This window comes from Kitasatospora albolonga, assembly GCF_039535905.1.
GTDB classification, from domain to species: Bacteria; Actinomycetota; Actinomycetes; order Streptomycetales; family Streptomycetaceae; genus Kitasatospora; species Kitasatospora albolonga.
Window position 1 is genome coordinate 1 of record NZ_BAAAYB010000077.1, and the last position, 53,896, is coordinate 53,896.

The 53,896-nt window shown below is 73.9% G+C and carries 54 protein-coding genes, 4 pseudogenes and 1 riboswitch; of the genes and pseudogenes, 30 read left to right on the forward strand and 28 right to left on the reverse strand.

The window, feature by feature from the left end:
- Positions 1-154: 154 nt before the first annotated feature.
- Both ABD946_RS18495 and ABD946_RS18500 read right to left on the reverse strand, forming a co-directional pair.
- Positions 155-637, reverse strand: coding sequence for a DUF2269 family protein (locus ABD946_RS18495; protein ID WP_345284928.1), 483 nt, complete (start codon positions 635-637; stop codon positions 155-157).
- A gap of 243 nt (positions 638-880) precedes the next feature.
- Positions 881-1,081 carry a hypothetical protein gene (locus ABD946_RS18500; RefSeq protein WP_345284930.1) on the reverse strand — a complete coding sequence of 67 codons (201 nt, stop codon included), beginning with the start codon at positions 1,079-1,081 and terminating at the stop codon, positions 881-883.
- A gap of 28 nt (positions 1,082-1,109) precedes the next feature.
- On the opposite strand from ABD946_RS18500, the pseudogene ABD946_RS42785 reads away from it, so the two are divergent.
- Positions 1,110-1,865 (forward strand): annotated as a pseudogene (locus tag ABD946_RS42785) (choice-of-anchor A family protein); the annotation flags it as partial.
- Between the two features lie 71 nt (positions 1,866-1,936).
- Positions 1,937-2,365, forward strand: a complete 429-nt coding sequence (locus ABD946_RS18510) for a hypothetical protein (protein WP_345284934.1) — start codon at positions 1,937-1,939, stop codon at positions 2,363-2,365.
- Positions 2,366-2,568: 203 nt separating this feature from the next.
- Here ABD946_RS18510 and ABD946_RS18515 read toward each other — a convergent pair whose 3' ends face one another.
- Positions 2,569-3,063: a F0F1 ATP synthase subunit B gene (locus ABD946_RS18515; RefSeq protein ID WP_345284936.1), complete on the reverse strand. Its 495-nt coding sequence runs from the start codon at positions 3,061-3,063 to the stop codon at positions 2,569-2,571.
- Positions 3,064-3,235: 172 nt separating this feature from the next.
- Here ABD946_RS18515 and ABD946_RS18520 point away from each other — a divergent pair, with 172 nt between their 5' ends.
- The 4 genes and pseudogenes from ABD946_RS18520 to ABD946_RS18535 all read left to right on the forward strand — a co-directional run bounded on the left by ABD946_RS18520 (position 3,236) and on the right by ABD946_RS18535 (position 9,163).
- The gene (locus tag ABD946_RS18520; RefSeq protein WP_345284938.1) at positions 3,236-3,580 is read left to right on the forward strand and encodes a CU044_2847 family protein; all 345 of its coding nucleotides are present in this window, start codon (positions 3,236-3,238) and stop codon (positions 3,578-3,580) included.
- Positions 3,581-3,614: 34 nt separating this feature from the next.
- Positions 3,615-5,330: pseudogene (locus tag ABD946_RS42790) on the forward strand (VMAP-C domain-containing protein); the annotation flags it as partial.
- Positions 5,331-5,523: 193 nt separating this feature from the next.
- Complete coding sequence (locus ABD946_RS18530; RefSeq protein WP_345284942.1) at positions 5,524-6,531, forward strand: AAA family ATPase; 1,008 nt, start codon at positions 5,524-5,526, stop codon at positions 6,529-6,531.
- Positions 6,532-6,703: 172 nt separating this feature from the next.
- A complete protein-coding gene (locus tag ABD946_RS18535) occupies positions 6,704-9,163 on the forward strand; it encodes an SAV_2336 N-terminal domain-related protein (protein WP_345284944.1) in 2,460 nt (819 codons plus the stop codon).
- Positions 9,164-9,318: 155 nt separating this feature from the next.
- Here the strand turns inward: ABD946_RS18535 and kynU are convergent, their stop codons facing one another.
- Both kynU and ABD946_RS18545 read right to left on the reverse strand, forming a co-directional pair.
- Entirely contained in the window at positions 9,319-10,569 is a 1,251-nt protein-coding gene (gene kynU / locus ABD946_RS18540; RefSeq protein WP_345284945.1) for a kynureninase, read from the reverse strand.
- Positions 10,566-11,399 (reverse strand): tryptophan 2,3-dioxygenase, encoded by an 834-nt coding sequence (locus ABD946_RS18545; RefSeq protein ID WP_345284947.1) that lies wholly within the window; start codon positions 11,397-11,399, stop codon positions 10,566-10,568. Before ABD946_RS18545 ends, kynU begins: the two co-directional genes overlap by 4 nt.
- 179 nt (positions 11,400-11,578) lie before the next feature.
- On the opposite strand from ABD946_RS18545, the gene ABD946_RS18550 reads away from it, so the two are divergent.
- Positions 11,579-12,004, forward strand: coding sequence for an Lrp/AsnC family transcriptional regulator (locus ABD946_RS18550; protein ID WP_345285028.1), 426 nt, complete (start codon positions 11,579-11,581; stop codon positions 12,002-12,004).
- 43 nt (positions 12,005-12,047) lie between these two features.
- Here the strand turns inward: ABD946_RS18550 and ABD946_RS18555 are convergent, their stop codons facing one another.
- Positions 12,048-12,665, reverse strand: a complete 618-nt coding sequence (locus tag ABD946_RS18555) for a MarC family protein (protein ID WP_345284949.1) — start codon at positions 12,663-12,665, stop codon at positions 12,048-12,050.
- 71 nt (positions 12,666-12,736) lie between these two features.
- On the opposite strand from ABD946_RS18555, the gene ABD946_RS18560 reads away from it, so the two are divergent.
- From ABD946_RS18560 to ABD946_RS18575, 4 genes and pseudogenes are all read left to right on the forward strand, one after another.
- The gene (locus ABD946_RS18560) at positions 12,737-13,072 is read left to right on the forward strand and encodes a metalloregulator ArsR/SmtB family transcription factor (protein WP_345284951.1); all 336 of its coding nucleotides are present in this window, start codon (positions 12,737-12,739) and stop codon (positions 13,070-13,072) included.
- Positions 13,069-13,794 (forward strand): DUF2071 domain-containing protein, encoded by a 726-nt coding sequence (locus tag ABD946_RS18565; protein ID WP_345284952.1) that lies wholly within the window; start codon positions 13,069-13,071, stop codon positions 13,792-13,794. Before ABD946_RS18560 ends, ABD946_RS18565 begins: the two co-directional genes overlap by 4 nt.
- 33 nt (positions 13,795-13,827) lie before the next feature.
- A pseudogene (locus ABD946_RS18570) lies at positions 13,828-13,980 on the forward strand (FAD-dependent monooxygenase); the annotation flags it as partial.
- 184 nt (positions 13,981-14,164) lie between these two features.
- On the forward strand, positions 14,165-14,767 hold the full coding sequence (locus ABD946_RS18575; RefSeq protein WP_345284953.1) for a DUF6939 family protein: 603 nt from the start codon (positions 14,165-14,167) through the stop codon (positions 14,765-14,767).
- On the opposite strand, the gene ABD946_RS18580 is transcribed toward ABD946_RS18575, so the two are convergent.
- Positions 14,754-15,053 (reverse strand): barstar family protein, encoded by a 300-nt coding sequence (locus ABD946_RS18580; protein ID WP_345284955.1) that lies wholly within the window; start codon positions 15,051-15,053, stop codon positions 14,754-14,756. The two genes, ABD946_RS18575 and ABD946_RS18580, sit on opposite strands and share 14 nt — an antisense overlap.
- Before the next feature lie 107 nt (positions 15,054-15,160).
- Between ABD946_RS18580 and ABD946_RS18585 the strand changes: the two genes are divergently transcribed.
- A complete protein-coding gene (locus ABD946_RS18585; RefSeq protein WP_345284956.1) occupies positions 15,161-15,715 on the forward strand; it encodes a DoxX family protein in 555 nt (184 codons plus the stop codon).
- Positions 15,716-15,988: 273 nt separating this feature from the next.
- Here the strand turns inward: ABD946_RS18585 and ABD946_RS18590 are convergent, their stop codons facing one another.
- Positions 15,989-16,969 (reverse strand): helix-turn-helix transcriptional regulator, encoded by a 981-nt coding sequence (locus ABD946_RS18590; RefSeq protein ID WP_345284958.1) that lies wholly within the window; start codon positions 16,967-16,969, stop codon positions 15,989-15,991.
- A gap of 140 nt (positions 16,970-17,109) precedes the next feature.
- Between ABD946_RS18590 and ABD946_RS18595 the strand changes: the two genes are divergently transcribed.
- Positions 17,110-17,529, forward strand: a complete 420-nt coding sequence (locus ABD946_RS18595; RefSeq protein ID WP_345284960.1) for a RidA family protein — start codon at positions 17,110-17,112, stop codon at positions 17,527-17,529.
- Positions 17,530-17,556: 27 nt separating this feature from the next.
- Here ABD946_RS18595 and ABD946_RS18600 read toward each other — a convergent pair whose 3' ends face one another.
- The 3 genes from ABD946_RS18600 to ABD946_RS18610 all read right to left on the reverse strand — a co-directional run bounded on the left by ABD946_RS18600 (position 17,557) and on the right by ABD946_RS18610 (position 19,587).
- Positions 17,557-18,246: an alpha/beta hydrolase gene (locus tag ABD946_RS18600; RefSeq protein ID WP_345284962.1), complete on the reverse strand. Its 690-nt coding sequence runs from the start codon at positions 18,244-18,246 to the stop codon at positions 17,557-17,559.
- 94 nt (positions 18,247-18,340) lie between these two features.
- Positions 18,341-19,219, reverse strand: a complete 879-nt coding sequence (locus ABD946_RS18605) for a M56 family metallopeptidase (RefSeq protein ID WP_345284964.1) — start codon at positions 19,217-19,219, stop codon at positions 18,341-18,343.
- Complete coding sequence (locus tag ABD946_RS18610; protein WP_345285030.1) at positions 19,216-19,587, reverse strand: BlaI/MecI/CopY family transcriptional regulator; 372 nt, start codon at positions 19,585-19,587, stop codon at positions 19,216-19,218. Before ABD946_RS18610 ends, ABD946_RS18605 begins: the two co-directional genes overlap by 4 nt.
- A gap of 106 nt (positions 19,588-19,693) precedes the next feature.
- On the opposite strand from ABD946_RS18610, the gene ABD946_RS18615 reads away from it, so the two are divergent.
- Positions 19,694-20,191, forward strand: coding sequence for a hypothetical protein (locus ABD946_RS18615; RefSeq protein ID WP_345284966.1), 498 nt, complete (start codon positions 19,694-19,696; stop codon positions 20,189-20,191).
- Positions 20,192-20,645: 454 nt separating this feature from the next.
- Positions 20,646-22,472 carry a glycosyl hydrolase family 18 protein gene (locus ABD946_RS18620; RefSeq protein WP_345284968.1) on the forward strand — a complete coding sequence of 609 codons (1,827 nt, stop codon included), beginning with the start codon at positions 20,646-20,648 and terminating at the stop codon, positions 22,470-22,472.
- Between the two features lie 87 nt (positions 22,473-22,559).
- On the opposite strand, the gene ABD946_RS18625 is transcribed toward ABD946_RS18620, so the two are convergent.
- Positions 22,560-23,117, reverse strand: a complete 558-nt coding sequence (locus ABD946_RS18625) for a MarR family winged helix-turn-helix transcriptional regulator (protein ID WP_345284970.1) — start codon at positions 23,115-23,117, stop codon at positions 22,560-22,562.
- 121 nt (positions 23,118-23,238) lie between these two features.
- Here ABD946_RS18625 and ABD946_RS18630 point away from each other — a divergent pair, with 121 nt between their 5' ends.
- The 5 genes from ABD946_RS18630 to ABD946_RS18650 all read left to right on the forward strand — a co-directional run bounded on the left by ABD946_RS18630 (position 23,239) and on the right by ABD946_RS18650 (position 29,293).
- Positions 23,239-24,525, forward strand: coding sequence for an MFS transporter (locus tag ABD946_RS18630; protein ID WP_345284972.1), 1,287 nt, complete (start codon positions 23,239-23,241; stop codon positions 24,523-24,525).
- A gap of 187 nt (positions 24,526-24,712) precedes the next feature.
- On the forward strand, positions 24,713-26,089 hold the full coding sequence (locus ABD946_RS18635) for an FAD-binding oxidoreductase (RefSeq protein WP_345284974.1): 1,377 nt from the start codon (positions 24,713-24,715) through the stop codon (positions 26,087-26,089).
- 130 nt (positions 26,090-26,219) lie between these two features.
- Positions 26,220-27,743, forward strand: coding sequence for a dolichyl-phosphate-mannose--protein mannosyltransferase (locus ABD946_RS18640; RefSeq protein ID WP_380150485.1), 1,524 nt, complete (start codon positions 26,220-26,222; stop codon positions 27,741-27,743).
- Positions 27,743-28,486 (forward strand): ABC transporter permease, encoded by a 744-nt coding sequence (locus ABD946_RS18645; protein ID WP_345284978.1) that lies wholly within the window; start codon positions 27,743-27,745, stop codon positions 28,484-28,486. Before ABD946_RS18640 ends, ABD946_RS18645 begins: the two co-directional genes overlap by 1 nt.
- A gap of 219 nt (positions 28,487-28,705) precedes the next feature.
- Complete coding sequence (locus tag ABD946_RS18650; RefSeq protein ID WP_345284980.1) at positions 28,706-29,293, forward strand: TMEM165/GDT1 family protein; 588 nt, start codon at positions 28,706-28,708, stop codon at positions 29,291-29,293.
- A gap of 3 nt (positions 29,294-29,296) precedes the next feature.
- Here ABD946_RS18650 and ABD946_RS18655 read toward each other — a convergent pair whose 3' ends face one another.
- Positions 29,297-30,289 (reverse strand): peptidoglycan-binding domain-containing protein, encoded by a 993-nt coding sequence (locus ABD946_RS18655; RefSeq protein WP_345284982.1) that lies wholly within the window; start codon positions 30,287-30,289, stop codon positions 29,297-29,299.
- A gap of 261 nt (positions 30,290-30,550) precedes the next feature.
- Between ABD946_RS18655 and ABD946_RS18660 the strand changes: the two genes are divergently transcribed.
- Positions 30,551-32,599: a DHA2 family efflux MFS transporter permease subunit gene (locus ABD946_RS18660; protein ID WP_345284984.1), complete on the forward strand. Its 2,049-nt coding sequence runs from the start codon at positions 30,551-30,553 to the stop codon at positions 32,597-32,599.
- Between the two features lie 152 nt (positions 32,600-32,751).
- Positions 32,752-33,669, forward strand: a complete 918-nt coding sequence (locus ABD946_RS18665; RefSeq protein WP_345284986.1) for an LLM class flavin-dependent oxidoreductase — start codon at positions 32,752-32,754, stop codon at positions 33,667-33,669.
- 1 nt (position 33,670) lies between these two features.
- On the opposite strand, the gene ABD946_RS18670 is transcribed toward ABD946_RS18665, so the two are convergent.
- The 5 genes from ABD946_RS18670 to ABD946_RS18690 form a co-directional block, all read right to left on the reverse strand.
- Positions 33,671-34,639 carry a hypothetical protein gene (locus ABD946_RS18670; RefSeq protein ID WP_345284988.1) on the reverse strand — a complete coding sequence of 323 codons (969 nt, stop codon included), beginning with the start codon at positions 34,637-34,639 and terminating at the stop codon, positions 33,671-33,673.
- Positions 34,636-35,154 carry an RNA polymerase sigma factor gene (locus ABD946_RS18675; protein WP_345284990.1) on the reverse strand — a complete coding sequence of 173 codons (519 nt, stop codon included), beginning with the start codon at positions 35,152-35,154 and terminating at the stop codon, positions 34,636-34,638. Before ABD946_RS18675 ends, ABD946_RS18670 begins: the two co-directional genes overlap by 4 nt.
- Entirely contained in the window at positions 35,151-35,369 is a 219-nt protein-coding gene (locus tag ABD946_RS18680; RefSeq protein WP_345284992.1) for a hypothetical protein, read from the reverse strand. The genes ABD946_RS18675 and ABD946_RS18680 overlap by 4 nt, the downstream gene beginning before the upstream one ends.
- 70 nt (positions 35,370-35,439) lie before the next feature.
- Positions 35,440-36,299 (reverse strand): IS5 family transposase gene (locus ABD946_RS18685; RefSeq protein ID WP_425558654.1). Its coding sequence is split into 2 segments (ribosomal slippage): positions 35,440-35,942 and positions 35,942-36,299, totalling 861 coding nucleotides; the frame shifts between segments, so codons are not numbered across the junction.
- 68 nt (positions 36,300-36,367) lie between these two features.
- Positions 36,368-37,216 (reverse strand): GNAT family N-acetyltransferase, encoded by an 849-nt coding sequence (locus tag ABD946_RS18690; RefSeq protein WP_345284994.1) that lies wholly within the window; start codon positions 37,214-37,216, stop codon positions 36,368-36,370.
- A 35-nt stretch (positions 37,217-37,251) separates the two neighbouring features.
- Between ABD946_RS18690 and ABD946_RS18695 the strand changes: the two genes are divergently transcribed.
- Positions 37,252-38,111, forward strand: a protein-coding gene (locus tag ABD946_RS18695) for an IS5 family transposase (protein WP_425558654.1) whose coding sequence is annotated in 2 segments (ribosomal slippage) — positions 37,252-37,609 and positions 37,609-38,111 — 861 coding nt in all. Because the reading frame shifts where the segments join, the coding sequence is not laid out codon by codon here.
- Positions 38,112-38,171: 60 nt separating this feature from the next.
- Here the strand turns inward: ABD946_RS18695 and ABD946_RS18700 are convergent.
- Positions 38,172-38,630, reverse strand: a complete 459-nt coding sequence (locus ABD946_RS18700) for a MarR family winged helix-turn-helix transcriptional regulator (RefSeq protein WP_345284996.1) — start codon at positions 38,628-38,630, stop codon at positions 38,172-38,174.
- A gap of 98 nt (positions 38,631-38,728) precedes the next feature.
- Here ABD946_RS18700 and ABD946_RS18705 point away from each other — a divergent pair, with 98 nt between their 5' ends.
- Genes ABD946_RS18705 through ABD946_RS18715 form a run of 3 tightly spaced genes read left to right on the forward strand, consistent with a single transcriptional unit; the run spans position 38,729 to position 40,258 of the window.
- Complete coding sequence (locus ABD946_RS18705; protein ID WP_345284998.1) at positions 38,729-39,076, forward strand: DoxX family protein; 348 nt, start codon at positions 38,729-38,731, stop codon at positions 39,074-39,076.
- A 47-nt stretch (positions 39,077-39,123) separates the two neighbouring features.
- Positions 39,124-39,918 (forward strand): hypothetical protein, encoded by a 795-nt coding sequence (locus ABD946_RS18710; protein WP_345285000.1) that lies wholly within the window; start codon positions 39,124-39,126, stop codon positions 39,916-39,918.
- 10 nt (positions 39,919-39,928) lie between these two features.
- On the forward strand, positions 39,929-40,258 hold the full coding sequence (locus ABD946_RS18715; RefSeq protein ID WP_345285002.1) for an antibiotic biosynthesis monooxygenase family protein: 330 nt from the start codon (positions 39,929-39,931) through the stop codon (positions 40,256-40,258).
- Positions 40,259-40,337: 79 nt separating this feature from the next.
- On the opposite strand, the gene ABD946_RS18720 is transcribed toward ABD946_RS18715, so the two are convergent.
- From ABD946_RS18720 to ABD946_RS18750, 7 genes are read right to left on the reverse strand one after another with little or no spacing between them, the layout of a single operon-like run.
- The gene (locus tag ABD946_RS18720; protein WP_345285004.1) at positions 40,338-40,823 is read right to left on the reverse strand and encodes a hypothetical protein; all 486 of its coding nucleotides are present in this window, start codon (positions 40,821-40,823) and stop codon (positions 40,338-40,340) included.
- Positions 40,820-41,146, reverse strand: a complete 327-nt coding sequence (locus tag ABD946_RS18725) for a plasmid mobilization protein (protein WP_345285006.1) — start codon at positions 41,144-41,146, stop codon at positions 40,820-40,822. The genes ABD946_RS18720 and ABD946_RS18725 overlap by 4 nt, the downstream gene beginning before the upstream one ends.
- Positions 41,147-41,168: 22 nt before the next feature.
- Positions 41,169-42,032, reverse strand: coding sequence for an ECF transporter S component (locus ABD946_RS18730; protein WP_345285008.1), 864 nt, complete (start codon positions 42,030-42,032; stop codon positions 41,169-41,171).
- A complete protein-coding gene (locus ABD946_RS18735; RefSeq protein ID WP_345285010.1) occupies positions 42,029-43,645 on the reverse strand; it encodes an ABC transporter ATP-binding protein in 1,617 nt (538 codons plus the stop codon). The genes ABD946_RS18730 and ABD946_RS18735 overlap by 4 nt, the downstream gene beginning before the upstream one ends.
- Complete coding sequence (locus ABD946_RS18740; protein ID WP_345285012.1) at positions 43,642-44,742, reverse strand: energy-coupling factor transporter transmembrane component T; 1,101 nt, start codon at positions 44,740-44,742, stop codon at positions 43,642-43,644. The genes ABD946_RS18735 and ABD946_RS18740 overlap by 4 nt, the downstream gene beginning before the upstream one ends.
- A gap of 51 nt (positions 44,743-44,793) precedes the next feature.
- The gene (locus tag ABD946_RS18745; protein WP_345285014.1) at positions 44,794-45,489 is read right to left on the reverse strand and encodes an SCO2322 family protein; all 696 of its coding nucleotides are present in this window, start codon (positions 45,487-45,489) and stop codon (positions 44,794-44,796) included.
- Complete coding sequence (locus tag ABD946_RS18750; protein ID WP_345285016.1) at positions 45,486-46,949, reverse strand: SCO2321 family membrane protein; 1,464 nt, start codon at positions 46,947-46,949, stop codon at positions 45,486-45,488. Before ABD946_RS18750 ends, ABD946_RS18745 begins: the two co-directional genes overlap by 4 nt.
- 65 nt (positions 46,950-47,014) lie before the next feature.
- A riboswitch (cobalamin riboswitch) is annotated at positions 47,015-47,133 on the reverse strand.
- Positions 47,134-47,237: 104 nt separating this feature from the next.
- Between ABD946_RS18750 and ABD946_RS18755 the strand changes: the two genes are divergently transcribed.
- Positions 47,238-48,698, forward strand: coding sequence for an aldehyde dehydrogenase (locus ABD946_RS18755; RefSeq protein WP_345285018.1), 1,461 nt, complete (start codon positions 47,238-47,240; stop codon positions 48,696-48,698).
- 15 nt (positions 48,699-48,713) lie between these two features.
- Here ABD946_RS18755 and ABD946_RS18760 read toward each other — a convergent pair whose 3' ends face one another.
- Positions 48,714-49,304, reverse strand: a complete 591-nt coding sequence (locus ABD946_RS18760; RefSeq protein WP_345285020.1) for a TetR family transcriptional regulator — start codon at positions 49,302-49,304, stop codon at positions 48,714-48,716.
- A gap of 318 nt (positions 49,305-49,622) precedes the next feature.
- On the opposite strand from ABD946_RS18760, the pseudogene ABD946_RS18765 reads away from it, so the two are divergent.
- From ABD946_RS18765 to ABD946_RS18775, 3 genes and pseudogenes are all read left to right on the forward strand, one after another.
- Positions 49,623-50,942: pseudogene (locus tag ABD946_RS18765) on the forward strand (glycosyltransferase family 4 protein).
- Between the two features lie 78 nt (positions 50,943-51,020).
- Positions 51,021-51,755, forward strand: a complete 735-nt coding sequence (locus tag ABD946_RS18770) for a class I SAM-dependent methyltransferase (RefSeq protein WP_345285022.1) — start codon at positions 51,021-51,023, stop codon at positions 51,753-51,755.
- Positions 51,756-51,791: 36 nt separating this feature from the next.
- Complete coding sequence (locus ABD946_RS18775; protein WP_345285024.1) at positions 51,792-52,811, forward strand: prenyltransferase/squalene oxidase repeat-containing protein; 1,020 nt, start codon at positions 51,792-51,794, stop codon at positions 52,809-52,811.
- Positions 52,812-53,059: 248 nt separating this feature from the next.
- Here ABD946_RS18775 and ABD946_RS18780 read toward each other — a convergent pair whose 3' ends face one another.
- Positions 53,060-53,746, reverse strand: a complete 687-nt coding sequence (locus ABD946_RS18780; protein ID WP_345285026.1) for a hypothetical protein — start codon at positions 53,744-53,746, stop codon at positions 53,060-53,062.
- Positions 53,747-53,896: the final 150 nt, after the last annotated feature.

Sequence of the window (53,896 nt, forward strand, 5' to 3'; positions counted from 1 at the left end):
CAGGAACTCACCGACCGCCCGCACCGCGGCGGCCACCTCGGGTATAGAACACTCCTTCATGCCTTGCGCTCCCTCCGGTCACGGTCACTGCACAGAGAGGTACCGTGATCGAGCGGAACGCGAACCCGCAGATGTGAAGCCGAGTGCGAACGGATCAGGCGCCGGTGGTGGAGCCGGGGCGGATCACCATCAGCACGGTGACCACCGCCCAGAGGAGGTTGAAGAGGCCGGCGGTCATCGGGAGCAGGCGCAGGCCCTTGACGGCGCGGTCCTGCTCGGCCTGGTCCTGCGGCGCGTCGAGGGCGTCGACGGTGGCCTGCTGGCCGGGCACCACGAAGAGCAGCATCAGGGCCGCGGCCAGGCCGGTGAGCACCATCGAGGTGATCAGCCAGACGTCGCCCATCACGCCCATCACCTGGGCGGTGCCGATCCCCAGCAGCGGCACCGCGAGGCCGAGCAGCGCGTAGACCTGGGTGATCCGGTGCAGCAGCCGCACCGAGGCCTCGGCCTGCGGCCGGTCCTCCCCGCCCGCCAGTGCGGCCTTCGCCCGGCGCGGGAACATGCTCACCGTCACCGCCACCGGCCCGATGAAGAGCACTGCGGCCAGGACGTGCAGGCTCAGCAGCAGCTTGGTCATGGGGCGGTTCCTTAGCGGCGACGGGGCGGGACGCCAGCACGCTAACACCCGAGTGGCCCACGCCGACCGGTCGGGGTGTCCTCTGACGGGCGGTCACCGATCGCACATCTGTTGACATCTGTCATGAAATAGAGCGTGGCATCCGTCTTGTCCTGATTTGGAAGCGTTCAATGGGTCGGTCATGCCGCTGCTGGTGGGTGGCCGTAGCTGAACAGAGGGGTTCCCCGTGCGAGTGACCGAACGTCAGGAGCGGAGCGGCCCGCGGCCGACGGCCCGCAGGCTCGGCCTGGCGGCCGCGGCGGCAGTGCTGCCGGTGGTGCTGGTCAGCGTGCTGGTCTCGGCCGCCCCGCTGTCGCCGCCGCTCGGCCCCTGCAGCGGGCCCGACTGCCCGGCGACCTGGCCCCCGCCGAACAACGGCAACGTGGTCGGCCGCGACGACACCATCAACGTCTTCGTCGGCGGGAACTACTCGGTGGCCGGCCGGGCCGCCGAGGCCGAGGGCAAGGTCGTCACGCTCGGGGACTTCTCGGTGAACAAGGACGGCGGCGGCCTCTTCAACATGGCGGTGGCCGGCGTCGGCTCCCGGGTGGTGCCCTCCAACGGCACCGACTTCGTGACCGTCGGCGGGACCGTCACGGTGGCCTCCGGCAACACGGTCGAGGTCGGCGGGACCTCGGACACCTTCGGCGCCCTGGCCTACGGCAACTTCCGCTACGGCAGCACGCTGAGCGGCACGGTCAACGTGGTGCCGACCGGCCAGGCGATCCAGGACGCGACGGCGGGGGACCAGTACTCCGGCATCCCGGACCAGCTGGCCGGGCTCTCCACCTGCGCCTCCACCCAGACCGCCACCGGCACCGTGACCACCAGCGGGAACCAGGTCACCTTCACCGGCGACGGCACCAGCGCCCGGCAGATCTTCAACGTGCCGGGCAACCTGGGCTCGACCACCAGCGCGGCCGACTTCGTCATCACCGGCATCCCGGCCGGGGCCACGGTCATCATCAACATGCTTGGCACCAACCCGGTGATCAACACCAACACCGGCACCGGGCTCGACGGCGACCCGTTCACCGAGCTGCGCCCGAACCTGCTGTGGAACTTCCCGAACGCCGCCACCACGACCATCATGGGCGGCGCCCAGTTCCAGGGCTCCCTGATGAGCGCCAGCAAGACGGGCACGACCACCATCCAGACCCCGGGCTTCAACGGCCGGGTGTACGTCGCGGGGAACCTGGTCCAGACGGGCAGCAGCGGCAGCGAGATCCACAACTACCCGTTCGACGGCGACATGCCGGAGTGCACGACGCCGACGCCTACCCCGACGCCGACGCCGACGCCGACGCCGACGCCGACTCCGACTCCGACGCCGACTCCGACGCCCACGCCGACGCCGACGCCGACGCCGACCCCCACGCCGACGCCGACCCCCACGCCGACGCCGACGCCGACGCCGACGCCGACGCCGACCCCCACGCCTACCCCGACGCCGACGCCGACCCCCACGCCGACGCCGACGCCGACGCCGACCCCCACGCCGACGCCGACCCCCACGCCGACGCCGACGCCGACGCCGACGCCGACGCCGACCCCCACGCCTACCCCGACGCCTACGCCGACGCCGACGCCGAGCCCCAACCCGTCCGGCTCGACCCCGGTGCCCACCACTCCGGGCCCGACCGGATCGGGGGCGGTCCCGACCGAGAGCGGTGGCGGCGGTGGCGGTGACGACGGCCAACTGCCGATCACCGGTGCCGATGTCGTCTTCCCGGCCGCCCTGGGGGGCGGGCGCCCTGCTGGGCACCGGCGGTCTGACCTTCTGGTTGTCGCGCCGTCGCCGCGGCCGCCACGGCTGACCCGTCCCCTGAACGCAGTGGTGCCCCGGACCCACCCAGGGTCCGGGGCACCGTCGTACTGTCAGAGGGGAGGCGTCAGCGCGGTTCCGCGAAGAACCGTTCCACCACGCCCGCCCGGTCGGAGAAGCCCTCCAGCGGCTCGCCGACCACCCGCCCGGCCAGGTCGATCGCCAGCACGCCGACGTGCACCCGCAGTTCGAGCGCGGCCAGGTCGGCGTCCATCGAGATGGACGCCCGGGCGGACCCCACCAGCCGTTCTCGTTCGCGCTGTCCCTCGGCCCGTGCTGCTGCGACCGCCGCGGCGCCCTCCTCGGCCGCCTGCTGACGCAACCGGGCTGCTTCGTGGTGGGCCTCGGTGATCACGTGCCGGTACTCCGCGTACACCTGCTCGGCCTCGGCCCGCAGGGCCTCGGCCTTCTCCAGCTTCCCTTCGGTGGCCTCGTACCGCTCGGCCAGCACCCGCTCCGCGCGCGGAAGCAGGAGACGGCCGAGCGTGACGAATATCAGGAAGAACGCGAGGAGTCCGACCAGGAGTTGAGCCTTGCTCGGCTCCAAAGGTCCGATGTCCATGAACCAGACCCTACGGTCTGATGACACGTCATGTACGGAGAATGACGGAACTCGTTCGCCTACCGGTTCGATCCCGACCGGACGGAACCCGGTGCGCGGCGGGCCGTGCTGTGCGACGATCGCGGAGCGTTCGGTCCGGGAGAAGCCGGACCTGTGCCCGGGAGGGGAAGTCTTGGCGCAGTACGCGGAGTTCGTGACGGCCGACGGGGCCGTGGTCCGGGTCGAGCAGGCCGCCGGTGCCGCCGCTGCCGACCCGTACGCCATGCAGCCGGTCGGCCGGGGTGCGGCCCAGGCCGTGGAGCGGGCCGGGGAGACCTTCGAGCAGGCGCTGGCGGGCGTGCGGTCCGCCGCCGAGTCGGCGCTGGCGGTCTTCCGGGGCGGCAGCCTGGCGCCGGACGAGGTGGAGCTGGAGTTCGGCGTGAAGCTCACCGCCGAGGCCGGGGCGCTGATCGCCAAGACCGCCGCCGAGGCCCATCTGACCGTCAGGCTCAGCTGGACGCCCGGCCGTTCGGCCTGAGCGGGCCGGCGGACGACGGGCCGGAGCAGCCGCGATGGCGTACCCGTACTGGCTGGCCCGGATCGACACCGGCGGCCCGGAGCCCACGGTGGGCGCCGGGGTGCTGGTCACCGACCGGCACGTGCTGACCTGCGCCCACGTGGTGCACGGGCACGCGGCCGTCACCGTCCGCCTCGCCCACCGGCCGGACCATCCGGCCCTGCCCGCCACCGTGCTGCGCCGGGGGCCCTGGCCCAGCGGGCGGCACGGCCGGGACGGCACCGGGGACGTGGCCGTGCTGGAGCTGGCGGAGCCGGTGCCCGACCGGGTGGCCAGGCCCGCGCCGTTCGCCCCGCTGCACCACTGGGACCGCCCGCCCTACCCGGGGCTGACCGCGCACGGCTTCCCGTTCGGCCACGACGCCGGGCGCAGCAGCGAGATCCGGCCGACCCGGGCCGGGCTGCTGATCGGCGGCGAACTGGTGCAGTTGGAGCACGACGGCCAGGGCATGCCGCTCTCGCCCGGCTTCAGCGGCGGCCCGGTGGTGGACTCCGACACCGGCGAGCTGGTCGGCATCGTGACGGCCGCCCAGGACACCCTCGGGCGGCAGCTGCCGCCCGGCCCGGACGGCCGGACCCCGCCGGCGCTGCGGATCGGCCAGATGCTGCCCGCCGGGGCGTTGGCCCGCTACGTCCCCGAACTGGCCGACCTGATCCCCGGCGCGGCCCTCCCGCCGGACCAGGTAAGGGAGTTGCGCGAGCTGGTGGCCGGGGTCGGCGCCACGGCCGGGCCGGGGGCCTGCGACCCGCTGGAGCTCTACCGGACCGCCACCGCCGCCCAGGGGCTGCTGGACCCGCCGACCAGGCCGGGCAGCCTCTGGGAGACCTGCTGGTACCTGCTCTCCGAGGTGACCGGCCCGCTGACCAGCCGTCACCCCGTGCGCGAGTTCGCCGCACTGCTCGCCGAGTCGGCCGGGGACGCCACCCCCGAGCAGCGCGAGCGCCGGACCAGGCTGCTCCGGCTCGCCGACGGCGGCATCAGGCTCGTCCACCCCGGCCGGGCCGCCGCCCGGCGCTGGCGGCCGATCCTGGTCGAGATCGGCCACAGCGGGGCCGGGCGCGGCCGGTACACAGTGGCGGTCCGCACGGTGCGCGACGGCGAGCCGGGGCCGGCCGTGCCGCGCACCCTCTCCGGCGGTGACCTCCAGGCCGAGGTGCTCCGCGAGATCGAGCAGCAGCTCGGCCGGCTGGAGTCGGACGGCGCCGAGCTGGTCGTCTTCGTGCTGCCCCGCAAGCTGCTCACCGTGCCGGTGCACGCCTGGACCGGCAAGCACTCCTTCGGCCCGCTCGGCGCCGACCACCCGGTGGTGGTGGTCGACCGCCAGCGCCGCGACTCGGCCGCCGACCGCCGCACCCTGGAGCTCAACTGGGCGCTGCGGCGCGACGAACGCCGCACCCTGGCCCACGTGCTGGACTGCGCCGAGCCCGGCGAGGCCCGCACCCTCTACCACCTGCTCCGCCCGGTCGAGCGCCCCCAACTGCCGGTGCTGCCCGGCTCGCCCAAGGCCCGCCGCTACGCCCCGCTGCTGGACGCCGCGCTCGGCGCCGGGGTGCACGCGGTGATCTGGCCGGAGTGGACCTGTTCGGAGCGGCACCAGCCCGGCCGCGCGTGCCGGGGGAGGTCCTTCACTGCCAGACTGGCGGTCGAGCTGGCCGGCACCCCGCCGTCCGAACTACCGGAGCGGATCAAGCAGTTGCGCCACCAGGCGGAGGAGGGCGGCGACCCGGCCGGGCACTGGGCGGCCGGCCTGGTGCTGCTCTGGGAGGGACCCGTTACTCCTCCCCAGCCCGCACCGGCCGTACCCGCTCCCGCCCACACGACCCGCCGTCCGAGGTCTGACTCCCGTTCCCCGACCGTCCGTCACCTCCCGCCCGCGCGGCCGGGGCCAGCCGCAGGAGAGTCCCATGCCGTTGCAGCGGATCTACCGGGGTGCCGAGCAGCCCCACGACGGCCTCGCCGCCCTGCCCGCCCCGCCGCCCTGGCGCGCCTTCGACGGCGGCCCGCCGCTGGACACCCCCGCCCCCGAGGCCGACCCCTCCGCCGCCTCGGCCGGTCACCGGGCCTCCACCTTCCGGCCCACCCCGGAGACCGTCGAGCTGGTCAACGCCGCGCTCCACCTGCGGCGCCCGCTGCTGGTCACCGGCCCGCCCGGCAGCGGCAAGTCCAGCCTCCCGTACGCGGTGGCACGGGAGTTGGGCCTCGGACCGGTGCTGCGCTGGAACATCACCAGCCGGGCCACCCTGCGCGACGGCCTCTACCAGTACGACCCGCTCTCCCGCCTCTACGCCGCCAACCAGGCCGGCCCCGAGGCCACCGGCGCCGGGCTCGACGAACACCTGCGGCTCGGGCCGCTGGGCACCGCCCTGCTCCCGTACGCGCGGCCGCGGGCGCTGCTGATCGACGAGATCGACAAGGGTGACCTCGACCTGCCCAACGATCTGCTGCACGTCCTGGAGGACGGGCAGTACGAGATCGACGAACTGGTGCGGGCGGCTCCGCAGCAGCCCGTCGCGCAGGTGCTCACCGCCGACGGGCACGGGCGGGCGCCGGTGACCGGGGGGCGGGTGCGGTGCCGGGCCTTCCCGTTCACGGTGCTCACCAGCAACGCCGAGCGGGAGTTCCCGGCGGCCTTCCTGCGGCGCTGTGTCGTCCTGGAGCTCAAGCGGCCCGAGGGCAGCGAGCTGGCCGAGATCGTCCGCTCCCACCTGCCGGAGGCCGACCGTGCCGTGGTCGCCGAGATCCTCCAGGTCTTCCTGGACCGCCGCGGCGAAGGCGAACTGGCCACCGACCAGCTCCTCAACGCCATCTACCTCACCACCCGCCCCGAACTCACCGACCGGGCCGACCGTGCCGCCCTCGCCGCCCGCGTCATGGCCTACCTCAGCAGAGGCCGGGACGACGATGACCTCTGAACCCCCGGCCCCGGACCCCTCGGGCCCCCTGGTGCCACCTGAGCCGGAGCCGGGGTCGGCGCTGCCCGTGGGGGCTGACGGTCCGTCGTCGAGTCGGCCGCCCGCAGGGCGGTCGGCTCCGTTCCCTGCCCAGCCGCCCGCAGGGCAAGCCTCGTTGCTCGGAGGTGCGCAGGTGGACCGCCTGGCGGAGGTGCTCGGCGGGCTCGGGCGGCCCGGGGCGGACGCGGTGGAGCTGGCCGAGCTCCTCTGGCTGGCCGCCCGCTCGGCACCTGTCAGCGGGCGGACCGTCCTGCCGGGGAAGGCCGCCGATCCCGTGGTCGAGGATGTGCCCGAGCGGCCGGAGACGGTCCGTCAGGAGGCCGGCCCCGCAGGTTCGCTGTTGGCGCTCCACCTGCCGGCCGCCGAGCCGTCCGGCGGGCTGCCCGGCGGCAGCACCGTCGCGGCGCCGAGCGCCCCGATGCTGGCCCGCCCGCTGGACCTCCAGCGCGCGCTGCGCCCGCTGAAGCGGCACGTCCCGGACCCGCACCGGACGGTGCTGGACGAGACCGCCACGGCCAACCGCCTGGCCGAGGCGCTCCGCGGCCCCGGGCCGGTGCACTGGCTCCCGGTGCTGCGCCCGGGCAGCGAACGCTGGCTGACGCTCCGTCTGGTGCTGGACACCGGTCCGACCATGGCGCTCTGGCGCCCGCTGGCCCGCGAACTGCGGGCCCTGCTGCGGCAGACCGGCGCCTTCCGCCAGGTCACCCGTGCCTGGCTGGCCCCCGACGGCACCCTGACCGGGGGGCAGCCGGGCCCGCGGACCGCCACCCTGGTCCTCAGCGACGCGATGGGCCCGCAGTGGCGCCCCGGCCGGCCGGGGGAGCGGTGGCACCGGACGCTCGCCGGCCTGGCCCGCCTCGGCCCGGTCGCCCTGGTCCAGCCGCTCCCGGAGCGCCTCTGGCCGCTCACCGCGCTCCCGGCCGCCGCCGGCCTGCTCACCGCCCCGGAGGCCGGCGCGGCCAACCCGGCGTACGGCTTCACCCCGCTGGAGCCCCCGGACCTCCCCGACTGCCGGCCGCAGCGGCCGGGGGAGCCGGGTCTGGTCCTCCCGGTGCTGGAGGCGGACCCGGCCTGGCTGGCCAACTGGGCGCAGCTGGTGGGCAGCCCGGGCGGTTCGGAGGTGGTCGGCGCGGCGGTCCGCCTGGGCGCCGCCCCGGCCCCCGTCCGTCACGGCGGCCCGGCCCCGGGGGAGTTGACGCCCGCCGAGGCGGTGCGCCGCTTCCGGGCCACCGCCTCCCGCGAGGCGTACACCCTGGCGGGGCTGGCCGCGCTGACCACCCCGGCGCTGCCGGTGCTGCGGCTGCTGCAGCACGCCGCGATCCCGCGCCCCCGGCCGCAGCAGCTGGCCGAACTGGTGGTGAGCGGCCTGCTGGTGGCGCGGCCCGGCCACCCGGAGCGCTTCGACTTCCGGCCGGGGGTGCGGGAGTTGCTGGTGCACACCCTGCCGCGCTCGGTCACCCACCAGGCGGTCGGCCTGCTGGTGCGGGTGGGGGAGGAGGTGGCGGCCCGGGCCGGGCGGGTGCCGGACGAGATCGCGGCCATCGCGGCCACCGACACCGAGGGGGCCCCGCTGACCGCCGAGCGGCGCCCGTTCGCCCTGGTCAGCCCGGCGGCGCTGGGCATCGTCGGGGTGGAGGTGCCGCGCCAGGCGGCCCGGATCGACCCGGCCCGGTCCTGGGCGGTGCTGTACTCCGAAGAGGCTGAGGAGATCGACCAGTTGGCGGCCCACCTGACCGACCGCGAGCTGGTCGGCCTGCCGCGCGGCCAGGTCTGGGCCGGCAGCGACCCGGAAGGCCTCCGGGCCGCGCTGCGGACGGCCGCCCGCAGCGCGGAGGACACCCTGCTGGTGCTGCTGGCCGCCGCGCCCGGGTTCGACCCCGGCGCCGAACTGGCCGCCCGGGCCCTGGTGAAGAGCCCGGCCCGGACCTTGGTCCTGGCCGAGCGGGACGCCGGGGTCTCGGCCCAGGTCTGGTTCGACCGCCCCCGGGGGGCCCGCTCGCTGGCCTCGCTCTGCAACGAGGTGTTCCGCTTCGGCTGGCCCGGCGGCCCGCCCGAGCTGACCCTTGGCGAGCTGCTCGCCGAGGCGGCGGCCCGGGCCGACGAGGGCACCGAACTCCTCGGGAGCCAGCAGGAGTTGGTCTTCATGCGGAACCCGGCGGCCGGGCGCCGCCACTTCTACCTGGCCCGCGACACCGACCCCGACCCGCGGGCCGACCGCTTCTTCGAGGACCTCTGCGAGGAGGTCTGGCAGCTCTCCGACCTGGCCGGTGTGGCCGGCCAGCCGGACGCCGTGCGGCACTGCGAGGTGTTCGTCCCGCTCTACGGGCACGGCTGCTTCCGCGGGCTCCGGGCCACCCGCGAATGGTCCGCCTTCGGCGGCCACCGCCGCGCCACCGTCCCGGTCTTCTGGGACCCGCTGGACCACCGCGAACTCCCGCCCCCGGCCGGCCAGTTCGACTACCGCGACCGCGCTTTCGGAGCCCGCTACGCGGACCAGGGCCTCCGCGCGCTCGACCGCACCTCCTACGAACTGGCCGTCCACCGCATCGCCGAGAGGATCGTCTACCTCGCCGACCGGCCGTCCCGCGGCTAGCGGCAACGCCGCCAGGGGCGCGAGGAACTGCGCGAGTCGGAAGGCGGCTCACCTGCAACTGAGGCTCCGTCAGCCAGTTGCAGGTGCTGCCGTTCCCCCGCGCGCAGTTCCTCGCGCCCCCGGGGCAACCGTGTACGTTCCCCACGCCCCCAGGATCAGGTGACCGCGCCGCGGCGGGAGAAGCGCTCCTCGCGCCACTCGCCGCTCTCCAGGACCTCGGTCAGGTGCCGCGCCGCGTCCCACACCTCGGTGTACGAGAGGTACAGCGGCGTGAAGCCGAACCGCATCAGGTCCGGCGCCCGGAAGTCACCGATCACCCCGCGCTCGATCAGCGCCTGCACCACCGGGTACCCGTCCGGGTGCCGCAGCGCGACCTGGCTGCCGCGCCGCGCGTGCTCCCGCGGCGTCACCACCTCGACGCCGTACGCCGCCAGCGGCTCCACCAGTTCGATGAACAGGTCCGTCAGCGCCAGGCTCTTCGCCCGCACCGCCGCCAGGTCGGCCTTCTCCCAGACGTCCAGCGAGGCGCCCAGCGCGGCCTGCCCGAGCAGCGAGGGGGAGCTGGTCAGGAAGCGGCCGATGCCCGCCACCGGCTCGTACCCCGGGGTGAAGTCGAAGGGCTTGGCGTGGCCGAACCAGCCGCTCAGCGGCTGCTCCGCGACGCCCAGGTGACGCTCGGCCACGTACAGGAAGGCGGGCGAGCCGGGGCCGCCGTTGAGGTACTTGTAGGTGCAGCCGACCGCGAAGTCCACGCCGCAGGCGTCGAGTTCGACCGGCAGGGCGCCGACCGCGTGGCAGACGTCCCAGACCATCAGGGCACCGGCCGCCTGGACCCGGCGGGTGATCGAGGCGATGTCCAGCAGCTCGCCGGTGCGGTAGTCCACCAGGGAGAGCACCACCACGGCGGTGTCCTCGCCGAGCGCGGTCTCCAGCTGCTCGGCGGAGTCCAGCAGCACGGTGTGCGCTCCGCCGCCGGCCAGCGAGGTGACGCCCTCGGCGATGTAGAGGTCGGTCGGGAAGGCGGCCCGCTCGGCCAGCACGGTGGAGCGGCCCGGGCGCAGCCGCAGGGCGGCGGCCAGTACCTTGAAGAGGTTGACCGAGGTGGTGTCGCAGACCACGACCTGGCCCGGGGCGGCTCCGACCAGCGGCGCGACCCGGGCGCCCAGGCGGTGCGGCTGCTCGAACCAGCCGGCCTCGTTCCAGCTGCGGATCAGCCGCTCGCCCCACTCGACCTCGACCAGCTCGCGGACCCGGCCCGAGGTGCGGGCGGGCAGCACGCCGAGCGAGTTGCCGTCCAGGTAGACCACGCCCTCGGGGAGGACGAACTCGGAGCGGAAGGCGGCCAGCGGGTCGGCGGCGTCCAGCGCGGCGCACTGCTCACGGGTGGTCAGGCCGGTGGTGGTCACAGCTCGTTCCTCACGTTCCACAGCTCGGGGAAGACGTCCTGGTCGGCCGACTGCTTGAGCCAGCTCAGCCCGCTGGAGCCGCCGCTGCCTGGCTTGGCCCCCATCGAGCGCTTGACCGCCGAGTAGTGCCGCTGCCGCCAGCGGGTGACCCGCTCGGCGGTGTCCAGCAGCGCCTCGCCCAGCAGGGCCAGGTCGGCCAGCGCCGGGTCGGTGTAGACGCGGTGCCAGGCGGCGGTGACCTGCTCGCTCTCCCGGTGCCGCTCCGGGCCGGGCGCCACGTCGACGTCCAGCCCGCGCCGGGCCAGCAGGGCCAGCGCCTCGTCGTACAGGCCGGGCGCGTGCAGAGCGGCGGTCAGCTCGGCGTGCACCGAGGGCATGCCCTGGTACATCGTCAGCAGCCGGGAGCTCTTGTTGCCGATCATGAACTCCAGGCGGAGGAAGGCCGAGGACTGGAAGCCGCTGGCCTCGCCGAACACCGGGCGGAAGGCGGCGAACTCCATCGGCGTCATGGTGGCCAGCAGGTCCCAGGAGTTGGCCAGCACGTCCTGCACGTGGTGGCCGCGCTTGAGCGCCGCGTGAGCCGCCGTCAGGTCGTCCTCGCGCAGCGCGTGCCGCGCGGTGGTCCACTCGTGCCGCAGCAGGTCGAAGAGCAGCTCCATCACCTGGGTGGTGATGATGAACGACAGCTCGGCGTCCACCTTGCTGCGCGGCTGCTGGAGGCTGTGCAGCACGTCCAGCTTGGCGTACTGCGCGTACGGGGTGGTGGCCTCGGGCTCCTCGGCGTCGCCGAAGGCGAGTTTCGGGGTACTGACCTGGGGATCTGCCGCCATGGCTCCTCCTGCTGCTCCGTACTGCTGCTCCTGCCCGCCTGCGGACGGCCCCCATTGTGCGGTCGGCGCGGCACCGGATTGAATGGGCGACGGATGCCGGATCGGCCCCGCCGCCTTCCGGACGGAAGGTCTTGGGCGGCCCCGGCCTGCCGAACGCAAAGGAGCACCCCTTGGACGCCGTGGACCGCCTGCTGCTCGCCGAACTCCAGGCCGATGCCAGGCTCTCCTACAACGAGCTCTCCCGCAGGGTGAACCTCTCCTCACCGGCCGTCGCCGAACGGGTCCGCCGGCTGGAGGCCGACGGGGTGATCAGCGGCTACCACGCCCACGTCGACCTCGACCGGGCCGGGCTCAAGGTCACCGCGCTGGTGCAGATCCAGTGCTACGGCCCGCGCTGCGTGCTCCGCGATCCGGCGGTGGCCGAGTGGCCCGAGGTGCTCCAGCTGCACCGCGTCACCGGCGGGGCCTGCTGCGCGCTGCTGGTGGCGGTCGCCGGGATGGCCGAGTTCGAGCGGCTGATCGACCGGCTCGCCGGGTACGGCCAGCCGTCCAGCTCGATGGTGCTCTCCAGCCCGGTGCCCTGGCGCCCCGTCCAGCTGCCCTGACCGCGGTGGTGACCGCGGCCCCGGCCCCGCCCCTGACCAGCCGTCAGTACAGCTTCCGCAGGCTCTCCAGCCCGGTGACGAACAGCTCGACCCCGACCGCCGCCAGCAGCAGCCCGAGCAGCCGGGAGAGCACCTCCAGCGAGGTCCGGTGCGCCCGCCGCAGCGGTTTGGAGAGCACCAGGACGCAGAAGCAGTTGATCGCCACCACCGCCAGGTAGGCCCCGGCGATGGTGGAGTGCCAGCCCCAGCTGTCCTCCTCCAGCGAGCTGACCAGCACCGCCGTCATGCCCAGCGGGCTGGCGATGTACGGCACCAGCAACTCCCGTATGCCCTCGGCGAGTTGGTTCTCCAGGTGCTCCCCGTCGTCCCCGCCGCCGAGGTGCACCCCGAGCACCAGGGCCACCGCGTAGATCGAGAAGATCAGCCCGCCGGCCAGCTGGATCGACCAGTCGTCCACGTGGAAGAAGTCGGTCAGGAAGTCGGCGGAGTAGGCCATCGCCGCCCCGACCACCGCCGCCAGCGCGGTGGCCACCAAGGTCAGCCGCACCAGCTCCCGGTGCGTCCGGCTGCGTGCCAGCTGCGCGAAGGTGAGCAGCACCTTGGGCGGCCCGACCACGGCGAAGAGGGCGACGAACGCACTGCTCAGGTTGAACGCGATCACCAGCCCAGCATCGGCCAGTGCGGCCGCCCGCGCCTTGCCAGATATTTAGCTATGGTGCTAAATATCTAACCATGACAGAAGCCCAGGACGAGGCCGGAGCCTTCCGCGCCCTCGCCGACCCGACCAGGCGTCAGATCCTGGAGGACCTGCGCGGCGGAGAGCTGGCGGCCGGCGAGATCGCCGGCCGGTTCGCCATCAGTGGGCCGTCCATCTCGCGCCACCTCGGCATCCTCAAGGGCGCCGGGCTGGTCACCGAACGCCGGGACGGAAACCGGATCCTCTACTCCCTGGCCGAGGAGCGGCTGGCCACCTGCGTGGGCCGCTTCCTCAGCGCCGTCTGCCCCGAGCAGATCGTGCTCCGCCACACCAAGTGGCGCCCCGCCAACGCTCCTGAGGAGACGTCATGAGGGCTCCCCGCCTCGCCAGCACCATCGAGCGCCGCCTGCTGGTCAACTACCGGGTCGACCCGGAGGCCGCCGCCGCGCTGCTGCCCGCCGCCCTCCGCCCGCAGCTGGTGAACGGCCACGCCGTCGCCGGGATCTGCCTGCTCCGCCTGGGTGAGGTGCGACCGCTCGGCCTGCCCCGGGCGATCGGGCTGCGCAGCGAGAACGCCGCCCACCGCATCGCGGTCGAGTGGGACGGCCCGGACGGCGTACGGACCGGCGTCTACATCCCGCGCCGCGACACCGGCTCGGCGCTCAACGCCTGGGCCGGCGGCCGGATCTTCCCCGGCGAGCACGGCCGGGCCGACTTCCGGGTGCGCGAGACCGAGGACGAGATCCGGGTCGCCCTCGCCACCCGGGACGGCGAGCTCCGGGTGGACGTCACCGTCGAACCGGCCGAGGACCTGCACGGCAGCGCCCTCTTCGCCGACCTCGCCGAGGCCTCCCGCTTCTTCCGCCAGGGCGCCGAGGGCTGGTCGCCCGCCGGAGCCGGCGACCGCCTCGACGGCATGGAGCTGCGCACCGATCGCTGGCGGATCGAGGCCTGCACCGTCCGCTCCGCCGCCTCCAGCTACTTCGACGCCGCCGACCGCTTCCCGCCCGGCACCGCCGAGCTGGACTGCGCCCTGCTGATGCGTCAGGTCCCCGCCGATTGGCACCCGCTCCCAGCGATGGCCGCCGCCTGACCCCGGGGCCAGGATTGACCCCGGGGTCACGCGGCGGCCGAGCCGAGGCGGCACGGCGTGGAGTGCCGGCCGATCGAGCGCCTGGTCGGGCGCCTGCCGTACGCCAAGGCGGTCGGCATCCAGCCCCGCACCCTGGAGCTCTGGGACCGGATGGGGCTCACCACGCCGCTCGCCGCCTACCCGCTGCGCCTGCTCGACGTCCTGCGCGGACGCCCCGGCCACGTCCTGATCCGCCCCGACGGCCACCTCGCCGCCCGCTTCCCCCTCGCGGACGAGCCCGCCGCGCTCGCCGCCCACCGGAAGGCCCTCGGGCTGTCAGTGGCGTGAAGCAGACTCGACGGCCCGTCACCGCACAGGCCGGAGCAGCCCGATGCCGATCCACGTCGCCAGCCGCCGCCGTACCGCCGCCTCCCTCGCGGCGGCCTTCCCCGGGGCGGAGGTGGTGGACGTGACCTCGCGGGCGGCCGAGCCGTGGGTGCGGCTGAGCCCCTTCTACCCGCACGGCGGGATCCCCGTGCCGTACTCCGAGGGCGTCACCGGCCAGTCGGTGGAGGGCATCTGGCAGGCCCTCAAGGTCTTCGGGACCGCCGACGTCGACCCGGCCAAGCTGGCCGTCACCGGCATGCGCGGCATCAAGCGCACCGTCCGCCGGCACGGCCCGGTGCTCGGCCACCGCACCGGCCTCACCGGTACGGAGCTGCTGCCGTACGAGGCCGCCCGGCGGCTGGTCTACCTGCCCTCGTACCGCTGGGTGCTGGAGCACCGGGTGGCCGACCTGGTCGAGCGGCTGCGCCGGGCGGACGGGGCGGGGGAGGTGGTGCTGCTCGACTACACCGTCAACGGCGACGTGGCCGACCCGCGCACCCCGCTCTCGCACGCCGCGCTGCTGCGGTCGTGGATCCAGGGGAGCTGGCCGGCCGAGACCGCGGCCGAGACCGTGACCGGGACCGCGGCCGGGGCTACGCCAGCGTGACGGTGACGCCGCCGGCGCGCAGGACGTCGAGGACGGCGTCGAAGTAGGGCTCGCCGGAGTGCGGGAGGGGGCGGGTGAGGGCCTTGCGGGCGCGGGGGGCGTCGTGCCAGACGAGGGTGAAGGGGGCCTCGGGGCCGTAGCCGCCGCGCAGGCAGTCGGTGAGGGCGTCGAGGTTGCGGCCGTAGTAGCCGTCGGGGGCGTCCAGGGCGTCGGCGAGGGCGGTCCAGAAGGACGGTTCGTCGGTGATGGCGGCGCTGCTGAGGTGAAAGGTCGGGTTCGTCGGCATGACTGTCCTTCGCTCGGATGGCGTCCCCCGGGTGAGGGGGCGCCGGGCCCGGTGTGGGATGGCCTTGCTGTCCCGCTTTGCTGTTGAGCGAGAACTGAGGCCCCATCATGGCGTGTCTGAACCGTAAGGACCTAGGACTGCTGGCGCTGCGCGCGGCGGTCGGCGGTGTGCTCATCGCGCACGGCACCCAGAAGCTGTTCGGCTGGTTCGGCGGCGGTGGCCTGGAGGGCACCGCCAAGGCCATGGAGCACATGGGCTTCGAACCGGGTCACCAGAGCGCCCTGGCTTCCGGCCTCGGCGAGGCGGGCGGCGGCGCCCTGCTGGTGGCCGGCCTCGCCACCCCGGCGGCCGGCTCCATCGTGGCCGGCACCATGGCCGGCGCCATCTCCGTGCACGCCCCCAGCGGCTTCTTCGCGATGGGCGGCGGCTACGAGTACCCGGCCCTGCTCGGCGCCTGCGGTCTGGCCCTGGGCCTGTCCGGAGCCGGCTGCTACTCCCTCGACCACCTCACCCGGCACCGCTTCGACGGCGCGGGCCTGGGCCTGCTCGCCTTCGCCGCCTCCGCCGTCGGCGCGGCCGCGGTGGTCTCCCGCCGCCAGGACGTGGTCCGCCGCCGCGAGGCCCGCGCCGCCGACGACGAGGCCGGCGTCGGCCTGGCCTGACGCCTCCGCCGGTCCGGGCCGGATCCCCCGGCCGACGGCACCGCTCGGGACCACAGTCCACCGGGCCCGCCCGGTACCCTCCGGGGCGGGCCCACCGGACGGGGCGTCAGACGGCCGGGGCCTCCGCCCCGTTCGGCTGCCGTGCCCGGGCCCCGGGCCCCGGGCCCCGGGCCCCGGGCCCCGGGCCCCGGGCCCCGGGCCCCGAACCCCGAGCCCCGAACCCCGAGCCCTGGTCGGACCGTCCGGTTCCGGCCGACGCCGTCCGGGGCTCCGTCAGGTCGTCCCGCCGTAGCGGGCGAGGAGTGCCGCGGCGCGGCCCCGCAGTGACTCGCGCAGCCACTGCGGGGCCAGCGCCTCCGCGTCCGGGCCGGCCTGCCAGAGGGCCCACTCGGCGTGGCGGGCGTCCTGGAAGGTCAGTTCCAGCCGCAGCCGTCCGTCCGGCTCGGCCGTCTCCGCGAGCACGGCCAGTGCGGTGCCCACCAGTTCGGCCCGCCGCGCCGGGGCCAGCCGCAGCTCCGCGGTGACCTGTTCGCCGCCCGTCCGGAACCGGCTGCCGCGCTCCCGCCAGGCCCGTTCCAGGTCGACCTGCCCGTCGCGCTCGGCGGCCTCCGCCAGACCCTCGGCGGCCAGCGTCCGGGCGAGCCGGTAGGTGCGTTCCTCGCCGGAGCCGGCCCGGGTGGCCAGCAGGTAGCCCTGGCCGCGGACCGACACCAGGCCGATCGGGTCCACCGTCCGCCACCGGGCCTCCTGGTCCGGGGCCGCGTACCGGATGCGCAGCCGCCGCCCGGCGAAGACCGCGCGCAGCACCTCGGCGACCACCGCGTCGGGCGCCTCCTCGGTGACCAGCCGGCGCTCGAGCAGGTCGGTCTCCGGGTCGACCAGCAGGCGCTGCGCGACGCCGGCCGCCGTGTCCCGCTGGCCCGCGGGGAGGGCGTCGACCACCTTGAGCATCGCCGAGGCGAGCGCCGCGCCGAGGCCGAACGCCTGCGCCCCGCGCCGCGATCCGGCCACCAGCAGGGCGAGGGCCTCGTCGTGGTTCAACCCGGTGAGCTCGGTCCGGAAGCCGGGCAGCAGCGCGAAGCCGCCGTGCCGGCCGCGCTCGGCGTAGACCGGGACGCCCGAGGCGGAGAGCGCCTCGACGTCGCGCAGCACCGTGCGGGTGGAGACCTCCAACTCCCGTGCCAGGGCGGTCGCGGAGAGGCGGCCGTGCTGCCGCAGCAGCAGTACCAGGGAGACCAGCCGATCGGCGCGCATCCGCCGAACCTACCGGGGACCCGCCGGAAGGTCAGTCCGGAATCCCGTCGGGGATACCCGACAGAGGGTGTCGTGATTGCTTGCGAGGCTCGTTCCCGGCACCGCACGGAGCCACCACTCCCAGGAAGAGGCGAACCCGCATGGCACAGCTCACCTTCGTCAACCCGGCCGGCCTGCACGACCCGGTCCCGTTCGGCTACAGCCACACCGCCGCCGTCCCGGCCGGTGCGGAACTGGTCCTGGTCGCGGGGCAGTACGGCTCCGGACCGGACGGTGCCGTGGTCCCCGGCGGCTTCGAGGAGCAGGTGCGGCAGGCCTTCCGCAACCTGGCCACCGCCCTCGCCGCCCACGGGCTCGGCCTCGGTGACGTGGTCCGGATCCGGACCTACGTGGTCGACCACGACTTCGCCCGGCTCGGGGCGGTCTCCGGTGCGGTGAAGGAGGGGTGGGGCGACCGCCCGCCGGTGCAGACGCTGGTCGGCGTCGCGGCCCTGGCCGCGCCCGACGTCCTGTTCGAGGTCGAGGCGGAGGCGGTCCGGGCACCGGCCGGGAGCCGGTAGCGGCGGGCGGTCGTTCCGGAGGGCCGGTCAGAAGGAGGACGCGGCCTCGTCGATCAGGGCCGCGACCGACACCGGGTCGGAGGCCAGGGAGGCGTGGCTGGTGGGGAGTTCGATGGTCTTGCGGGGGTCGATCCGGGCCGCCATCCGGCGCTGGTTGTCCGGGTGGATCATGTGGTCCTGGGCGGACACCTGGTACCAGCTCGGCTTGGTGCGCCAGGCGGGGGCGGTGATCGCGTCGCCGAAGGTGGAGGCCAGCGGGGCCTTCTGGGTCACCGCCATCACCAGGCCCTCGGCCTCGGTGAGGTCCTGGGCGAAGGACTCGTGGAACTTGTCGGCCTTCACCCAGAGGTAGCCGTCGCCGTCCGGCTCCAGGTTGGCGGCCGCGGCCGGGGGGTGCTCCTGGGTGAGGCCGCCCGGGCTCTCCCCGGCGTCCGGCGCGAAGGCGGCGATGTAGACCAGGCCGACCACGTTCGGCAGGTCGCCCGCCTCGGTGATCACCGCGCCGCCGTACGAGTGGCCCACCAGCAGGACGGGACCGCCCACCTGACGGACCATCTTCCGGGTGCGCTCCGCGTCGTCGGCCAGCGAGGTCAGCGGGTTCTCCACCGCCCGGATGCCGGTGTGGCCGAGGCGGTCCAGCTCGACGATGGTCTTGGCCCAGTGGGCGGCCCCGCCCCAGAAGCCGTGGACCAGCACGATGGTGGGTCGAACGCTCATGAACTGCCCTTCCGTGTACGGACGTCGGGCGGAGGCTATCGACCGCCCGGGTGCCGGGCCGGGAGGCGGGGACGGAGCGTCACCCGGGTGGCGGTCAGGCCAGGTGGGGCAGGCAGACCAGCAACAGGGGGAGCAGCAGCAGCGAGGCCGGAGCGGCGGCGGTCAGGGCCAGTGCCGGGCCGGAGGCGTGGCGGCGGGTGGCCAGCCGCTCGATCCGGGCCAGCGCCTGGTGCCCCGCGGTGAGGGCCGTGGCGGGAGCGCCCGCCCCGGCCACCACGCCCATCGCGGTGGCCAGTGCCCTCGTCGAGTGGCGGCGCAGCGCCCGGTCGTCGGCGGCCATCTCCAGCAGGGTGCGCACCTCGGCGTGGACCAGCCGGCCCAGCGGCAGCCGGCCGAAGGTGCCGGCCAGTGCCTGCGCCGCGCAGACGGCCAGGTGGTGACGGCCGGTCAGGTGGGCGCGCTCGTGGGCCAGCGCGGCGGCCAGCTGTTCGGGGCTGAGCGCCGCCAGGGCGCCCCGGCTGACCACGATCCGCGAGCGGCGGCCGGGCAGGCAGTAGACGGCGGGCGTCGGGTGGTCCAGCAGCAGCGCCCCGCCCGGCACCCGGCCGCGGTGGGCCGCCAGGTCCAGCAGCTCGCGGTGGCGGCGGCGCTCCCGGCGGGAGGTGTGCAGGGCGGCCAGCAGCAGTGCCAGCGGGCGGGCGGCGGTCAGCGCGGCCACCGCCAGGGCGGTGCCCGAGACCGCCTCGGGGGAGAAGCCGCACAGGTGCAGCAGACCACCGTGGTGGTGCGGCGAAGGGTCCACCAGCTGACGGATCGCCATCGCCACCGAGAGCACCGCCGACAGCCCGAGGGTCTGCCAGGTCACCACCCCCAGCACCGGGCTGCGCCTGGTCCACCGCGCACCGGCCAGCAGCGGCGGCAGCACGGCGGTCACCAGCACCGCCCAGAGCGCCAGCAGCGCGGCGGCCGTCACTCCCGGCCCCCCGGCCCGTCCAGGGCGGCCAGCGCCGCCCGCAGCGCGGCCACCTCGTCCGGGCTGATCCGCTCCACGAAGCGCGCCAGCGCGGCCGGGGTGTCCGGGGTGGAGCCGAGCGCCTCCTGCATCAGCGAGGCGGTGTACGCCTCCCGGCTGCGGGCCGGCTCGTAGACCCAGGTGCGGCCCTGCTTGTGACGGTGCAGCAGCCCCTTGGTGTGCAGGATCCCGGCCACCGTCATCACGGTCGTGTACGCCACCGGCCGCGTCACGTTGAGGTCGTCCACCACCTCGCGCACGGTCGCCGGCCGGCCCCACCGCCAGAGCCGGTCCATGATCTCGGCTTCCAGGTCCCCGAGGCTGCGCACCACCATGGCGCCCATCGTAGTCACCCGTCCGGACCGTCCTGCTGGCCGCCGGTGGCGGGGCGGCCAAGGGTGAGGGCAGGTTCCGTTGACTGCTCTGGAGGCCGTCGTGGGTCGTCGTGTCGTGCTGGGTGTGGTGCTCGCGGGTGGGCTGCTGCTGACGGGGTGTTCGTCGGACGGTGACAAGTCGCCCTCGGCGGCGGTGCAGTCGGGGGCCTCGGCGCTGGCCTCGGCGGCGAACAGTGCCGCGAGCGGCTTCGCCTCCTCGGCCTCCTCCGCGGTGGCCTCGGCCCAGGCGGCCGCCTCCTCGGCGCTGGCCAGCGTCAAGGGCGGACTGGACGCCAAGGACGACGTCAAGCTCGGCGACGTCACCACCGACCCCGACGGCAAGTCCAGCGTCCCGGTCACCGTCACCAACTCCGGCTCCCAGCCCTACAAGTACACCCTCACCGTCAACTTCCAGGACTCGTCCGGAAACCTCCTCGACGCGGCCGTCCTCACCGTCCCCGAAACCGCCGCCGGCGCCACCACCCAGGCCACCGCCAAGTCCAACCGCGCCCTCTCCGGCACCGTCACCGCGAAGCTGGGCAGCGCCCTCCGCTACTGACCCGAACGGGCGAACCCGCACCGGAACCGCCTGGCTGGAGCCGGCCACGCGGCGGTACGTGGGGACGGGGATCCACCGGGGGCGGTTCAAGGTGGAGGTGCCGTTCGGGGTGGAGATCGATTTGACGGAGATCGAGCGGATGTGAGGCGTTTGAAGCCGGTCCCACCCAGGTGGGACCGGCTTTTGGCTGTTCACGGGCAGGAAGAACCTTAAGGGGAGCTCAAGGGGGAACTTCGGGTCTTGACGGGGGAGTTGGTCTAGTCCATTTTTGGTGCCCAGGTGCAGGGAGCCCCTGATCCGGCGCCGGTGGTCCAGACCTCCGGTGCCGGTTCGGCGCCCCTGTTCCCGTTCCACCTCCACTGGCGTGCCCGCCAGCCCTCGCGGCCCCACCCCGCGCGGGAGGAACCCACGGGCGGCGCGGCAGTTCCCCCACGACCCGGAGGTTCACGAGCACATGAACCGAGTTATCCAGGAGCCGGCGACCCGTCGGCGCCCGAAGGGCCTGGCCGCGCTGGCGGTCGGCACGGCGGCCTCGCTGCTGCTGGGCGCGGGCCTCGCGCTGACCGCGGGCACCACCGCCCAGGCGGCGGCCGGCAACAGCACCGGTGCCCCGGCGACCAGCGGCGGCATCAAGGTCGCCTACTTCGACCAGTGGTCGATCTACGCGAACGCGTACTACCCGAAGACCATCCAGGACACCGGCGTCGCCAAGAACCTGGACTACATGATCTACTCGTTCGCCAACATCCACCCCACCAACCTCACCTGTTTCGAGGCCACCAAGGCCGCGTCCCAGGACGAGAACAACGGCAGCGCGGGTGACGGTGCGGGCGACGCGTTCGCCGACTACCAGAAGACCTTCGACGCCAACACCGCGGTGGACGGCGTCGCCGACGCCTGGGGCCAGCCGATCGCGGGCAACTTCAACCAGCTGAAGAAGCTGAAGGCGAAGAACCCGAACCTCAAGATCCTGATCTCCATCGGTGGTTGGACCTACTCGAAGTACTTCTCGGACGCGGCCGCCACGGACGCCTCCCGGAAGAAGCTGGTCTCCTCCTGCATCGACATGTTCATCAAGGGCAACCTGCCCGTCGACGCCGGCTACGGCGGCGCGGGCACGGCGGCCGGGATCTTCGACGGCATCGACATCGACTGGGAGTACCCGGGCGGCGGCGGCCACACCGGCAACCACGAGTCGGCGGCCGACAAGCAGAACTTCACCCTGCTGCTCAAGGAGTTCCGCGAGCAGCTGGACGCCCAGGGCACGGCGGACAAGAAGACCTACGGCCTCGCCGCCGCGGTCGGCGCCGGCCAGGACAAGATCAAGAACATCGAGACGGACAAGGTCGGCCAGTACCTGACCTTCCTGGACGTCATGACCTACGACATGCACGGTGGTTGGGACGCCAAGGGCCCGACGAACCACCAGGCGCCGCTGTACTCGGGCCCGAACGACCCGATGACCCCGGTCAAGCCGGGCACCGGCAAGTACTCGATCGACGCGGCCATCAAGGCGTGGACCGTGGGTGACGCCGAGTACGGCATCCCCGGCGGCTTCCCGGCCAAGAAGATCAACATGGGCATCCCGTTCTACTACCGCGGTTGGACCGGCGTGCCGAACAACGGCAAGAACGGCCTGTTCCAGACCGCGACCGGCCCGGCCGCCGGTGCCGCGATGAGCGGCAACGTGCCCGGCATCCAGATGTACAAGGAGCTCGCGGGCTTCGTCGACAACCCGGCGAAGACCTTCTGGGACGACCAGGCGAAGACCACGTACTTCTACGACGGCTCCACCTTCTGGTCCGGTGAGGACGCCCGCTCGATCCAGGCCAAGGTCGACTACGCGCACTGCAACGGCCTGGGCGGCTCCTTCGCCTTCTCCCTCTACGACCTGGGCACCAAGACCGCCCTGTTCGACAAGATGGTGTCGGCCACCAACGGCTCCGCCGCCGACTGCCCGGCCGCGCCGACCGCCTCGCCGTCCCCGAGCCAGTCGGCCAGCCCGTCGGCCAGCGCTTCCCCGAGCACCTCGGCCTCGCCGTCGGCCAGCCCGAGCGTGACCAGCTCCCCGTCCTCCACGGTGACCTACCCGACTCCGCCGGCCAACGCCTGCGCCCAGTCGTGGAGCGCCGGTGCGGTGTACGCCACCCCGACCAAGGTCTCCTGGAAGGGTCACAACTACACCAACAAGTGGTGGACCACCAACGAGGACCCCTCGCTGAGCGGTCAGTGGGGCGTCTGGACCGACAACGGCGCCTGCGTCGTGGTCGCGACCCCGTGATCTGAGCACTCGTCAGGAAGGCCCCGGACTCCACTGGAGTCCGGGGCCTTCCGGCGTTCGGGGCGGGGACGGGATCAGGGGACGGGGTCAGAGGTCCTCGGTGCGGCCGAGGGCGTCCGGCTGGCTCTCCTCGATCCGGCGCAGCATCCGGCCGAGCATCTCGGAGAGCGCCGGGCGCTCGTCGGCGGTGATGTCCTGGAGCAGCTCCTCCTCGAAGACCGCCGCCATCCGCATGGACTCCAGCCACTTGGCCCGCCCGTTCGCGGTCAGCTCGATGATCACCCGGACCCGGTTGGCCTCGTCCCGCTCCCGGGTGACCAGGTCCTCGGCCACCATCCGGTCGATCCGGTGGGTCATCGCGGCCGGGGTCAGCCCCAGCCGCTTGGCCAGGTCGCCGGGCCCCAGCTGGTAGGGGCTGCCGGCCACCACCAGTGCCTTGAGCACCTCCCACTCGGCGGGTGTGATCCCGAGCACGGTGAGCTGGCGGCCGTAGGCGACGCTCATCCGCCGGGCGACCCGGGAGAGGGTGGACACGATGGTCTCCACCTGAGGGTCCACGGTGGGGAACTCCCGCTGGTAGACGGCCACCTGCTCGGCGATGGCCAGCTCGCCGGGGTTCGGCGTCGCGGGTCTGGGTGCGCTCATGGCTCCATCCTCCCACGGCTCGGTGCACCTGTTAAGACTTTGACAAGCAAGGCTTCCAGTCCTTAGAGTTTAGGTCTGAAATCTTCTGGGCTTAAGAGTATCTCTTGAAAGGGTGTGCACGGTGGCCGGCACGGTGAAGCAGCAGGGCAGGCGTCTCGGGGCGGGCGGTCCGCTGCGCCGCGTCCAGATCGGAAACGCGCTCAGCGCGTTCGGCAGCGGGTTCACGATGCCGTACATGTTCGTCTACGTGGACCAGGTGCGCGGGCTGGGCTCGCTGGCCGCCGGGATGGTGTTCACCGTCTTCGCGCTGGCCGCGCTCGCCGTGCTGCCGTTCACCGGCCGGGGCATCGACCGGTACGGGCCGCGGCCGGTGCTGCTGGCCGGTGCCGCGATGGCCGCCACCGGCGCGTTCGCCTTCGGGCACGCCACCGGCACGGCCGCGCTGATGGTCTCCTCCTTCCTGTTCGGCGCCGGTGTGACGACCTGTCAGCCCGCGCTGGCCACGATGATCGTGCGCTGCTCGACCAAGGCGAGCCGCTCGCGGGCCTTCGCGCTCCAGTTCACCCTGATCAACCTCGGCATGGGCATCGGCGCCCTGGTCGGCGGCCAGATCGTGGACGTGGCCGAGCCGGCCAGCCTGACCCGCCTGTTCACCATCGAGGCGCTCACCTTCCTGGGCCTGGCCCTGGTGACCGGTACCGCCCGGATCCCGGCCGCCGAGCCGGTGCTCACCCCCGCCGGTGGCTCCAAGGGCCCGCAGGGGCTCACCGCGCTGGTCAGGGACAAGGCGATGCTGCGGCTCTGCCTGCTGGCCGGTCTGATCTTCTTCACCTGCTACGGCCAGTTCGAGTCCGGCGTCGCGGCCTTCGCCACCGACACCGTCGGCACCGCCCCGTCCACCCTGGGCCTGGCGATCGGCGCCAACGCGCTGACCATCGTGGTGCTGCAGATGTTCGTCGTGAAGATCACCGAGCGCCGCCGCCGCACCACGGCGATGGCCGCCGCCGGTGTGGTCTGGCTGGGCGCCTGGCTGATGGCCCTGGTGGCCGGACTGGTCCGGGGCGAGGCGGTGGCCGCCACCGTCGCGATCATCGCGGTCTACGCGCTGTTCGGCGTCGGCGAGTCGCTGCTGGCCCCGACCCTGGGCCCGATCGTCGCCGACCTGGCCCCGGCCCGGCTGCTCGGCACCTACAACTCGGGCTACGCGCTGGTGAAGCAGATCGCCATCGCGGTCGGCCCCGCCGTCGGCGTGCTGCTGGTCGGCTCCGGCACCTGGCCGGTCTACCTGGCCGCGATGACGCTCTGCACCGTGCTGATCGTGGTGCTGGCACTGCGCCTGCGGGTCGAGCTGACGCCGGCTCAGGACAACGCCCGGATCACCGTCGAGAAGCTCGGCACCGCGGCCTGATCCGGCCCCTCGCGAGCCCCACGGCCCGGCCGTCACCCGAGAATGCGTCGGGTGACGGCCGGGTCTACGTTTGAGGGACGTGGAGCGCGTCGGTACGGCCGTGCGGGGTGTCCCGCCGTCCCGGCGCCGGGGGAGGGCGGCACGCCGGACCAGCAGCAGGGGCGCCCCTCCTGAGAGGGCGAGTGCCATGGCCGCCGAACTCCACCCCAAACTGCTGGCCGATCTGCGCGCCGGCTTCGCCGGTGAGGTGATCACCCCCGACGGAGCCGGGTACGACGAGGCCCGCACGGTCTTCAACTCGATGATCGACCGTCACCCCCGGGTGATCGCCCAGTGCGAAGGACCGGCCGACGTGGCCGCCGCGATCGCCTTCGGCCGGGAGAACGGCCTGGAGATCGCCGTCCGGGCCGGCGGCCACGCCGTCACCGGAGCCTCCGTCAACGACGGCCTGGTGGTCGACCTGCGCCGGATGAACTCCGTGGTGGTCGACCCGGAGGAGGGCACCGTACGGGTCGGCGGCGGAGCGGTGATGGCCGACCTGGACCGGGCCACCCAGCCCTACGGCCTGGCCACCACCGGCGGCCGGGACTCCTCCACCGGCGTGGCCGGGCTCACCCTCGGCGGCGGCTCCGGCTGGCTGGAGCGCAAGTACGGCCTGGCCTGCGACAACCTGCTCGCGGTCACCCTGGTGACGGCCGAGGGCGAACTGGTCACCGCCGACGAGGACCGTCACCCCGAGCTGTTCTGGGCCCTGCACGGCGGCGGCGGGAACTTCGGCGTTGCCACCCAACTGACCTTCAAGCTCCATGAGTTGCCCAACTTCACGATGGCCATGCTGCTCTGGCCGCCGGAGGCCGGCCCCACCGTCCTGCGCCGCTACACCGAGTACATGGCGGCCGCGCCCGACGAGGTCGGCGGCGGCTTCGTCTACCTCACCGGCCCGCCCGAGCCCTTCGTCCCCGAGCAGCTGGTCGGCAAGCTGACCGTCGCCGTGCTGCTCACCTACACCGGCGGCGAGGCGGCGGCCCGCGAGGTGTTCGCCCCGATGCTGGCCGACGGCCACGCCGGGGAGATGATCGCCGAGCTCCCGTACGCCGACGTCCAGTGCATGCTGGACGACCCGCCCGGGGAGCGGAACTACTGGTCGGCCGAGTACCTGAGCGAGTTCCCCGGGCAGGCCGCCGACCTGTTCTGCGCCCGGGCGCCGGAGATGATCTGCCCCTCCGCCTCGATCCACGTGGTGTTCCCGATGGGCGGCGCGGTGGCCCGCGGCGCGGGCGACCACCCGGTGCCCTGGCGGGTGGCCCCCTGGGCGGTCCACCCGTTCGGGGTCTGGGAGGACCCGGCCGACGACGCGCGGGGCGCGGCCTGGGTGCACGCGGTGCGGGACGACATGAAGCCCTGGTCGATCGGCGCCGTCTACCTCAACTTCATCGGCGACGAGGGCCCGGACCGGGTCGCCGCCGGGCTCGGCACCGGCAACGCCCGCCGGCTGGCGGCCGTGAAGTCGGCCTACGACCCGGAGAACGTCTTCCACCTGAACCACAACATCGTCCCGGCCTGAGGTGATCGTCCTCGCCTGACCCGCCGTCACGGCTAGGATTCCCGGCAAAGCCGACAAAACTGTCGGACGGTCAGGGCGCAGGGCCAGGCGACGAATCGGCGAGGGCATGACGGCGACGACGCAAGCGGACGTGGGCAGGACCGTCGTCGAGAGGGTGCAGCAGTCCTGGCCGGCCCGGCACTCGGGCTGGCTCGGGCCGGTCGCGGTGGCGCTCTTCGCCGGGCTGCTGCGGTTCTGGAACCTCGGGTACCCCAACGCCTTCGTCTTCGACGAGACGTACTACCCCAAGGACGCCTGGTCCCTGCTCCGGCAGGGCTACGAGGGCGTCTGGCCGGACGACGCCAACGCGCTGATCCTCGGCGTCCCGCAGCAGATCCCGCTGACCAGCGCCCCCGAGTTCATCGCCCACCCGCCGCTGGGCAAGTGGGTCATCTCGCTCGGCGAGTGGGCCTACGGCCTTCACCCGTTCGGCTGGCGGTTCGCGGTCGCCCTGCTCGGCACCGTCACGGTGCTGATGCTGGCCCGGATCGGGCGCCGGCTGCTCGGCTCCACCCTGCTGGGCTGCACCGCGGCGCTGCTGATGGCGGTGGACGGCCTCCAGTTCGTGATGAGCCGGGTCGGCCTGCTGGACGGCGTGCTGATGTTCTTCGTGCTGGCCGCCTTCGGCTGCCTGCTGGTCGACCGCGACCGGACGCGCGAGCGGCTGCCCGCGTACCGGACCGGCGGCCCGTCGGGCGCGGCGGACGGGGACCGGGCCCGGCTCGGGTTGCGGCCCTGGCGGCTGGCCGCCGGGGTGCTGCTCGGCTGCGCCTGCTCGGTGAAGTGGAGCGGCCTCCCCGTGCTGGCCGCCCTCGGCCTGCTGACCGTGCTCTGGGACCAGGCCGCCCGCCGCCGGGCCGGGGCCCGCCGCCCCTGGACCTCGATGCTGCGCCGCGACGCGGTGCCCGCCTTCCTCTCCACGGTCGGAGCCGGAGCACTGGTCTACCTGCTCTCCTGGACCGGATGGTTCGTCACCGACGGCGGCTACGACCGGCAGTGGGCCCAGGGGTCGTCCTGGGTGCCCGCGGCGCTGCGGAGCTGGTGGCACTACCAGCAGCAGATGTACGACTTCAACACCGGACTCTCCACCCCGCACACCTACCAGTCCAACGCCTGGAGCTGGCTGGTCCAGGGCCGTCCGGTCTCCATGTACTGGCAGCAGGTGCCCGACGGCCAGCAGGGCTGCACCAGCTCCGGCGGCTGCGCCTCGCAGATCCTCGCCCTCGGCACCCCGCTGCTCTGGTGGGCGGGCTGCTTCGCCCTGCTGTACGTGTTCTGGCGCTGGTTCTTCCGGCGGGACTGGCGCTCCGGTGCGGTGCTCTGCGCGGTGGCCGGGATCCTCCTGCCCTGGTTCGGCTACCAGGAGCGCACCACCTTCTCCTTCTACATGGTGGTGTTGGTGCCCTTCCTCTGCCTGGCGGTGGCCCAGATGCTCGGCGCCCTGCTGGGGCCCGAGGGGTGCTCGGCGGAGCGGCGGCGCTGGGGCGCGGTGGGGGCGGGCGCGATCGTGCTGGCGGTGATGGGGTGCTTCGCGTTCTTCCTGCCGCTCTACACGGCGGAGGTGATCCCGATGTCGGACTGGCAGGACCGGATGTGGTTCACCACCTGGATCTGATGGCCGCTCAACTGCTGCCCGTCGGACCCGCGCTGGGGGTGGCGACGGCGCTGCTGCTCGCGGCCGGCGTCGCGGTGGCCGGGCTGGGCCGGCTCGGGCACGGGGCGGCGGTGCTGCGGGCCGGGCTGCGGGCGGTGCTCCAGCTGGCCGCGGTGGCGTTGGTGATCACCTGGGTGGCCGGGTCGATGTGGACCTCGGCCGCCTTCGTGCTGCTGATGTTCGCGGTGGCGGTCCGTACGGCGGGGCGGCGGATGGTCCCGGCCGGCCGTGGGTGGGGGTGGGCCGCGGTGCCGATCGGGGCGGGGGTGTTCCCGGTGCTGCTGCTCCTGCTCGGCTCCGGGCTGCTGCCCTTCCAGGGCCTCTCGGTGATCCCGGTCGCGGGCATCCTGACCGGCGGCGCGCTGACCGCCACCTCCTTGGCCGGGCGCCGTGCGCTGGACGAGCTGACGCAGCGTCGGGGAGAGGTGGAGGCCGCCCTGGCGCTCGGTTTCGAGGAGCGCGACGCCCGGCTGGAGATCTGCCGCACGGCCGCGGCCACCTCGCTGGTCCCGGCGCTCGACCAGACCAGGACGGTGGGGCTCGTCACGCTGCCCGGGGCCTTCGTCGGGATGCTGCTGGGCGGGGCCAGCGCGGTGGAGGCCGGGGCGGTCCAGCTCTTCGTGCTGGTCGCGCTGCTGGTGGTGGAGGCGGTGGCGGTCGTGGTGGTGCTGGAGCTGGTTGGCCGGGGCGCGGTCAGCAGGTAGGCTTGCCGGGTTGTTGAAGGGGAGTAGCCCTCCACCGGAGCGTCGACATACTGGCTCGCCCGTACGGGAGCCCGGTGCCCGGGACACCCGTTCGCGGGTGTCGGCGAGACCTTCGGCCGCAGTGCTGTGAACATTGACCAGTGCTGCCGTGCCGAGGCGTCCCCTTCCACGGGTCATCGCGGCGGGCAGCCCCGACCCGATGAAGGGCCACACGCTCCGATGAGTATCACCGTCGCCGCGATCACCTTCGGCATCGTCTTCCTCGCCGAACTCCCCGACAAGACCGCGCTGGCCTCCCTGGTGCTCGGCACCAAGTACCGCGCGAGCTATGTCTTCGCGGGCATCGCCGCCGCCTTCGCCCTCCAGGTGGGCATCGCCCTGGTGGCCGGCCACCTGCTCTCGCTGCTGCCGCAGCGCTGGGTGGAGGGCGTCACCGGTCTGCTCTTCCTGGCCGGCGCGGTGATGCTGCTCTGGCCCAAGGGCGAGGAGGAGGACGAGGGCCACGAGGCCAAGCAGCCCTCCTCCGGCTCCTTCTGGAAGGTGGCCGGCGCGAGCTTCCTGCTGGTCGCGGTCGCCGAGTTCGGTGACCTCACCCAGATCATGACCGCCAACCTGGCCGCCAAGTACGCCGATCCGCTCTCCGTCGGCATCGGCGCCTGGCTGGCGCTGTGCTCGGTCAGCGCCATCGCCATCCTGGGCGGGCAGAAGCTGCTCCAGTACGTCCCGATGAAGGTGATCATCCGGGTGGCGGCCTGCATCATGCTGGCGATGTCGGCCTTCAGCCTCTTCAAGGCCGCCACCGGCTGACGGTCAGCTCCGCTTCTCCAGCGCCGCGCGGGTCTTGGGACCGTAGACACCCCTGGGGTCGCCCTTGACCTCGCGCGGGACGTTGTCCTGGAAGTACTTGACCGCCCGCACGGTCTCCTCGTCGTACACGCCCTCGGTGAAGTCGACGTCCCAGGCGATCCAGGGGAGGGCGGTGAGCAGGCGCTGCTGGAGCTCGGCCACGTCGGGGCCCTCCATGTGGAGCTCCAGCACCCGGGGGGTCGGCGGCGGTGCGGGAGTGGTGGTGCTCGGCGCCGCGCTGGTCGGCGCTGCCGAGGTGACGGGGGCCGGGGCGACCGGGGCCGTGGTGGTGGGAGCGGCGGTGGTGCGGGCCGGGGTCGGCTTGGGCTTGGCGGTGGTGCGGGTGGCGCTCGGGGAGCCGGTGGCCGAGGGGGTCTCGGCGGCCGACTCGGGGGTGGGGGTGGGGCTGGGCTGGTAGGAGCCGACCGGGACGGGCAGGGCGTTGTCGTTCGAGTCCTTCGCCTCGGTGGGGGCGAGCAGGAAGGCCAGGCCGGCGCCGACCGCCGCGATGCCCACGCCCGCGCCGATGATGACGGTGCGTCTGCGCCCGGCCGACTCCTGCTCCTGCTGGCGCCGCTCGGCCCGGCCGCCGGGAGCGCCCTGGGGCACGTTGCGGAAGCCGAAGACGCCGAGGTCGGCCTCGGCGGTGGGCGGCGGCGGGGGCGGGCCGGGCACCAGCTGGAGGTCCGCGATCTGCTGGACCGGGATCGGTTGCTGGGTGGGCGCGGGCGGCACCGGGTACCCGGGCGGTGCGGGCGGAACCGGGGGGAGCAGCTGGGTGGCGGCGGCGTCCTGCGGCGGCGCGGCCATCGGCGGCGCGGGCGGCATCAGCTGGGTGGCGAAGCCGTCCGGCGGGACGGGTGGCATGACCTGGGTGGCGAACGGGTCGTCCGCCGGGGCGGCCGGGGCGGGCACGTACGGCCGGACCAGCGGCCCCTCGTGGTGCTCTCCCGGCATGGGCCGGCCTCCTCGGTGGTGGTGGCGCTCGAACGGGGCTGATTATGCAGGAGGTTCCGGTGGGTGGACAGGGACGCAGGGGAGCTTGTCCGGGTTGGTGCCGAATCCGGACAGGTGAAGGATCGGTGGCCGTCAGCGGTACGGATGGCGCTGCGACCTGATGCCGAATCAGACATTTCTGACATCATGGGGGAATCTGTCTGATCATCATCCCGGGTGCGGTGCGGGTACCGTGCGGGCCCCGAGCAGCGAGGAGCGGGCATGGCGGAGGCGGCCACGCCGGTGCGGTCCGGGGAGCCGGAGCCCCCGGGGGAGACGGTCCACAAGCTGTGGGTGCCGATCGGCGCCCTGCTGCTGGCGATGCTGCTGGCGGCGCTCGACCAGACCATCGTCTCCACCGCGCTGCCCACCATCGTCAGCGACCTGGGAGGCCTGGAGCACCTCTCCTGGGTGGTCACCGCGTACATGCTGGCCTCCACGGCCGCCACCCCGCTCTGGGGCAAGCTCGGCGACATGTACGGACGCAAGCGCTTCTTCCAGGCGTCGATCGTGCTCTTCCTGATCGGCTCCGGCCTCTGCGGACTGGCCCAGAACATGGGCGAACTGATCGCGTTCCGCGCGCTCCAGGGCCTGGGCGGCGGCGGTCTGATGGTGCTCTCGCAGGCGATCGTCGGCGACCTGGTCCCGCCGCGCGACCGCGGCAAGTACCAGGGCCTGTTCGGGGCGGTCTTCGGCGTCACCAGCGTGCTCGGGCCGCTGCTCGGCGGCGTGTTCGTCGACAACCTCAGCTGGCGCTGGGTGTTCTACGTCAACCTGCCGATCGGCATCGTGGCGCTGCTGGTGATCGCCGCCGTGCTGCACGGCAGCGAGGTGAAGCGGCAGCACACCATCGACTACCTCGGCACCGTCCTGATCGCCGCGGTCGCCACCTGCCTGGTGCTGATGACCTCGCTCGGCGGCACCACCTGGGAGTGGGGCTCCTGGCAGATCATCGGCCTCGGGGTGCTCGGACTGCTGCTGCTCGCGGTCTTCGTCCAGGTGGAGCGCCGGGCGGTGGAGCCGGTGCTGCCGCTGCGGCTGTTCCGCTCGTCGACCTTCAGCCTGGTCGCGGTGATCTCCTTCGTGGTCGGCTTCGCGATGTTCGGGGCGCTGACCTACCTGCCGACCTTCCTCCAGGTGGTCATGCAGGTCTCGCCGACCATGTCCGGCATCCACATGCTGCCGATGGTGCTCGGCATGCTGCTCACCTCGATCGGCTCCGGCCAGATCGTCTCCCGCACCGGCCGCTACCGGGTCTTCCCGATCGCCGGCACCGCCGTGACGGCGGTCGGCCTCTGGCTGCTCTCCCGGCTCACCGAGCACAGCTCCACCACCGAGATGAGCCTCTACTTCCTGGTCTTCGGCCTCGGGCTCGGCCTGGTGATGCAGGTGCTGGTGCTGATCGTGCAGAACTCGGTCGGCTACGAGGACCTCGGCGTGGCCACCGCCGGCGCCACCTTCTTCCGCTCGATCGGTGCCTCCTTCGGCGTCTCGATCTTCGGCACGATCTTCGCCAGCGGGCTCAACCGGCGCCTGGTCGAGGACCTGACCGGCGTTCAGCTGCCGCCCGGCTTCAGCCCGGAGGCGATCTCCTCCGACCCGCGCTCGATCGCCACCCTGCCCGCGCCCGCCCAGGCCGGGATCTACCACGCCTACGCCGAGTCGATCACCCAGGTCTTCCTCTACGCGGTGCCGGTCGCGGTGCTCGCCTTCGTGCTCGCGCTCTTCCTGCGGGAGCAGCCGCTGCGCACCACCGTCACCGCCCCCGACCTCAGCGAGTCGATCGGGGTCAACCCGGTGGAGCGCTCCTCGCTGGACGAGATCGCCCGGGCCCTGTCGGTGCTCGGCACCCGGGACGCCCGCCGCGACCTGTTCCGCCGGATCACCGCCGAGGCCGGGCTCGACCTCAAGCCCGCCTCCAGCTGGCTCATCCTCCAGATGCACCGCCACGGCTACGCCGAACCGGCCGAACTGGCCGAGCACAAGACCGTGCCGGTGGCCGTCATCGAGGAGGCCGCCCGCGAGGTGGAGGGCCGCGGCCTGGCGGTCCGCAACGGGCTGCCGCTGCGCCTCACCGAGGCCGGGGCCGAGGTCGCGGACCGGCTGGTCGCCGCCCGCCGCTCCCAACTCGCCAAGCTCCTCGGCGACTACGACGAGCAGCAGTTCACCGAACTGGCCGACCTGCTCACCAAGCTCAGCTCCCAGCTCGGCGGCGACCGGCCCGACCGGGCCCCGCAGCCGCCGCAGCGCGGCGAGGGCCGGACGTACTGAGGCGGCCGCCGCAAGTGCCCGCGGGGGACGGCCGGACTGCCCCCGGTGACCGACGGACACTGCCCGGGAGTACGTCAACTGGCGGAGGTGGGTACGCGCTCCGTCGATAGGGTCTGTTCCCGCCGCCACTGATCCGGAGGGCCTCACCCGTCATGCGCATCGGACTGTCCATTCCCCAGTACGGCCGGTTCGCCGGCCCCGGGCTGTCGGCCCGGCTCGCGGCCGACGCGGAGCAGATCGGCTACGACAGCCTCTGGGTCGGCGACCGCATCCTGGTCCCGCGCGAGCCGCAGAACCGCTACCCCGGCGGGACGGGCGTGGCACCCGACGAGCACCGGACCTTCCTGGACCCGCTGACCCTGCTCACCGTCGCGGCCGGCGCCACCCGCCGGGCCCGCCTGGGCACCAGCACCCTCAATGCGCTCTGGTACCCGCCGGTCCTGCTGGCCCGTACCCTCACCACCCTCGACGTGGTCAGCGACGGCCGCCTGGACGTGGGGCTCGGGCTGGGCTGGTCCAAGGACGAGTACCAGGCGGCGGGTGTCCCCTGGCGCGGCCAGGCGGCCCGGCTGGAGGAGACGCTGGACGTCCTGGAGCGGATCTGGGCCGACGGCGAGGAGGTCTCCCACACCGGCGACCTGTGGACCGTCCCGCCCTCCGCCATCCAGGCCAAGCCCGTCCAACGCCCGCGCCCTCCCCTGCTGTTGGGCGGCACCAGCCCCGGCGCCCTGGAGCGGGCCGGCCGCCGCGCCGACGGCTGGCTCGGCGTCGGCCTCCCCCTCCCGGCCCTCACCTCCCTCTGGACCACCGTCCGCGGCCACGCCGAGGCGGCCGGCCGCGACCCCGACGCCCTCCGCTTCGTCCTGCGCGTCAACCCCGTCCTCACCCCGACCGAGGACGACCGCACCCCCGGCCGCGGCACCCCGCACCAGCTCGCGGCCTACCTCTCCTCCGCCGTACGGCAGTTGGGCGCCGAGCCGCTGATCGACCTGCACTTCGCGGCCCGGGACGGGGACGAGTACCTGGCCCACGCCCAGACCCTGCACGACCTGCTGCGGGACGCCGTCTGACTCACGTCCGCACCCGGTCGTCGTCGGTGGCCCCGGGTGGCAGCACGGTGTAGACGCCGGACGGGTGCTCGACGGACTGCGCCAGGAGGAGGTGGACGTTCACCGAGGAGGGCCAACGGGTGCCCTCCAACGACCAGCGCAGGCCGACCAGTTCGGGACCGGTCAGAGGAACATCGGTGAGGTCGGCCCGGGTCACGTCGTCCAGCAGGCCGGCGTGCAGCTCGGCGCAGAGGCCGGGGCCGCGTGGGACGTCGAGCAGGTCGGCCAGGCTGTCGTCCAGGGTCTCGCGCTGCCGTGTCGCCACCGCCAGGGCGTGGTCCAGCGGGGCGGCGCTGTGCCCGGTGGCGGCCGCGAGGTAGGCCGCGAGAGCGACCGACAGGGCCGACCAATCGGCGCGGGAGCCACGGGTCAGCAGGTTCAATCCGAAGCGCACCTGGTGCACCTCGCTGTCCAGGGAACGCACGACGTCGAGCACGAGGCGGCGGGCGCGGGTGTCGAATCCTTCGGCCCGCACTCGGTGCTGTGCGGCCGCCAGTTCGGAGCCGCCGGTGACGCCCAGCTCGGCCGCTGTCCTGGCGGCCCTGCCGAGGTGGCTGCGCAGTCGGAGGGTCGGGGCCGTCGGGGAGAGGGTCTCGGCCAGGGCGAGCGTTCGGTGGACCGACTGGAGGACCCGGAGCAACCGCGTCGCCTCCTCGGTGAGGACGGCCACCCGCACAAGCGGGTCCTGGCGCAGTCCCAGCTGTCGACCGACGGTGAGGTCGGGCCGGTGCGGAGCTCGCCCGGAGGTCGGCCGGAGGAGCGGAGAGAGACCGGATTCCACGTCGATGACTCTGTCCAACTCCTCGACCAGGGCCGCGTGCCGGGCGGACACGCTGAGCTCCTGGAGGCCGGACTCCAGGTCGAGGGAAGCGTCGATCTGCTCCACCAGGTGGCGATGGAGCGCGGTGAGGGGGTCCCGGGAGCTGGTCACTCCGTCTCCTTCCGGCGGGCGAGTTCGGCGGCGGCTGCGCGACGGGCCTTCATCAGGCTGGCCCGTACGGCGGCCGGGTCGATTCGGAGCTCTTCGGCGATCTCGGTGGGTGTATGGCCGGCGAAGTGCCAGGCCAGGACCTGCCGTTGGCGAGGTGGGAGGCCGTCGAGGAGGGTGAGGAGCTCCTGGCGGTGTTCCCACTCGTCGAGCTCGTCGGTCCGCAGTCTGGGCAGCCGGGTCTCCGGGAGTTCGTCCACGGGGTGTTCGGCGACGGTGCTGAGGTGGCGCACCAGAGCACGGGAGGCGACGGTGCGGGCCCAGGCGGCGGGGGTGGTGAGGTCGGGCCAGCGGCGGTAGGCCTTGATCATGGTTTCCTGGGCCAGGTCGCGGGCCAGGGTGAGTTGGGCGCCCTGGACCATCAGGAAGGCGACCAGGCGGGTGAAGTGGCTGCGGTAGAAGTCCTCGAACTCCTTGGGGTCGGAGGCCCAGGCGTCGAGCTGTTCGGGCTCGTTCACCTGGCGGCCCCGGGGAGCGTCAGGACGACGCGGCGGCCGTCCGGGTGGTGCTCCTCGAAGCGGCTGCCGGGCGGGAGTTCGCGGGCCAGGGTCTCGATCAGGTGGTGCTGGGTGCGCAACTGGCGGGTCTGCGACCGCAGTCGCAGCCCGAGGGCCACGACCGCGGCGAGGTGGGCCGCGAGCAGGGCGATGGTGCTGCCGAGGAGCGGGTCCATCCGTGCCCTTCCCAGGAGGGTGGGGCCGCCGGTCGACGGCCCGTCACCCACCTAGGGCGTTTCTTTCGGATCATCGTGCTGACCAGATGAAGATGGCGGCGAGGTGGAGTCCGGCGAGGTAGATGGTGGCGGTCTTGTCGTAGCGGGTGGCCAGGCCGCGCCAGTGCTTGAGTCTGTTGATGCACCGCTCCACGGTGTTGCGGCGCTTGTAGGTCTCGTAGTCGCATGCGGGTGGTCTGCCTCCGCGTCGGCCCAGGCGTTTGCGGTTGGCGACCTGGTCGGCGGGCTGCGGGATGACGGCCCGGATGCCGCGCCTTCGCAAGTGGGCCCGGATCGCGCGGGAGGAGTAGGCCTTGTCCGCCAGGACCGCCTCCGGCGTGGTTCTGGGTTTGCCGACGGGTCGGGGGACGCGGATGCGGGCCATGAGATTCTCGAACTCCGGCGCGTCCCCGGCCTGTCCGGGGGTGAGGACGAAGGCGAGCGGCCGGCAGTTGCCGTCGGCGGCGAGGTGGATCTTCGTGGTCAGCCCGCCGCGGGAGCGTCCGAGGGCATGGTGGTGGGGCTCGTCGGCCGGAGCCCCTTTTGACGGGCTCCGGCCGCGTGCTGGTGAGCGCGCACGACGGTGGAGTCGACCGCGACGACCCAGTCCAGGTCGCCGTCGGCGTCCGCCTGGGCGAGCAGAGCGGTGAAGACCTTCTCCCAGGTGCCGTCGAGCGCCCACATCCGCAGGCGGTTGTGGGCGCCCTTCCAGGACCCGAACCGCTCGGGCAGGTCCGCCCAAGGCGTCCCGGTGCGGTACTTGAACGCGATCGCGTCGATCACCTGCCGGTGATCACGCCACCTCCCACCCCGCCTCGGTGCACGGTCCGGCAGCAACGGCTCGATCCGCGCCCACTGGGCATCAGTCAACGACACATCAGATCCAACGATCCGATGATCCGAAAGAAACGGCCTAGAGCCGTCCGGCGTCGCGTCCGTGAACTCCGCTGTGGGGGAGATCAGTTCAGCGGGCGGGAGCGGGTCTCGTCGATGACGGTGAAGCCGGTGGCGTCGTAGAGGTTCATGGCGACCTCGTTGCCGCCGAAGACGTTGAACATCAGGGAGCCGTCGCCGCCCTGGCGGGTGATCCACTCGCCGGCGGCCATGGCGGCGCGGCCGTGGCCCTTGCCGCGGTGCTGCTCGTGGATCTCCAGGGAGAAGCCGAAGGTGGTGCCGGGGAGGAAGGAGTGCTGGACCCAGCCGGTGCCGACCACCTCGCCGGCGGCTTCGAAGGCGTAGAAGCCGTGGCCGGGGGTGTGCCGGCCCTGGGGGAGCTCCTCGGCGAAGTCGCGGTCGGACTTGGCCTTGGCCTCCTCGGGGGTGAGGGCACCGGCCCGGAGGATGTCGAAGATGTACGCGGCCTCCTCCGAGGCGCGCCAGGCGGGGAACTCGGCCTCGGTGAGCGGACGGACCGTCAGGCCGGGCGGTGGCTGCGGGGGTTCGGTGGTGGAGAAGGTGCGCATCCGGTTCTGGCCGATGACCGGGTAGTCGGCGAACGGGCCGGGGCCGCCGGTGCGGCGGGTCTCGATCCGGGTGGCGCCCCGTTCGGCGCACCAGCGTTCGGCGAAGGGGAGCGCGGCCGGGTCGGTGAGGTCGTGGACGCCGCCGAAGCCGTCGACGACGGAGAGGGCGAGCCAGTGGGTGCCGTCGGTGAGGACGGTCCAGTCGGGGAGGCGCTTGGTGCCGCGGTCGAAGAGGGCCCGGGCGAGGGCGGGTGAGCACCCGGCCTCCTGGTAGGCGGCCAGCGTCCGCCGCTCGAAGTCGGCCTGCCAGACGGTTCGGTCGCTTGCTGCCTGATAGTCGGTCATCGGGCCACCCTAGGCCGTTTCTTTCGGATCATCGGATCGTTGGATCTGATGTGTCGTTGACTGATGCCCAGTGGGCGCGGATCGAGCCGTTGCTGCCGGACCGTGCACCGAGGCGGGGTGGGAGGTGGCGTGATCACCGGCAGGTGATCGACGCGATCGCGTTCAAGTACCGCACCGGGACGCCTTGGGCGGACCTGCCCGAGCGGTTCGGGTCCTGGAAGGGCGCCCACAACCGCCTGCGGATGTGGGCGCTCGACGGCACCTGGGAGAAGGTCTTCACCGCTCTGCTCGCCCAGGCGGACGCCGACGGCGACCTGGACTGGGTCGTCGCGGTCGACTCCACCGTCGTGCGCGCTCACCAGCACGCGGCCGGAGCCCGTCAAAAGGGGCTCCGGCCGACGAGCCCCACCACCATGCCCTCGGACGCTCCCGCGGCGGGCTGACCACGAAGATCCACCTCGCCGCCGACGGCAACTGCCGGCCGCTCGCCTTCGTCCTCACCCCCGGACAGGCCGGGGATGCGCCGGAGTTCGAGAATCTCATGGCCCGCATCCGCGTCCCCCGACCCGTCGGCAAACCCAGAACCACGCCGGAGGCGGTCCTGGCGGACAAGGCCTACTCCTCCCGCGCGATCCGGGCCCACTTGCGAAGGCGCGGCATCCGGGCCGTCATCCCGCAGCCCGCCGACCAGGTCGCCAACCGCAAACGCCTGGGCCGACGCGGAGGCAGACCACCCGCATGCGACTACGAGACCTACAAGCGCCGCAACACCGTGGAGCGGTGCATCAACAGACTCAAGCACTGGCGCGGCCTGGCCACCCGCTACGACAAGACCGCCACCATCTACCTCGCCGGACTCCACCTCGCCGCCATCTTCATCTGGTCAGCACGATGATCCGAAAGAAACGCCCTAGGAGCGGGGCCCCCCGATGGGCAGTGAATTACCGGGTGGGCGTCAGGCCTCGCAGGCGTGGTCGCCCGGGGAGGTGTTGATCCGGCCCAAGAGCTTCCGCAGGGTGGCCCGTTCGCGTTCGGAGAGGTCGCCGAAGAGGGTGGACTCGACCTCGGTGAGGGTGCGGTCGAGGTGGTCGAGGGTGGTGGTCCCGGCCGGGGTGATCTCGACGATGTGGCGGCGGCGGTCGGCCGGGTCGCGGCGGCGCTCGACCAGACCGGCGCCCTCCAGGTCGTTGAGCAGGGCGACCAGCACGCTCGGGTCGACGCCGAGCCGCTCGGCGAGCTGCCGCTGGCCGACCGGGGCGGAGCCGAGGTGCATCAGGGTCATGGTGTGCCGCGGGCCGAGGCCGCTGGTGCTGAGGGCGCGGCGGATGCGGGTGTCGGTGGCCGCGCCGTGCCAGGCCAGCACGAACCCGAGTCGGTCCATCGGCCCGTCGGCCGGTCCCTCGGCGTTCTCCATGGGCCCATCGTAGCCGGGGGAGAATCATTGGTTGACTTATATCGTTGATGGTGTTCAATGATTGCCGTCCATCTATGAATGATCCCCCTGGAGTCCCCGTGTTCATCGCGTACGTCGTGCTGGCCGTCCTGCTCGCGGTCGGCCTGAGCTTCTCGGCCCGCGCCTTCCTGACGAAGGACCCCAAGATCGTCGGCGGCCTCCCCGCCCTCGGCGTCCCCGAGAGCCGTCTCCCGCTGCTGGCCGCCGCCAAGGCGGCGGGCGCGCTCGGCCTGCTCGCGGGCATCGCCTTCCGCCCGCTCGGCATCGCCGCCGCCGTCGGCCTGGTGCTCTACTTCCTCGGCGCGGTGGTCGCCCACCTGCGGGTCGGCGACACCAAGGGCGCGCCCGGCTCGGTGCTCTTCACCCTGCTCTCCGCGGCGGCCCTGGCGCTCGCGCTCGCCTCCTGACCGGAAAGCCGAACGGCCGTCCGGGCGGCGCTTGTTAGCATCCGGCCATGGCACGTAGTGAGCTGATCGAGGTCGTGGCGGTCGACGAGGCCGACGGCCTGCCGCTGGGATCCGCCGAGTACGCGGTGCAGGAGCTCCCGGAATCCTTCGAGCCGGGCGTCCGGCTCGGCATCGGCGGGGCCCACTGGGAGGTCGTCCGGGCGCAGCCGGCCGCGCGGGCGGAGGTCCTGGCCGAGGGGCGGGCGGTGCTGACGGTCCGTCGGATCGAGACGGCCGACCCGCAGCAGGTCGGCTACACCCTCCCGACCCTCTGCGCGGAGCTGCCGCCGCTCTCCCCGGCGCCGGGCGGCGACGACGATCTGGTGATCCACGAGGACGACTGGCGGCAGACCGAACTGGTCGAACGCCGCCTCCTGGCCGGGGTGGAGGCGGAGCTGCGGGCGGTCCGGCGGATCTGGGACGAGTGCTCCTCCCGGGTCGGCGAGGGGGAGTCGGCCTTCTGGGGCTTCACCGAGCTGCACCTGCGGCGGGGCCCGGCGGAGCCGCTGGCCGGCTCCCTGACGCTGGGCCGGCTGTACGAGCTGCTCCCCGTGACGCGTACGTACACCGGCGTCTCCCTGCGGGACGGCCAGGGCCGGGTGACCAGCTCCTTCGCGGTCGAGGCCGGGCCGGTGGTGGTCTACGGGCGCTGCGACGGCGAGCAGGTCCTGGCGGTCGGGCTCGGCGCGGCGGTGGCACCGCAGGACGTCCCGTGGCTGGCCGGGCTGATGGCGGAGTTCGACCTGCTGCTCGTCGACTGGTGCGCGGGAGGGTACGCGGAGGCGGCGGGCTCGGCCCCGTAAGGTGGGTGGCATGTCTGTCGTGAAGATCAACGTGTTGACGGTGCCCGCCGAGATGCGGGAGACGCTGGAGCAGCGGTTCGCCTCCCGGGCCGGCTCGGTCGAGGGCTCGGACGGCTTCGAGTGGTTCGAGCTGCTCCGCCCGGTCGAGGGCAGCGACCGCTACCTCGTCTACACCCGCTGGGCCAGCGAGGAGCACTACCAGGCCTGGGCCGACGGCCCGGCCCGCGCCGCCCACGGCGGCGGTGCCCCGAAGGACGGCGAGCAGCCCCGCCCGGCCGCCACCGGCGCCGAGCTCTGGTCCTTCGAGGTCGTCCAGTCGGCGGGCCCGAAGCAGGCCTGACGCCAGGCGAGTTGCCCCCACCGGCCCCGGCCCGCCCCTACGGCGCGCCGGGGCCTCCGTGCGTCGGGACGGCGCCGGGTCACACGGGGATGACGTGAACGTCCTGGGCGTTGAGCGCGGTGAGGTAGGCGGTGATGTCCGCGGGGTCGCTGGTGAAGACGGCGGCGCTGCCGTGGCGGGCGGCGGTCAGGGCCACCAGACCGTCGACCGCGTCGGGGCGCTTCTTGGCCGGGAGGTCGGCCGAGCCGAGGACGGTGCCGATGCGCTGCCAGTCCGTCAGATCGGGCCCGGTGGCGCAGGTGATGCAGGAGGTCTGGCCGGCTGAAGTGGGACGCATGGCAGGTGACGAACTGCGCGCCTGGGGCACGGTGCAGTCCCGGAGCATGACGGCGAGGCCGTGCACGAGCCCGGGGGTCGGCCTCCAGACCTGGGCCAGGACCGGCCCGAGCACCACCGCACGGTGGGGCGTGTCCTTGAGTCGCGCGTGCAGCGCGACCGCCTTCGGCTTGTGGTCCGCGAGGGCGATCAGCATCCCGGTGTCGTAGACCGGGACCCGTGCGGTCACGCTGCGTGGCCCGGACGGGCGGCTTGCGGGTCGGTGCCGTAGACCAGTGCCATGGCTGCCTCGACCTCGCGCCGCTCCTCTTCCGTGAGGTCCTCGGCCGTGACCTCGGGCAGAGGGGGAAGCGAGTCGGCGGCCGCACTGGCGGCCGCGATCGCGGAGTCGATGTGTGCGAACTGGGCCTCGGCGGCCTCCACTTCGGCCATCTGGCGGGTGGCCGCGTTGACGAGGTAGGCGGAGACGTCCATGCCGGCGCGTTCGGCGTGCTGCCTTATCCGCTCGGCGTGCTCCTCGTCGAGGCTGATGCTGATCCTGGTCTTGGCCATGCACGCCATTGTATGACGCGTATTACGGGCGCCCAAGGTGCGTGTCGGTGGGCTCGAAGGTGGCCGGGGTGGAGAAGGCGGCGCGGCGGGTGGCTCGGCGGAGGGTGCGGAGGACGGGGGCGCCGATGGTGAGGCAGAGGGTGGCGGTGAGGGCGGCGCGGGGGAGGTCCCAGCCGAGGGAGGTGGTGAGGCAGTAGGCGAGGAAGTGGGCGAGGTTGGTGGTGAGGGGGGCGTCGGGGGAGTAGGAGAGGGCCGGGGGGAGGCCGGCGCCGAGGTAGGGCCAGCCCTGGAGGTTCATGACGGTGCCGTAGGCGAGGGCGGAGAGGGCGCCGTAGGTGGCGAGCAGGGCGAGTTCGCGGCGGCCGCGGAGGGTGGCGGGGCCGGGGAGGAGGCCGGCGCCGAGGCAGACCCAGCCCATGCTGAGCATCTGGAACGGGAGCCAGGGGCCGACGCCGGCGGTGAGCAGGGCGGAGGCGAACATGGTGAGCGCGCCGAGGACGAAGCCGAAGCCCGGGCCGAGCACCCGGCCGGAGAGCACGATCAGGAAGAACATCGGCTCCAGCCCGGCGGTGCCCGCGCCGAGCGGGCGCAGCGCCGCGCCGACCGCGGCCAGCACGCCGAGCAGGGCGACCGACTTGGCGTCCAACCCGGCCTGTCCGTCGCCGCCTTCGGAGATCTGGGCGATGACGACGCCGATGAGCAGGGGCATCAGCAGCGCGAACAGCCACGGGGCGTCGGCGGAGTGGTAGGCCAGGGTGGAGGAGGGGTCGGCGAGCAGTGGCCAGCCGAAGGCGATCACGCCGATGACGGTGATGAGCAGGAGCAGGGCGACGGAGCGGCGGCCGAGGGGGACGGGGCGGTCGAGGGAGGTCGCGGGGGCGGTCACGAGGCGGACTCCGCGAGGGCGGCGGTGACCTGGGGGACCGTCAGCCAGGGGAGCGGGGCGAGGACCTTGGCGACCTGGGGGGCGAAGGCCGGGGAGGAGACCACGATCTCGGCGCTCGGGCCGTCCGCGACGATCTCGCCGTCGGCCAGGATGACGGTGCGGTGGGCGAGTTCGGCGGCCAGCTCCACGTCGTGGGTGGCGAGCAGGACGGCGTGGCCGTCGGCGGCGAGTTCGCGCAGGACGGTGACCAGGCGGGCCTTGGCGGCGTAGTCCAGGCCGCGGGTGGGCTCGTCCAGCAGGAGCAGCGGCGGGCGGGCGGTGAGGACGACGGCGAGGGCGAGGGTGAGCCGTTGGCCCTCGGAGAGGTCGCGGGGGTGCAGGGCGTCGTCGATGCCGGGGAGCAGCCGGGCCACCAGGGCGCGGCAACTGCCGGGCTCCGCGCCGGAGTCGGCGTCGGCCCCGGCGCACTCGGCGGCCACCGTCTCGGCGTAGAGCAGGTCGCGCGGGTCCTGCGGGACGAGGCCGACGTGGCGGATCAGCTCGCGGGGCTTGGCCTTGTGCGGGGCGGTGGCCAGCTCGCCGAGCCGGACGGTTCCGGAGTCGGGGCGGTGCAGGCCGGTGAGGGTGGCGAGCAGGGTGGACTTGCCCGCGCCGTTGCGGCCCATCAGGGCGGTGATCTCCCCTGCGGAGAGCGAGAGTTGGACGCCTCGTAGGACCGGGTTCGGGCCGCGCCTGACCACCAGGCGGCCGACCTCGGCCAGGGTGGGGCCGGGAGTGGCCGAGGCGGCGGGCGGCGTCCGGCCGTCCAGGGCGGCGCGCAGCGGGGCGGCCTTGCGGCGGGCGTCCCGGACGGTCAGCGGCAGCGGGCTCCAGCCGGCCGCCCGGCCGAGGCCGACCACCGGCGGGTGGACCGGCGAGACGGCCATCACGGCGGCCGGATCGTCCAGCAGGGGAGGGGAGTCGGGGGAGAGCAGCAGCACCTGGTCGGCGTACTGGACCACCCGCTCCAGGCGGTGTTCGGTGAGCAGCACGGTGGTGCCGAGGTCGTGCACCAGGCGCTGCAGCACCGCGAGCACCTCCTCGGCCGCGCCGGGGTCGAGGGCGGAGGTCGGCTCGTCCAGCACCAGGACCCGGGGGTGGGACGTGAGCACGGAGCCGATGGCGACGCGCTGCTGCTGGCCGCCGGAGAGGGCGGTGAGCGGGCGGTCGCGCAGCTCGGCCAGGCCCAGCAGGTCGAGGGTCTCCTCCACCCGGCGGCGCATCACCTCGGGGGCCAGGCCCAGGGACTCCATGCCGTAGGCGAGTTCGTCCTCGACGGTGTCGGTGACGAAGTGCGCCAGCGGGTCCTGGCCCACCGTGCCGACCACGTCGGCGAGTTCGCGCGGGCGGTGCTCCCGGGTGTCCCGGCCGGCCACGGTGACCCGGCCGGTCAGCACGCCGCCGGTGAAGTGCGGGACCAGGCCGCTCACGGTGCCCAGCAGGGTGGACTTGCCGACCCCGGACGGGCCGACCACCAGGCAGAGTTCGCCCTCCGGGACGCTCAGGCTCACCTCGCGCAGCACCGGGGCGGCGGCGTCCTGGTACCGGACGGAGACCTGGTCGAAGGTGATCACGGCTGCCTCGGGGTGGGAGTGGGGGCGACGAAGGCGGGGAGCAGGCCGAGCAGGACGGCCAGCGCGGGGAGCAGCGGCAGGGTGGGCCAACTCGGCGGCACCACGGTCGGGTTGAAGCCGGTGGGATCGTGGAGCGAGAGCAGCACCAGCAGCCCGGCCACGGCGGCGCCCGAGCCGGCCACCGCCCACTCGCGCCAGGCCCACGGGTCCGGCCGGTAGCGGGTGCGCACCGAACGGCGGCCGCCGAGCGCCAGCCCGGCCCCGGCGGCCAGCAGGCCGAGCACCAGGACCGGGAGCGCCCAGCCGCCGCCGTCCGCGCTGAGCAGCCCGTAGCAGGCGGCGCAGACGCCGATCAGGCCGAGCAGGGTCAGCGCCGCGGTGGTCCGGGCGATCCTCGGCGGTACGTCGGCGGTCCGGCCGAAGCCCCGGCTGTCCATCGCGGCGGCCAGGGCGACGGACCGTTCGAGCGCACTCTCCAGCACCGGCAGCCCGACGCTGAGCAGCGCCTTGACCCCCTTGTCCGAGCGGCCGCGCAACCGCCGCGCGGTGCGCACCCGTTGGACGTCGGCGACCAGGTTCGGCGCGAAGGTCATCGCCACCACGGCGGCCACCCCCGCCTCGTAGAGCGCGCCGGGCAGGGTGCGCAGCAGGCGGGAGGGGCTGGCGAGGGAGTTGGCCGCGCCCACGCAGATCAGCAGGGTGGCCAGTCGCAGGCTCTGGTAGAGCGAGAAGAGCAGCGCCTCGAGCGTCACCCGGCCGCCGATGCGCACCCCCTGCGCCCAGTCGGGGAGCGGGAGTTGGGGCAGGGTGAGGACGACGTGGGTGCCGCCGACGGCCGAGCCGAGCAGCACGGTGAAGACCAGCCGGATCCCCAGCACCACCAGGGCGAGCCGCAGGAAGGTTCCGTAGGAGCGGGCCCACGGCTCGGTGGAGCGGCGGGCGGCGACCACGTACCCGGCCACGGCGACGATCAGTAGGAGCAGCAGCGGGTTCGTGGTCCGGGAGGCGGCCGCCCCGAGGCCGAGCGCCCAGAGCCACCACGCGCCGGGGTGCAGACGGCGCGGGCCGATCGCGGAGCGGGTGGTGGCTCGGGACACGGGGAGGACCTTCGGGACGCGAGGAGGGGAGGGGGAGGGAGTGACGGTGGGTCAGGAACGGCGGCGGCGGGCCTGCCAGACGGCCGCCCCGGCCAGGGCCGCCACCAGTGCGGCGCCCGCGACCACGCCCAGCGCCGGGCCGGAGCCGCCGGATCCCCTGTCGCCGGAGTCCGTGTCGCCGGAGGCGGTCGCGGACCCGGCGGCGTTCACCGCGTCGCCGCAACCGGCCTTCGGGTAGCCGGAGATGGCGCACAGGATGCCGGCCGAGTCGTACCGCAGCGGTGGGGCCAGGGTGGCCAGCACCTCGGCCGAGGTGGCGGCGGCCGGTACGGCGGCGCAGCCGGTGCGCGGCGAGGGGGTGGGCGGGGTCTCGCCGGACGGGGCGTCGGCGGCGGTGCCGAAGTCGAGCACCACGGCGACCCGCTTCTTGCCGGGCTGGGCGGGGGTGGCGGCGCAGAGCGCGGCGAAGTCGCCGGAGCCGGTGGGCCGCGCGGCGTCCTGGCCGCCGTCGGGGCTGACCGCGAAGCGCCAGCCGTCCACGGCACCGTCCGGCGGCACGTACACGGCGGGGCCCTGCTGCTGGTAGGTCCAGCCGGAGCCGGTCGCCTTCCAGAACGACCAGTAGCGGTAGCCGGTGGCGTGCGCGGGGGAGGGGAGCAGGACGGTGAGCAGGCTGGCCAGCAGGAGGGCGAGCGCGGCGGTGAGGGCCGGGGCCGTCACCGCCGCGCCGGGTCGGCGGGGCGTCACTTCTGCCCGTCGCCCTCGTCGGTGTCCGGCCGGTCCTTAGCGGCGGGCTCGGAGGAGGGCTCGGCGGCGGGCTTCTCCATGGCCTTCTCCGCGGGCTCGGCGGCCGGCTTGCCGCCGCCCGGGGCGTGGGCGCCGCGCTTGCGCTGGAGGCTGAGCAGCAGGCCGCCGCCGATGCCGATCAGCAGGCCGACGCCGATCAGCCAGAACGGGGAGAAGCCGCCGTTGTCGTCGGCCTCGGTGATGGAGGAGCCGGGGGCCTTGGTGCCCTTGGGGTACTCCGAGGCGGCGGCGCTCGCGGCGGGCGGGACGGACTTGGGCGCCGGGCCGGCGTCGATGAGCAGCTGGAGGATGTTGCTGCCGCCGTAGTTGAGCGGGTCGCGCCCGGACGCCTGGGCGGTCAGCACCAGGATGGCGGCGGCCGAGGCGTCGGTGCCGGAGGCGCCCTTGGCGGCCCAGGCGTAGCCGTTGCCGGCCAGCCAGTCGGCGGCACCGGCGGCCTCGGTGGGGTGGCCGGCCTGGATCAGGCTGAGCGCGGCCCAGGCGGTGGCGTTGTAGTCGGGGGTGGGCGCGGCGCCGGGGGTGTTGAGCATCAGGTGCTGGCCGTTGGCCGCCAGCTGCGCGACCAGGTGGGCGGAGACGGCCTCGGCGGAGGCCGCGCGCGGCACCGGGCCCGAGGTGGTGGTGGAGCAGTCGAGCGGCTTGGGCGCGGCGTCCGCCCGGTTGGTGTTGGTGACCGGCAGCTTGCCGCCGGCCGCGGCGAGCGCGGCCTGGGCGCTGGCCAGCCCGTTCGGGGCGAGCGAGCCGTCCGGGAGCGGCTGGTAGCCGAAGGCGCCGCGCTCGCCGACCGGGGCGGCGCAGCCGAGCTGGAAGAGGGCCAGGCCGTCGTAGGCGGTCTTGCCGTCCTTGGCCACGGTGGCCGGGTCGGTGCCGACGGTGAGCAGGGCGCTGACGGCCAGTCCGGTGGAGTTGGCGTCGCCGGGGTTGCCGGGGTTGTAGGCCCAACTGCCGTCCGCGTTCTGGACCTTCTTCAGCCACTCGACGCCCCGGCTGACGGAGTTCTGGTGTCCGTCCAGCTTGCTCAGCGCCTGGACGGCCATGGCGGTGGCGTTGGTGTCCTCGGCCTTGGGGTCGCAGGCGCCGGTGGTCGCGGCGGCGGAGGAGGTGTCGGCGCGGAACGAGGGCCAGCCGCCGTCCGCGCACTGCTGGCCGGTCAGCCAGTTCACCGCGGCGTCGGCGGGCACCACGCCGGTGGCGGCGAGCGCGGTGAGGGCCAGCGACTGGCGCCACACGCCGTCGTACGTCGGGTCGCCCTTGCCGTAGACCTCGGCGGGGGCGGCGACCGGGGAGGGGGAGGCCGACGGGGTGTCCGCGAGGGCGGGGGCGGCGGTGCCGGCCAGCAGGGCGGCGGTGGCCAAGGCGGTGGTGGCCAGGGCGGCGCCCGCGCGGGCAGTGGTGAGCATGGCGGTGGGTGGACCTTTCGCTGAGCGGTTGTGCGGCGGTGGGGGAACCGCCCGTAGACCTCGACGTGGCCGCTCGCTCCCGGACGGGCATTCCGACTTTCACGGCTGCGGGTCAGTGCCGGAGTACCACCGGCTTCCCCCGACGAGGAGCGGATGAAGTTGTACCAGCGGTTCAAGACTCTAACCTTCCGGCCGTCGCGCTCCGTACCGACACGGTCTGGACGCCACCCCTCCCCACGGACTAGAACTGGTACCAGTTTTTCGGTCCGTCGGGCGGAGGAGTCGGGGATGACCGGGGTAGTGGAGCACGGCGAGCTGTTCATCGGAGGCGCGTGGAGCGCCCCGGCCGGGGACGCGGTGATCGAGGTGGTCTCCCCGCACACCGAGCAGGTGATCGGCCGGGTGCCGCACGCCGCCGAGGCGGACGTGGACCGCGCGGTGGCCGCCGCCCGCCGGGCCTTCGACGAGGGCCCCTGGCCCCGGACCTCGCCGGCCGAGCGGATCGCGGTGGTGCGCCGGATCAAGGACGGCCTGGCCGCCCGGGCCCGGGAGCTGGCCGAGCTGATCACCTCTCAGAACGGCTCGCCGATCTCCTGGAGCGTGCCCGCCCAGGCGTACGGACCGGTGGCGATCTGGGACGCGTACATCCGGGTGGCCGAGGCGCACCCCTTCGAGGAGCTGCGGGACGGGGCCTTCGGCCGGGCCCTGGTGCGCAGCGAGCCGGCCGGGGTGGTGGCGGCGGTGGTGCCGTGGAACGTCCCGCAGTTCGCCGCCGCCTCCAAGCTGGCGCCCGCCCTGCTGGCGGGCTGCACCGTGGTGCTCAAGCCGTCGCCGGAGACCCCGCTGGACGCCTACGTGCTGGCCGAGGTGGTCCGCGAGGCCGGGCTGCCCGAGGGCGTGCTGAGCATCCTGCCCGCCGACCGGGGGACCGGGGCGTACCTGGTCGGCCACCCCGGCGTGGACAAGGTCTCCTTCACCGGCTCGGTCGCCGCCGGGCGGCTGGTGATGGCCAGTGCCGCCCGCACCCTCAAGAAGGTCACCCTGGAGCTCGGCGGCAAGTCCGCCGCGATCGTGCTCCCCGACGCCGACCTGGACCGCACCGTCCGCTCCCTGACCACCGCCGCCTACCTCAACAACGGCCAGGCCTGCATCGCCCAGACCCGGATCCTCGCCCCCGCCTCCCACTACGAGGAGCTGGCCGAGCGCCTCACGGCCGCCGTCGCCGCCCTCCCGGTCGGGGACCCGCTCGACCCGGGCACGGCCGTCGGCCCGCTGGTGACGGCGCGTCAGCGGCAGCGCAGCCTGGACTACATCGCGCTGGCCCAGGAGGAGGGCGCCAAGCTGCTCACCGGTGGCGGGGTGCCGGCCGGACTGGAGCGCGGCTGGTACGTCGAGCCGACGCTCTTCGGCGACGTCGACAACTCCAGCCGGATCGCCCAGGAGGAGGTCTTCGGCCCGGTGGTCTGCCTGACGCCCTACCAGGACGAGGAGCAGGCCGTCCGGCTGGCGAACGACTCCGAGTTCGGCCTCTCCGGCAGCGTCTGGACCGCCGACGTCGAACGCGGCCTGGACGTGGCCCGCCGGATCCGCACCGGCACCTACGCGGTCAACACCTTCACCCTCGACTGCGGCGTCCCATTCGGCGGCTACAAGCAGTCCGGCGTCGGCCGCGAGTTCGGCCCCGAGGGCTTCGCCGAGTACCTGGAGACCAAGAGCATCGTCCTGCCCAAGGGGTACACCGCGCCCTGACGGGCGGTCAGGGTCTCAGAGGGTCAGCAGGCGGGCCGCGGTGTGGAGGTCGGCGCGGACCTCCGCCAGCGAGGTGCGGCCGGAGAGCCAGGCGAGCAGGGTGGCGTGCCAGGTGTGGGCGACCACGCGGAGGGCGGCCTGCTGGGCCGGGGTGGGGGTGGGGCCGAGCTGGGCGGCGTCCAGGACGATGGCGGAGGTGACGGCGGAGACGGCGTCCACCTCGGCGCTCACCGAGCGGTCGGCGAAGGAGAGGGCGCGCACCATGGCCTCCGCGAGCCGGGGCTCGCGCTGGAGCGCGTGGAAGGCCTGGGTCAGGGTCTCGGCGACCCTGGCCGCCGGGTCGTCCCCGGTCGGTGGGTGGCGGCGGACCTGTTCGTGGAGGTGCTGGAGCTGCTCCTGCATCACCGCGACCAACAGGTGCACCTTGGAGGGGAAGTAGCGGTAGAGGGTGCCGAGTGCGACCTCCGCCGTCTCCGCCACCTCGCGCATCTGCACCGCCTCGTACCCGCCCCGGGCGGCCAGCGCGGTGGAGGCCCGCAGGATGCGGCGGCGGCGCTCGGCCTGACGGGGCGTGAGCCCGGCGCCGGGGGCGGCGGTGGTGGTCAAGGCGGGCCTCCCCGGACGGGTGCGCGGTAGTTCCGGACGGGGGTGATTGAACCATGGGGCGGCAGGTGAGGACACGTCGGCGGGGAGGCGTCGGGAGAGCTATGTCACAGTGAACGCCGGGTCGGCGCGCCCCGTGGAGCAGTCAGAATGGAGCTCTCCGGTGCTGACGTACCCGTCAGTAGCCGGCGTCTCCCCGGGCGGGGGCCGCCCGGCCGCTCCCGGGTCCGGGGCCGGGTATCTTCGAGGCCCGAACAAGCATGAAACGTGATCTACTTCCCGCCGCCCGCGCGGACGGAGAGTAGGGGACAGGAGCCCCGGATGACCGCGCTGCCGCCGCGACCGCTGCGCATCGCCCTGCTCTCCTACCGGGGCGACCCGTACTGCGGCGGCCAGGGCGTGTACGTGCGCCACCTCTCCCGCGAGCTGGCCCGCCTCGGCCACCACGTGGACGTGATCGGCGCCCAGCCCTACCCCGTGCTGGACGAGGTCGAGGGCCCGGGCAGCGTGCGGCTCGTGGAGCTGCCCAGTCTGGACCTGTACCGGGCCGACGACCCCTTCCGCACCCCCGCGCTGCGCGAGTACCGGAGCCTGGTGGACGTGCTGGAGGTGGCCGGCATGCGCACCGGCGGCTTCCCCGAGCCGCTCACCTTCTCGCTCCGGGCCCGGCAGTACCTGGCCGCCCACAAGGGCCGCTACGACGTGGTGCACGACAACCAGACCCTCGGCTACGGCCTGCTCGGCCTGGCCCGGCACGGCTTCCCGCTGGTCACCACCGTGCACCACCCGATCACCGTGGACCGGCAGCTGGAGATCGACGCGGCCGCCACCCGGCTGGAGCGGCTCGGCAAGCGCCGCTGGTACGGCTTCGTCCGGATGCAGCGCCGGGTGGCCGCCCGGCTGGACCACGTGATCACCGTCTCCGGCAGCTCCAAGACCGAGATCGCCGAGCACCTGGGCACCCCGCCCGGCCGGATCGCGGTGGTGCCGATCGGCGCCGACACCCGGCTCTGGTCGCCCTCCGAGGAGGTCGCCGTGGTGCCCGGACGGATCGTCACCACCTCCAGTGCGGACGTCCCGTTGAAGGGCCTGGTCCACCTGGTGGAGGCCCTGGCCAAGGTGCGGACCGAGCGCCCGGCGCACCTGGTGGTGGTCGGCAAGCCGCAGAAGGGCGAGGGGCCGGTCACCGAGGCCGTCCGCCGCTTCGGCCTGGAGGCGCACGTCGAGTTCCGCACCGGGCTGACGGACCGTGAGCTGGTCGACCTCTACCGCTCGGCCGAGGTGGCCTGCGTGCCGTCCCTGTACGAGGGCTTCTCGCTGCCCGCCGCCGAGGCGATGGCCACCGGCACCCCGCTGGTCGCCACCACCGGCGGTGCCATCCCCGAGGTGGCCGGGCGGACGGCGAGACCTGCCTCGCGGTGCCGCCCGGCGACGCGGGGGCGCTGGCCGCCGCGCTGGGGCGCCTGCTGGACGACCCCGCGCTGCGGGCCCGCCTCGGCGCGGCCGGGCGGGAGCGGGTGCTGGCCCGGTTCACCTGGCAGCGGGGCCGCCGAGCTCACCGCCGAGCAGTACCGCGCGGCGATCGCCACCGGGGTCGGGCAGCGGGCCCGGGCCGGCGCCGGGTGGCGCTACGTCGCCTGAGCAGCCCCGGCGCGGCCGCGAGCTGACGGCCGATCACTTTCTCGTCGTACCACCGCACCAACGAATGGGAGCCCCGCAGTGCTGACCGTCGATTTCTCCCGCTTCCCGCTCGCCCCCGGCGACCGGGTGCTCGACCTGGGCTGTGGTGGGGGCCGGCACGCCTTCGAGTGTTACCGGCGCGGCGCGAACGTGGTCGCCCTGGACCAGAACGCCGAGGAGATCGCCGAGGTGCGCAAGTGGTTCGCCGCCATGGAGCAGGCCGGCGAGGCGCCGGCCGGCGCCTCGGCGGTGGCCATGGAGGGCGACGCGCTCAACCTGCCGTTCGACGACGACACCTTCGACAAGATCATCATCTCCGAGGTGATGGAGCACATCCCGGACGACAAGGGCGTGCTCGCCGAGATGGTCCGGGTGCTCAAGCCCGGCGGCCTGCTGGCCGTCACCGTGCCGCGCTACCTGCCCGAGAAGATCTGCTGGGCGCTCTCCGACGAGTACCACGAGGTCGAGGGCGGGCACATCCGGATCTACAAGGGCGACGAGCTGGTGGAGCGGGTGCGGGAGGCCGGCCTGGAGCCGTACGGCCAGCACCACGCACACGCGCTGCACTCGCCGTACTGGTGGATCAAGTGCGCGGTCGGCGTCAACAACGACAAGGCCCTGCCGGTCAAGGCCTACCACCAGCTGCTGGTCTGGGACATCGTCGGGACGCCGGTGATCTCGAAGATCACCAAGGCCGCCGAGAAGGCGCTCAACCCGGTGATCGGCAAGAGCTTCGTGGTGTACGCGAGCAAGCCGCGGAAGGCCGGCGCATGACGGCCGCGATCCCCGAGGCGCTGCTGCTCGACGGGGGTGCTGGACGCCCGGCAGGCCGCCGACACCGTCCGCTCCATCCTGGCCGACCAGCTGCCCGACGGCGCCATCCCGTGGTTCGGCGGCGGGCACCTGGACCCCTGGGACCACACCGAGGCCGCGATGGCCCTCGACACGGCCGGCGAGCACGCCGCCGCCGAGGCCGCGTACCGCTGGCTGGCGGGGCGTCAGAACCCGGACGGCTCCTGGTACGCCGCCTACGTGGACGGCGAGGTGACCAGCCGGGCGAAGGAGACCAACTTCTGCGCCTACGTGGCGGTCGGGGTCTGGCACCACCACCTCTCGACGGGAGACGACGGTTTCCTGGAGTGGATCTGGCCGGTCGTCCGGCGGGCGCTGGACTTCACGGTCGGGCTGCGGCTGCCCGGCGGGCCGATCGCCTGGCGGCAGGACGAGGACGGCACCGCGCCGGAGGAGGCGCTGCTGACCGGGTCCTCCAGCATCCTGCACGCGCTGCGGTGCGGGCTCGCCATCGCGGACTACCTCGAGGAGCCGCAGCCGGACTGGGAGTTGGCGGCGGGGCGGCTGCGGCACGCCGTCGCCCACCACCCGGAGCGGTTCCTCGACAAGGACCGCTACTCGATGGACTGGTACTACCCGGTGCTCGGGACCGCGCTGCGCGGTGCCGAGGCGGTGGCCAGGATCGAGAAGGACTGGGAGAAGTTCGTGGTGCCCGGGCTGGGGGTGCGGTGCGTCAGCGACCGGCCCTGGGTGACGGGCGGCGAGAGCGCCGAACTGGCGCTCGCGCTCTGGGCGGTGGGCGAGTCCGACCGCGCGGTGGAGATCCTGCGGTGGATCCAGCACCTGCGGCACGAGGACGGGTCCTACTGGACCGGGTACGTCTTCGAGGACGACGCGATCTGGCCCGAGGAGCGGACCACCTGGACGGCGGGCGCACTGCTGCTCGCGGTGGCGGCGCTGGGCGGGGACCACGCGACGGTCGCCGTCTTCGGCGGGGACCAGCTCCCCGCGGGGCTGGTCGTCGAGGACTGCTGCTGAGGCGGGGCTGATCACCCGGGGCGAGGACGGTTGCGCCCCGCAGGGGCGCGAGGCTCTGCTGATCTGCGGCTCCGCCGCGGGGCGCGAAGGGGAACGGCAGCACGTGCAACTGAGCCACCATCAGTCAGTTGCAGGTGCTGCCGTTCCCCTTCGCGCAGTTCCTCGCGCCCCTGGCCGCTGCCCTTCCGGGCGCCGCGTGCGAGGGGACCCCTGCGGAGGTCAGCCGCGCTGGATGCCGGTGACGTCGTTCAGGAGGCCGTGGGAGCCGTCCTGGAGCTGGGCCACCAGGGCGGTGCCGCGCTGTTCGACGGCCAGGTACCAGGTGCCCGGGAGGAGCTCGCCGACCGGCGGGCCGGCGGGGTTCTCCTTGGGCGAGAGCTGGCGGGGGGCGGGACGGCGAACCAGAACGGCGCGAAGTCGGCGACCGGGGCGGCCGGGTTCGGCAGCGGGGCGGTCACGGCGGCCGGGACGGCGGGCTGGACCTGGGTCGGCTCCTGGTGGGAGGCCGGGTTGGGCAGCGGGGCGGTGGTGCCGGCGCCGCTCGGGGTCGGGTAGCCGTAACCACCGGGCTGCGGCTGGGCGGTGTAGCCGGGGAGGCCACCGCCCGGGACCGGCTGGCCAGCCTGGCCCTGGGCCTGGTCGTAGCCGAAGGGGGCGCCCGGAGCGGGCTGGCCGACCTGACCGGGCTGGCCCGGCTGGAAGGCACCGCCGGGCGAACGGGGATCCGGGGCGGCGGGGGTGGCCGGCTTGTCCGTCAGCAGCGGGGCCTGGAGGGCGGGCACCAGCGGGGCGGCCGCGGCGGCCCCGGCGAGCACCAGCAGGGCGAGCACGCTGAGCAGGCGCCGAAGCCGTGGCCGACCGGCGCTGCTGTCGCCGCCGCCGGCCAGGGCCCACAGGCCGGACCAGAGGGCGGCGAAGGAGAGCGCGGTGCCCACTGGTCCAGGCGCAGGCCGAGGATCTGGCGGCCGTTGGCGGCCTCGCCCTGGAAGCGCTTGCACCAGGTATCAGGCCGGCGCCGATGAGGCCGAGCAGGAAGACCGAGGGCAGGCACCGTAAGAGCGCGGTCGACCAGTGCGCTCTGGGAG

Coding starts and splice junctions, on each gene's coding strand:
- ABD946_RS18495 (WP_345284928.1), bottom strand. CDS start 637: ATGACCAAGCTGCTGCTGAGCCTGCACGTCCTGGCCGCAGTGCTCTTC.
- ABD946_RS18500 (WP_345284930.1), bottom strand. CDS start 1,081: ATGGTGTCGTCGCGGCCGACCACGTTGCCGTTGTTCGGCGGGGGCCAG.
- ABD946_RS18515 (WP_345284936.1), bottom strand. CDS start 3,063: ATGGACATCGGACCTTTGGAGCCGAGCAAGGCTCAACTCCTGGTCGGA.
- ABD946_RS18530 (WP_345284942.1), top strand. CDS start 5,524: ATGCCGTTGCAGCGGATCTACCGGGGTGCCGAGCAGCCCCACGACGGC.
- ABD946_RS18545 (WP_345284947.1), bottom strand. CDS start 11,399: ATGGCGGCAGATCCCCAGGTCAGTACCCCGAAACTCGCCTTCGGCGAC.
- ABD946_RS18560 (WP_345284951.1), top strand. CDS start 12,737: ATGACAGAAGCCCAGGACGAGGCCGGAGCCTTCCGCGCCCTCGCCGAC.
- ABD946_RS18565 (WP_345284952.1), top strand. CDS start 13,069: ATGAGGGCTCCCCGCCTCGCCAGCACCATCGAGCGCCGCCTGCTGGTC.
- ABD946_RS18575 (WP_345284953.1), top strand. CDS start 14,165: ATGCCGATCCACGTCGCCAGCCGCCGCCGTACCGCCGCCTCCCTCGCG.
- ABD946_RS18580 (WP_345284955.1), bottom strand. CDS start 15,053: ATGCCGACGAACCCGACCTTTCACCTCAGCAGCGCCGCCATCACCGAC.
- ABD946_RS18585 (WP_345284956.1), top strand. CDS start 15,161: ATGGCGTGTCTGAACCGTAAGGACCTAGGACTGCTGGCGCTGCGCGCG.
- ABD946_RS18590 (WP_345284958.1), bottom strand. CDS start 16,969: ATGCGCGCCGATCGGCTGGTCTCCCTGGTACTGCTGCTGCGGCAGCAC.
- ABD946_RS18595 (WP_345284960.1), top strand. CDS start 17,110: ATGGCACAGCTCACCTTCGTCAACCCGGCCGGCCTGCACGACCCGGTC.
- ABD946_RS18600 (WP_345284962.1), bottom strand. CDS start 18,246: ATGAGCGTTCGACCCACCATCGTGCTGGTCCACGGCTTCTGGGGCGGG.
- ABD946_RS18620 (WP_345284968.1), top strand. CDS start 20,646: ATGAACCGAGTTATCCAGGAGCCGGCGACCCGTCGGCGCCCGAAGGGC.
- ABD946_RS18625 (WP_345284970.1), bottom strand. CDS start 23,117: ATGAGCGCACCCAGACCCGCGACGCCGAACCCCGGCGAGCTGGCCATC.
- ABD946_RS18635 (WP_345284974.1), top strand. CDS start 24,713: ATGGCCGCCGAACTCCACCCCAAACTGCTGGCCGATCTGCGCGCCGGC.
- ABD946_RS18645 (WP_345284978.1), top strand. CDS start 27,743: ATGGCCGCTCAACTGCTGCCCGTCGGACCCGCGCTGGGGGTGGCGACG.
- ABD946_RS18650 (WP_345284980.1), top strand. CDS start 28,706: ATGAGTATCACCGTCGCCGCGATCACCTTCGGCATCGTCTTCCTCGCC.
- ABD946_RS18655 (WP_345284982.1), bottom strand. CDS start 30,289: ATGCCGGGAGAGCACCACGAGGGGCCGCTGGTCCGGCCGTACGTGCCC.
- ABD946_RS18660 (WP_345284984.1), top strand. CDS start 30,551: ATGGCGGAGGCGGCCACGCCGGTGCGGTCCGGGGAGCCGGAGCCCCCG.
- ABD946_RS18665 (WP_345284986.1), top strand. CDS start 32,752: ATGCGCATCGGACTGTCCATTCCCCAGTACGGCCGGTTCGCCGGCCCC.
- ABD946_RS18680 (WP_345284992.1), bottom strand. CDS start 35,369: ATGGACCCGCTCCTCGGCAGCACCATCGCCCTGCTCGCGGCCCACCTC.
- ABD946_RS18690 (WP_345284994.1), bottom strand. CDS start 37,216: ATGACCGACTATCAGGCAGCAAGCGACCGAACCGTCTGGCAGGCCGAC.
- ABD946_RS18700 (WP_345284996.1), bottom strand. CDS start 38,630: ATGGAGAACGCCGAGGGACCGGCCGACGGGCCGATGGACCGACTCGGG.
- ABD946_RS18710 (WP_345285000.1), top strand. CDS start 39,124: ATGGCACGTAGTGAGCTGATCGAGGTCGTGGCGGTCGACGAGGCCGAC.
- ABD946_RS18715 (WP_345285002.1), top strand. CDS start 39,929: ATGTCTGTCGTGAAGATCAACGTGTTGACGGTGCCCGCCGAGATGCGG.
- ABD946_RS18725 (WP_345285006.1), bottom strand. CDS start 41,146: ATGGCCAAGACCAGGATCAGCATCAGCCTCGACGAGGAGCACGCCGAG.
- ABD946_RS18750 (WP_345285016.1), bottom strand. CDS start 46,949: ATGCTCACCACTGCCCGCGCGGGCGCCGCCCTGGCCACCACCGCCTTG.
- ABD946_RS18755 (WP_345285018.1), top strand. CDS start 47,238: ATGACCGGGGTAGTGGAGCACGGCGAGCTGTTCATCGGAGGCGCGTGG.